51 protein-coding genes (2 of these 51 cut by a window edge) are annotated in these 57,671 nt (G+C 46.0%); 19 read left to right on the top strand and 32 right to left on the bottom strand.

Going from position 1 to position 57,671, the window contains the following annotated elements; translation table 11 throughout:
- The 5 genes from ACF8CV_RS14930 to pspF form a co-directional block, all read right to left on the bottom strand.
- On the bottom strand, positions 1-382 hold the 5' portion of the coding sequence (locus ACF8CV_RS14930; protein ID WP_005462378.1) for an oligopeptide/dipeptide ABC transporter ATP-binding protein. Its footprint begins 614 nt before the window's first position; 382 of the gene's 996 nt are visible here — the first part of the coding sequence; it begins with the start codon at positions 380-382; the stop codon falls past the left edge of the window.
- Entirely contained in the window at positions 382-1,269 is an 888-nt protein-coding gene (locus ACF8CV_RS14925) for an ABC transporter permease subunit (protein ID WP_005462338.1), read from the bottom strand. Before ACF8CV_RS14925 ends, ACF8CV_RS14930 begins: the two co-directional genes overlap by 1 nt.
- A complete protein-coding gene (locus ACF8CV_RS14920) occupies positions 1,256-2,218 on the bottom strand; it encodes an ABC transporter permease subunit (protein WP_005478933.1) in 963 nt (320 codons plus the stop codon). The genes ACF8CV_RS14925 and ACF8CV_RS14920 overlap by 14 nt, the downstream gene beginning before the upstream one ends.
- Positions 2,218-3,837 carry an ABC transporter substrate-binding protein SapA gene (gene sapA / locus ACF8CV_RS14915; RefSeq protein WP_005462340.1) on the bottom strand — a complete coding sequence of 540 codons (1,620 nt, stop codon included), beginning with the start codon at positions 3,835-3,837 and terminating at the stop codon, positions 2,218-2,220. Before sapA ends, ACF8CV_RS14920 begins: the two co-directional genes overlap by 1 nt.
- A gap of 226 nt (positions 3,838-4,063) precedes the next feature.
- Positions 4,064-5,074, bottom strand: a complete 1,011-nt coding sequence (gene pspF / locus ACF8CV_RS14910; protein WP_005495684.1) for a phage shock protein operon transcriptional activator — start codon at positions 5,072-5,074, stop codon at positions 4,064-4,066.
- A 232-nt stretch (positions 5,075-5,306) separates the two neighbouring features.
- On the opposite strand from pspF, the gene pspA reads away from it, so the two are divergent.
- The 7 genes from pspA to ACF8CV_RS14875 all read left to right on the top strand — a co-directional run bounded on the left by pspA (position 5,307) and on the right by ACF8CV_RS14875 (position 12,629).
- Positions 5,307-5,978, top strand: a complete 672-nt coding sequence (pspA, locus tag ACF8CV_RS14905; protein WP_005462360.1) for a phage shock protein PspA — start codon at positions 5,307-5,309, stop codon at positions 5,976-5,978.
- Positions 5,979-5,992: 14 nt separating this feature from the next.
- Positions 5,993-6,226 (top strand): envelope stress response membrane protein PspB, encoded by a 234-nt coding sequence (gene pspB, locus ACF8CV_RS14900; RefSeq protein ID WP_005462365.1) that lies wholly within the window; start codon positions 5,993-5,995, stop codon positions 6,224-6,226.
- On the top strand, positions 6,219-6,608 hold the full coding sequence (gene pspC / locus ACF8CV_RS14895) for an envelope stress response membrane protein PspC (RefSeq protein ID WP_005462375.1): 390 nt from the start codon (positions 6,219-6,221) through the stop codon (positions 6,606-6,608). The genes pspB and pspC overlap by 8 nt, the downstream gene beginning before the upstream one ends.
- A 161-nt stretch (positions 6,609-6,769) precedes the next feature.
- Entirely contained in the window at positions 6,770-7,801 is a 1,032-nt protein-coding gene (gene vmeG, locus ACF8CV_RS14890; protein WP_005462329.1) for an efflux RND transporter periplasmic adaptor subunit VmeG, read from the top strand.
- 1 nt (position 7,802) lies between these two features.
- Entirely contained in the window at positions 7,803-8,888 is a 1,086-nt protein-coding gene (gene vmeH, locus ACF8CV_RS14885; protein WP_025626917.1) for an efflux RND transporter periplasmic adaptor subunit VmeH, read from the top strand.
- Positions 8,885-11,986: an efflux RND transporter permease subunit VmeI gene (gene vmeI, locus ACF8CV_RS14880; protein WP_138937430.1), complete on the top strand. Its 3,102-nt coding sequence runs from the start codon at positions 8,885-8,887 to the stop codon at positions 11,984-11,986. Before vmeH ends, vmeI begins: the two co-directional genes overlap by 4 nt.
- 76 nt (positions 11,987-12,062) lie before the next feature.
- A complete protein-coding gene (locus tag ACF8CV_RS14875) occupies positions 12,063-12,629 on the top strand; it encodes a DNA-3-methyladenine glycosylase I (RefSeq protein WP_005478903.1) in 567 nt (188 codons plus the stop codon).
- Positions 12,630-12,662: 33 nt separating this feature from the next.
- Here the strand turns inward: ACF8CV_RS14875 and ACF8CV_RS14870 are convergent, their stop codons facing one another.
- From ACF8CV_RS14870 to cls, 4 genes are all read right to left on the bottom strand, one after another.
- The gene (locus tag ACF8CV_RS14870; RefSeq protein WP_138937431.1) at positions 12,663-13,514 is read right to left on the bottom strand and encodes a lipase secretion chaperone; all 852 of its coding nucleotides are present in this window, start codon (positions 13,512-13,514) and stop codon (positions 12,663-12,665) included.
- Between the two features lie 12 nt (positions 13,515-13,526).
- Complete coding sequence (locus tag ACF8CV_RS14865) at positions 13,527-14,456, bottom strand: triacylglycerol lipase (protein ID WP_138937432.1); 930 nt, start codon at positions 14,454-14,456, stop codon at positions 13,527-13,529.
- A 222-nt stretch (positions 14,457-14,678) separates the two neighbouring features.
- Positions 14,679-15,887, bottom strand: a complete 1,209-nt coding sequence (locus tag ACF8CV_RS14860) for a cystathionine beta-lyase (protein ID WP_015296547.1) — start codon at positions 15,885-15,887, stop codon at positions 14,679-14,681.
- A gap of 253 nt (positions 15,888-16,140) precedes the next feature.
- Positions 16,141-17,595 carry a cardiolipin synthase gene (cls, locus tag ACF8CV_RS14855; RefSeq protein ID WP_005462347.1) on the bottom strand — a complete coding sequence of 485 codons (1,455 nt, stop codon included), beginning with the start codon at positions 17,593-17,595 and terminating at the stop codon, positions 16,141-16,143.
- A gap of 371 nt (positions 17,596-17,966) precedes the next feature.
- On the opposite strand from cls, the gene ACF8CV_RS14850 reads away from it, so the two are divergent.
- From ACF8CV_RS14850 to ACF8CV_RS14835, 4 genes are all read left to right on the top strand, one after another.
- Complete coding sequence (locus ACF8CV_RS14850; RefSeq protein ID WP_138937433.1) at positions 17,967-19,397, top strand: sodium-dependent transporter; 1,431 nt, start codon at positions 17,967-17,969, stop codon at positions 19,395-19,397.
- Positions 19,398-19,639: 242 nt separating this feature from the next.
- Positions 19,640-21,253: a methyl-accepting chemotaxis protein gene (locus tag ACF8CV_RS14845; protein WP_025606586.1), complete on the top strand. Its 1,614-nt coding sequence runs from the start codon at positions 19,640-19,642 to the stop codon at positions 21,251-21,253.
- Between the two features lie 49 nt (positions 21,254-21,302).
- A complete protein-coding gene (locus tag ACF8CV_RS14840) occupies positions 21,303-21,995 on the top strand; it encodes a TIGR01621 family pseudouridine synthase (RefSeq protein ID WP_023623986.1) in 693 nt (230 codons plus the stop codon).
- Between the two features lie 31 nt (positions 21,996-22,026).
- A complete protein-coding gene (locus ACF8CV_RS14835; RefSeq protein ID WP_024702720.1) occupies positions 22,027-22,959 on the top strand; it encodes a class I SAM-dependent methyltransferase in 933 nt (310 codons plus the stop codon).
- A gap of 90 nt (positions 22,960-23,049) precedes the next feature.
- Here ACF8CV_RS14835 and ACF8CV_RS14830 read toward each other — a convergent pair whose 3' ends face one another.
- The 12 genes from ACF8CV_RS14830 to ACF8CV_RS14775 all read right to left on the bottom strand — a co-directional run bounded on the left by ACF8CV_RS14830 (position 23,050) and on the right by ACF8CV_RS14775 (position 37,003).
- Positions 23,050-24,105, bottom strand: coding sequence for a hybrid-cluster NAD(P)-dependent oxidoreductase (locus tag ACF8CV_RS14830; RefSeq protein WP_138937434.1), 1,056 nt, complete (start codon positions 24,103-24,105; stop codon positions 23,050-23,052).
- A gap of 81 nt (positions 24,106-24,186) precedes the next feature.
- Positions 24,187-25,848 carry a hydroxylamine reductase gene (gene hcp / locus ACF8CV_RS14825; protein ID WP_392417082.1) on the bottom strand — a complete coding sequence of 554 codons (1,662 nt, stop codon included), beginning with the start codon at positions 25,846-25,848 and terminating at the stop codon, positions 24,187-24,189.
- 174 nt (positions 25,849-26,022) lie between these two features.
- Positions 26,023-27,552: a nitric oxide reductase transcriptional regulator NorR gene (norR, locus tag ACF8CV_RS14820; RefSeq protein ID WP_053317159.1), complete on the bottom strand. Its 1,530-nt coding sequence runs from the start codon at positions 27,550-27,552 to the stop codon at positions 26,023-26,025.
- A 212-nt stretch (positions 27,553-27,764) separates the two neighbouring features.
- Positions 27,765-28,244 (bottom strand): glycine zipper 2TM domain-containing protein, encoded by a 480-nt coding sequence (locus ACF8CV_RS14815; RefSeq protein WP_005462302.1) that lies wholly within the window; start codon positions 28,242-28,244, stop codon positions 27,765-27,767.
- Positions 28,245-28,368: 124 nt separating this feature from the next.
- Positions 28,369-28,980 carry a CDP-alcohol phosphatidyltransferase family protein gene (locus ACF8CV_RS14810; RefSeq protein ID WP_005495656.1) on the bottom strand — a complete coding sequence of 204 codons (612 nt, stop codon included), beginning with the start codon at positions 28,978-28,980 and terminating at the stop codon, positions 28,369-28,371.
- The gene (locus ACF8CV_RS14805; RefSeq protein WP_140278732.1) at positions 28,973-29,620 is read right to left on the bottom strand and encodes an ATP-binding cassette domain-containing protein; all 648 of its coding nucleotides are present in this window, start codon (positions 29,618-29,620) and stop codon (positions 28,973-28,975) included. The genes ACF8CV_RS14810 and ACF8CV_RS14805 overlap by 8 nt, the downstream gene beginning before the upstream one ends.
- Positions 29,586-31,295, bottom strand: coding sequence for an ABC transporter permease (locus ACF8CV_RS14800; RefSeq protein ID WP_140278731.1), 1,710 nt, complete (start codon positions 31,293-31,295; stop codon positions 29,586-29,588). The genes ACF8CV_RS14805 and ACF8CV_RS14800 overlap by 35 nt, the downstream gene beginning before the upstream one ends.
- Before the next feature lie 9 nt (positions 31,296-31,304).
- A complete protein-coding gene (locus ACF8CV_RS14795) occupies positions 31,305-32,465 on the bottom strand; it encodes an ABC transporter substrate-binding protein (RefSeq protein ID WP_017448685.1) in 1,161 nt (386 codons plus the stop codon).
- 222 nt (positions 32,466-32,687) lie between these two features.
- A complete protein-coding gene (locus tag ACF8CV_RS14790; RefSeq protein ID WP_029834317.1) occupies positions 32,688-33,365 on the bottom strand; it encodes a TVP38/TMEM64 family protein in 678 nt (225 codons plus the stop codon).
- 69 nt (positions 33,366-33,434) lie between these two features.
- Complete coding sequence (locus ACF8CV_RS14785; protein WP_005478886.1) at positions 33,435-34,205, bottom strand: (Fe-S)-binding protein; 771 nt, start codon at positions 34,203-34,205, stop codon at positions 33,435-33,437.
- The gene (locus ACF8CV_RS14780; protein ID WP_208871024.1) at positions 34,202-35,998 is read right to left on the bottom strand and encodes an FAD-dependent oxidoreductase; all 1,797 of its coding nucleotides are present in this window, start codon (positions 35,996-35,998) and stop codon (positions 34,202-34,204) included. Before ACF8CV_RS14780 ends, ACF8CV_RS14785 begins: the two co-directional genes overlap by 4 nt.
- Positions 35,999-36,019: 21 nt before the next feature.
- A complete protein-coding gene (locus ACF8CV_RS14775) occupies positions 36,020-37,003 on the bottom strand; it encodes a sulfurtransferase (RefSeq protein WP_005462348.1) in 984 nt (327 codons plus the stop codon).
- Between the two features lie 362 nt (positions 37,004-37,365).
- On the opposite strand from ACF8CV_RS14775, the gene ACF8CV_RS14770 reads away from it, so the two are divergent.
- Together ACF8CV_RS14770 and ACF8CV_RS14765 are read left to right on the top strand one after the other, a co-directional pair.
- Positions 37,366-39,108: a PhnD/SsuA/transferrin family substrate-binding protein gene (locus ACF8CV_RS14770; protein WP_392417147.1), complete on the top strand. Its 1,743-nt coding sequence runs from the start codon at positions 37,366-37,368 to the stop codon at positions 39,106-39,108.
- Positions 39,098-39,694 (top strand): response regulator transcription factor, encoded by a 597-nt coding sequence (locus tag ACF8CV_RS14765; protein WP_017448681.1) that lies wholly within the window; start codon positions 39,098-39,100, stop codon positions 39,692-39,694. The genes ACF8CV_RS14770 and ACF8CV_RS14765 overlap by 11 nt, the downstream gene beginning before the upstream one ends.
- Positions 39,695-39,753: 59 nt before the next feature.
- Here ACF8CV_RS14765 and ACF8CV_RS14760 read toward each other — a convergent pair whose 3' ends face one another.
- Complete coding sequence (locus ACF8CV_RS14760; protein ID WP_005486896.1) at positions 39,754-40,200, bottom strand: META domain-containing protein; 447 nt, start codon at positions 40,198-40,200, stop codon at positions 39,754-39,756.
- A 189-nt stretch (positions 40,201-40,389) separates the two neighbouring features.
- Here ACF8CV_RS14760 and ACF8CV_RS14755 point away from each other — a divergent pair, with 189 nt between their 5' ends.
- Positions 40,390-40,638 carry a DUF1289 domain-containing protein gene (locus ACF8CV_RS14755; RefSeq protein ID WP_020840419.1) on the top strand — a complete coding sequence of 83 codons (249 nt, stop codon included), beginning with the start codon at positions 40,390-40,392 and terminating at the stop codon, positions 40,636-40,638.
- Between the two features lie 132 nt (positions 40,639-40,770).
- On the opposite strand, the gene ACF8CV_RS14750 is transcribed toward ACF8CV_RS14755, so the two are convergent.
- The gene (locus tag ACF8CV_RS14750; RefSeq protein ID WP_005462330.1) at positions 40,771-40,992 is read right to left on the bottom strand and encodes a hypothetical protein; all 222 of its coding nucleotides are present in this window, start codon (positions 40,990-40,992) and stop codon (positions 40,771-40,773) included.
- 418 nt (positions 40,993-41,410) lie between these two features.
- Complete coding sequence (gene ushA, locus ACF8CV_RS14745) at positions 41,411-43,126, bottom strand: bifunctional UDP-sugar hydrolase/5'-nucleotidase UshA (protein WP_138937441.1); 1,716 nt, start codon at positions 43,124-43,126, stop codon at positions 41,411-41,413.
- Between the two features lie 349 nt (positions 43,127-43,475).
- Between ushA and ACF8CV_RS14740 the strand changes: the two genes are divergently transcribed.
- Positions 43,476-44,183: a GNAT family N-acetyltransferase gene (locus tag ACF8CV_RS14740; RefSeq protein ID WP_029828672.1), complete on the top strand. Its 708-nt coding sequence runs from the start codon at positions 43,476-43,478 to the stop codon at positions 44,181-44,183.
- An 11-nt stretch (positions 44,184-44,194) separates the two neighbouring features.
- Positions 44,195-44,710 carry a GNAT family N-acetyltransferase gene (locus tag ACF8CV_RS14735; protein WP_005462440.1) on the top strand — a complete coding sequence of 172 codons (516 nt, stop codon included), beginning with the start codon at positions 44,195-44,197 and terminating at the stop codon, positions 44,708-44,710.
- 140 nt (positions 44,711-44,850) lie between these two features.
- Here ACF8CV_RS14735 and rplY read toward each other — a convergent pair whose 3' ends face one another.
- From rplY to ACF8CV_RS14710, 5 genes are all read right to left on the bottom strand, one after another.
- Positions 44,851-45,129: a 50S ribosomal protein L25 gene (gene rplY / locus ACF8CV_RS14730; RefSeq protein WP_005378066.1), complete on the bottom strand. Its 279-nt coding sequence runs from the start codon at positions 45,127-45,129 to the stop codon at positions 44,851-44,853.
- Between the two features lie 284 nt (positions 45,130-45,413).
- The gene (locus tag ACF8CV_RS14725; protein ID WP_138937442.1) at positions 45,414-46,763 is read right to left on the bottom strand and encodes an ATP-binding protein; all 1,350 of its coding nucleotides are present in this window, start codon (positions 46,761-46,763) and stop codon (positions 45,414-45,416) included.
- Positions 46,753-47,412 (bottom strand): response regulator transcription factor, encoded by a 660-nt coding sequence (locus tag ACF8CV_RS14720; protein WP_005478918.1) that lies wholly within the window; start codon positions 47,410-47,412, stop codon positions 46,753-46,755. Before ACF8CV_RS14720 ends, ACF8CV_RS14725 begins: the two co-directional genes overlap by 11 nt.
- An 18-nt stretch (positions 47,413-47,430) precedes the next feature.
- Positions 47,431-47,856 (bottom strand): PepSY domain-containing protein, encoded by a 426-nt coding sequence (locus ACF8CV_RS14715; RefSeq protein WP_005495629.1) that lies wholly within the window; start codon positions 47,854-47,856, stop codon positions 47,431-47,433.
- A gap of 132 nt (positions 47,857-47,988) precedes the next feature.
- Positions 47,989-49,740 (bottom strand): DEAD/DEAH box helicase, encoded by a 1,752-nt coding sequence (locus ACF8CV_RS14710; RefSeq protein ID WP_138937443.1) that lies wholly within the window; start codon positions 49,738-49,740, stop codon positions 47,989-47,991.
- Positions 49,741-49,861: 121 nt separating this feature from the next.
- Here ACF8CV_RS14710 and rsuA point away from each other — a divergent pair, with 121 nt between their 5' ends.
- The 3 genes from rsuA to ACF8CV_RS14695 all read left to right on the top strand — a co-directional run bounded on the left by rsuA (position 49,862) and on the right by ACF8CV_RS14695 (position 52,857).
- Complete coding sequence (gene rsuA / locus ACF8CV_RS14705; RefSeq protein WP_020840423.1) at positions 49,862-50,563, top strand: 16S rRNA pseudouridine(516) synthase RsuA; 702 nt, start codon at positions 49,862-49,864, stop codon at positions 50,561-50,563.
- Between the two features lie 432 nt (positions 50,564-50,995).
- Positions 50,996-52,198, top strand: coding sequence for a Bcr/CflA family multidrug efflux MFS transporter (locus ACF8CV_RS14700; RefSeq protein ID WP_005462380.1), 1,203 nt, complete (start codon positions 50,996-50,998; stop codon positions 52,196-52,198).
- Positions 52,198-52,857: a DUF2913 family protein gene (locus tag ACF8CV_RS14695; RefSeq protein WP_005462414.1), complete on the top strand. Its 660-nt coding sequence runs from the start codon at positions 52,198-52,200 to the stop codon at positions 52,855-52,857. The genes ACF8CV_RS14700 and ACF8CV_RS14695 overlap by 1 nt, the downstream gene beginning before the upstream one ends.
- An 86-nt stretch (positions 52,858-52,943) precedes the next feature.
- On the opposite strand, the gene ACF8CV_RS14690 is transcribed toward ACF8CV_RS14695, so the two are convergent.
- The 3 genes in view from ACF8CV_RS14690 to ACF8CV_RS14680 are tightly spaced (at most 53 nt apart) and all read right to left on the bottom strand, a layout consistent with a single transcriptional unit that may run on beyond the window.
- The gene (locus tag ACF8CV_RS14690) at positions 52,944-54,926 is read right to left on the bottom strand and encodes an MtrB/PioB family decaheme-associated outer membrane protein (protein ID WP_208871022.1); all 1,983 of its coding nucleotides are present in this window, start codon (positions 54,924-54,926) and stop codon (positions 52,944-52,946) included.
- A 9-nt stretch (positions 54,927-54,935) separates the two neighbouring features.
- The gene (locus tag ACF8CV_RS14685) at positions 54,936-55,916 is read right to left on the bottom strand and encodes a DmsE family decaheme c-type cytochrome (protein WP_208871021.1); all 981 of its coding nucleotides are present in this window, start codon (positions 55,914-55,916) and stop codon (positions 54,936-54,938) included.
- Positions 55,917-55,969: 53 nt separating this feature from the next.
- Positions 55,970-57,671 carry the 3' portion of an OmcA/MtrC family decaheme c-type cytochrome gene (locus ACF8CV_RS14680; RefSeq protein WP_023585474.1) on the bottom strand. The gene runs 563 nt beyond the window's last position, so only the last 1,702 of its 2,265 coding nucleotides appear in the window; its start codon lies off the right edge, out of view; it ends in the stop codon at positions 55,970-55,972.

Raw genomic sequence — 57,671 nt, 5'->3', positions numbered from 1 at the left:
GCTCCCACCACTTGCCTTCAAAGGCGCGAGAGGGGATAGACTCAATTAATTGACGTCCTACTTCTTCGGAAGGGTCCAAACAGGTTGAGGGTTCTTGGAAGATCATCGCGATATCGCGGGCAATGACGCGTCGACGCTCTTTCGGCGTAAGCTGTAAAAGGTCGATGTTACCCAAGCGCATTCGGTCCGCGGTGATTCGCCAGTTGTCCTTACAAACCCCCACGATCGCTTTCGCAACTAAGCTTTTACCTGAGCCAGACTCGCCCACCAAGCCTCGGATTTCACCTTCGTTGAGCGTTAGGCTCATTCGGTCGACGGCTTTCACCATCCCTTGTGGTGTTTCGATCTCGATAGTCAGATGTCGAATATCTAATAACGGCATTATTCGATCCCCGCATTCAGCGCTTGGCGTACACCTTCACCTACTAAGTTTAAGATAATTACGGTGAACATGATGGTCAGACCCGGAAGCGTCACGGTCCATGGTGCGATGTAAATCAGCTCGACGGAATCACCCAAAATGGCACCCCATTCGGTACTCGGTGCTTGAGCACCCAAGCCAAGAAATCCAAGAGCTGTAATATCCAAAATGGCTGCCGACAGAGCGAGAGTAATCTCTGCTGCAATGACGGTTAAAATGTTTGGAAGAATCGAGCTCCACAGCAAGTAGAAGTCATTTGCGCCATCTAGGCGGGCTGCCATGATGTAATCTTTTTCTACCTCAGTATGCACGGCAATATACACCGAGCGAATAAAACGTGGGATCAGGGCTAAACAAATCGCCAGCAAGATATTAAATTCACCAAAGCCAAGGAATGCCACAAAAATGATCGCGAGCAATAGCGATGGAATCGACATAACGGTGTCGAGAAGGTGGTTCAAAGTACTGGAAAGCAGACCTTTCGTCATCCCCGCCAGCACTCCGATAAAGCAACCTACGATGGTCGCAATCGCAGTAATGCCAACTGCTGCGCCAAAAGTCAGTTGAGAGCCCATGATCAAGCGCGACAGAATATCACGACCTAAGTCATCGGTTCCTAAAAAGTAATCGACGGTGCCCGCTGGTGCCCATGAAGGGGGAACGAGTAACTCACCAGATTGTGCTTGTGGATCAAACGGAGCAAGCCACGGAGCTAAGATGGTGATCAATACGATCAAGCCTAAACACCACAAGCCAAACATCGCTAACCCGTTAGCGCGGTAACTACGCCAAAATCGCTCAAACTGAGTTGGAATGCGTTCTTCCTGATAAACGTTATTTGTTAGCATACCATTCCTTTCTCACCAGAGGGTTGATCATGGCGCCAATCAAGTCCGAAAGGATATTGGCAGTTAATACGAGAGTCGCAAGCACCATTACTCCTGCTTGGATTGAGGCGTAATCTTGATTGGCAAGCGCATCCAGCAACCAGCGACCAATTCCCGGCCAGTTAAAGATCGACTCGGTGATGATTGCTAAAGTGATCATGCTAGATAGCTGAACCCCAACTTTTGGAATGATAGGCGGAATGGCGTTACGCATTACGTGCTGAGTGACGATCTCACGATTCGATAAACCTTTGATTCGGGCTGCGCGAATGTAGTTTTGGCTCATAACTTCTGCAACAGATGCACGCATCAAACCAACAACTTGAGTCGTAGGTGCTAACGCCAGAACCAAACACGGCAGAACCATGTGCTCGATGACACTTTGCAGTGCGTGAGCTCGGTATTCACCTTTCGCCATAAAGGCGTCAATAATGGCAAATCCAGTCACATGGTCGATTTCGTACAGCAAGTCGTAGCGTCCAGCAACAGGGAAGATATGGTATTCCAACGAGAAGACCATGATCAGCAGTAGTGCCACCCAGAAAATCGGAGCAGAGTAACCCGACATCGAAAGAAACGAGATACCAGTGTCTAGCCACTTACCCTGTTTCATCCCTGCAATCGTGCCAAGCGGGATACCGATTAAGAGCGAAACCAGGAAGGCGAAAAAGCACAATTCTAATGTGGCAGGAAAAACAACGGCGAGTTCGTCGTAAATCGCATTGCCGTTTTTGCTCAAACCAAAATCGAGCTGAGAAAGGTTAATCAAGTAGCTTTGCCAGCCAGACCAGAACTCAACATTTGCCCAATGTGAAAGCGGGTCAAGGCGCAGCAGAGAAAAGCCCACCAAAGTGAGAATCATCAAAGTGATGAAAAAGAGGTTAAATCGTCGAACGGTGTACCAAAACATCAGTGGATTCTCTCAACTCTATCAAACGGTTGGGCATTGAAAGGGCTCGATTTGAAGCCAGTTAATGACTTGTCGTGCACACGGAATTGAACCCCATGTGCCAACGGAATAACTGGAAACTCTTCATTCAAAATATTTTGCGCCTGACGATACAGGTTTAGGCGGTAACGTTGCTCTTGCGTCTCTAGCGCGAGATCCAGCAAAAAATCGAAATCATCGTTACACCACATCGAAACGTTAAGGCCCACTCGGTCTGATTCGCACGATAGTAAAGGACGGAAGAAGTTATCCGGATCGCCAGTATCGCCAATCCAGCCAGTAAGGAGCAAGTCGATATCGTTGATGTTTTCAAGATCCACTCGTTCGAAACGGTCGTCGGTGAGCAGAGTCAGCTTGATGCCGATATCGGCGAAGTTCGCCTGAATGAGCTCAGCAGTTTTGCGTGGACTTGGGTTGAATGCTCTTGGCTCTAGCGGCACCCACATCGACAGTTTTAGACCATCTTCGTATCCCGCTTCACGAAGTAGAGCGAGAGCGTAATTTCGGTCATAACGAATTTTCGCACTGTCTTTTTGATACGCCCAAGAGTTCGGCGGCAGCAATGTATAAGCTAGGGTACCTGTACCGTAATAAACCGAATCCAAGATATTTTGACGATTGATCGCAAGGTTCAACGCTTGGCGGACTCTTGGGTCGCGAAGTGCTGGAGTCTCGGTATTAATCGCAATAAAGGAAACGTTATTTGCTGGTGTTGCCGTCAACTCAAGGTTTTCATCTTCTTGAATGATTGGGATCTGGCTAGAGATAGGTGAAGACAAAACATCGCATTCATTGCGCAGCAACTTAGCTAACGTGCCAGTACCACGGTGTGAAATGTCGAACACTACTTGTTCCATTTTCGCTGGCGAGTTCCAGTAGTTCGGGTGACGTTCCAAGCGAATCAAATCGTTTACTTGATACTCTTTGAGCTGGTAAGGCCCTGAACCAATAGGGAGTTGGTCGATTTGCTCTTTATTGTCTTTTGCCGCCAATTGTTGACCGTATTCTGCTGACAGTATTACCGCATGGCTGGTGGCGATGTTTGCCAAGAATGAAAAGTTTGGTTGCGCGAGTTTAAACGTCACTGTGTAATCATCGACAGCAATCACATCTTGCAATAGATTTTGAAAATCTAAACCAGCAAACCATGGATAAAAACCACCACCAACTTGATGAAAAGGATGGTCTACATCAATGATTCGCTTAAAGCTGAATACCACGTCTTTTGAATTTAACGGGCGAGTCGGAGAGAACCACGGTGTCGTTTGGAACTGAACGCCATGTTTGAGCTTGAATGTGTACTCAGTACCTTCCTTGTTCACAGACCAACTTTCCGCAATGCTTGCAATAGGTTGGTGTGTTTTAGGATCAAGCGTGAGTAAGGTGTCGTACAACTGAGGGCTTAACGCCTCGGCTGTAATACCACTGTCTATAAGCTGAGGGTTAAATGTTGTTGGTTTACCTTGCCCACAAAACACAAAACCTGCTTGGCGAATATCGTTGTGATCGATTTCTTCACCACAGGCAGTCAGTAAGCTAATACCAATAAGGCTCAGCGATAATCTTATAAAAGCATTCATAATATGAAATGTTCATTGGATTTTGCTTGTTTCATTTGATCTTACTCGTCCGGAGCTCACAAGCGAAAATGATCTCGCTAATTTAACACCTTTGTGAACTCGCTCCAAACACAAAATCTTTTGCTGGTAGGGTGTTAGATCAAAATACGATGTCTATTTAACACTGTAGCCCGAATTTTGCAGACATGAGTTGCGTTATCTATGGCTAGTGGTGTTTTTGGTTTTGTTAACTTTGTCCGACTAAACCGTACTTTCTGACCATGCCTCGTAGCTGGTGATAGCTTAATCCCAGCAATTCGGCTGCTTGTCGTTGGTTGAATTTTGCCTCTTCCAAGGCACGATTGAGAAGATTGATATCTTGCTCCTCTTGCCACTGTTTGTAATCGAGAGGAAAGTGGATCGAAGTCGTTTGAGACGAGGCTTCTTCCTGAGGGTCTTCGTTTGCCGCAGTATGACCAAGCGCATTGTTCCAGCCTGTGGCAAAAGGGTTAAAAATTAGCTCATCAATCGGTTCGGCATTTAATCCGTGTTGATAGATAGCGCGCTCAATTACGTTTTTTAGCTCACGCACATTACCTGGCCACGAGTAATCGAGCAGGGCTTGTTGCGCTTGATGAGTGAAACCAACGAAGTATTCGAGTTGCAACTCTCGACACATTTTCATTGCGTAATGTTCGGCAAGCGACAGGATATCTTCTTTGCGTTCTCGCAGTGGTGGCAACATGATAACGTCAAAGGCTAGACGATCGAGTAAGTCGGCACGAAAGTCACCTTGCTCAGCCAGTCGTGGCAAATCTGCATTGGTAGCACACACTAAGCGCACATCCGCGTTAAGAGCGGTATGACCACCGACGCGTTCGTATTCACCGTATTCAATCACTCGCAGCAGCTTCTCTTGCACAAGTAACGGCGCAGTTGCCAACTCATCCAAGAACAAGGTGCCACCTTCCGCTCGTTCAAAACGGCCTTTGTGCTTGCCTTTTGAACCAGTGAACGAGCCGGATTCATGGCCGAACAACTCGGAGTCAATCAAACCTTCGCTTAAGGTCGCACAGTTGAGAGAAAGAAGTGGCTTATCCCAACGTTTTGATAAGTAATGCAAACGTTGAGCGATCAGTTCTTTACCGGTACCTCGCTCACCAATAATGAGGACGGGACGTTCAATTGGGGCGAGTTGTGATACTTTATCCAATACAGCGAGAAAAGCGGGAGATTCACCAATAAGGTTTTGCTTCATAAAATCCTTCTTATTTTTGCTACCTAGCCTAATTTAAGCGCAGAGTTGGTGAATTTTACCAACTGTTGGTGAAAAACATCATAGCATAACGGTGTATAACAACAAGATTACTGATAACTTGTTGATTTTAATAGATTATAAAAGTTGGCATGGTACTTGTTATATATTCAGGGAGACACAAGGTGAATCACCACCTTGTCGAGTTTTAATAGGAAAAAAGAGGAGTTCCGTTATGGGTATTTTTTCTCGTTTTGCAGATATCGTTAACTCAAACATCAGTGCATTGCTAGACAAGGCGGAAGATCCTGAAAAAATGATCCGTCTTATCATTCAAGAAATGGAAGACACACTTGTAGAAGTGCGTACTAACTCGGCTAAAGCGATTGCAGACAAAAAAGAGCTGGCTCGTAAAGTTGAGATGCTAGAAGAGCAAATTGGCGAATGGGGTCAAAAAGCGAGCCTAGCGTTGGTTAAAGAGCGCGAAGATTTGGCGCGTGCAGCCCTAATTGAAAAGCAAAAACTTGAGCAAGTCGTAAAAGGTTTGCACACAGAGCAAACGCTGGTGGAAGAAACGATCAACAAGTTGACTGGTGAAATCGGTAAGCTTGAGAACAAAATCGCAGAAACACGAGCAAAGCAACAAGCGCTAGCGATTCGTAATCAAACAGCGTCTAACCGTCGCGATGTTCAAAAGCATCTGCATACTAGCCGCACAAATGAGGCAATGGCGAAGTTCGATCAATATTCTCGTAAAATTGACGAAATGGAAGCGGAAGCCGATCTGTACGCTCAAACTGGGAATGCAAAATCGCTAGAGCAAGAGTTTGCAGAGCTTCAGGCTCAAGACGAAATTGAAAAAGAGTTGGCAAAACTGAAAGAGCAGATGTCATCGCAAGATAAATAAGAGAGGAGCCATTTATGTCGGCATTTTTTTTAGTAGGACCAGTGATTGTCTTTTTAATCTTTGTCGCTCCACTATGGCTCTTCTTACACTATCGCAGTAAACGCAAAACGGATAGTGCACTGTCGAGCCAAGACTTAGAGCGCCTTCAGGTACTGTCTGAAAAAGCGGAAGCGATGCAGTCTCGAGTTGATACATTGGAGCGCATCTTAGATGCTGAGTCACCAACATGGAGACGTAAGTATGAATAATCGAGAACTGTATCGTGATCCAGTAAATGGCAAAATCTCCGGTGTTTGTGCCGGATTTGCCAACTACTTTGGTGCAGAAGTTTGGTTGATTCGTATTGTAGTGATTTCTGCTGCCCTATTAGGTGGTACATTCTTAGTGGTGTTAGCGTATATCGCGATGGCATTTATGCTCGAAAAGCAACCCGTGAGATATTCTGAAAACATAAGAGAGCAGCAAGAGCATACGCTTAAAAGTAAGCCTTGGCAGAAAGGACAAAGTCCGGATCAATTACTCAGTGTTTTGGAAAGAGATTTTGACCGTCTTGATGGCAAAATTCGTAACATGGAAGCGTATGTGACGTCCGATACATTTAGGGTGAACCGAGAGTTCAGCAAACTCTAAACTTGATGCATCTACCAATGATTTAAATAAAGCAGGCTACAAGCCTGCTTTTTTATCACAAATTACTAATTTTTAAGCATAATTAATCTTTTGTGCTCTGGAAGTTAATTCATAATTCATCTACTTTAAATGTAATCACTTACTTTTTATGGATGAATGTGATGAGAAAACTGCTCATTCCGATAGCCGTCACGGCTGCATTGTCGGGTTGTGGTAAAGAGCTTCCACCAGTTCCTGAGCCAGAATCTCGCCCCGCAAAACTTTTTACTGTTTCTGTTGGCAACGCACAATTTGAACGCCATTTCCCCGCCACCACAGAAGCCGGTGACAGAGCTGTACTCGCATTTCGTGTCCCAGGATTGCTTCAATCTATCGAAGTTAATGAAGGGCAAGTCGTTAAAAAAGGCGATGTGCTAGCAGTTCTTAACCCAGATGAATATTCCTTATTGGAAAAGCAAGCAAGAGCGAATTTTGCGTTAGCTGATGTTCAGTACAAGCGCTATAAAAAGTTGCGGAAAGACCAAGTGGTCTCTGAACAAGATTTTGATGAAGCGAAAGCCAATCATAACTCCGCTAAAGCTCAATGGGATCAAGCCAAAGCGAACTTGCGCTACACCCAACTCGTTGCCCCTTACGATGGCACCATTTCTTATCTTCCTGCCGAAAATCATGAATACGTTGCCGCCAAAGAAGGGGTGATGAACATTCAAACCAATCAGGTAATGAAGGTGATTTTTCAACTGCCTGACTATTTGCTCAACCGCTATACGCAAGGCGTGAATGTTTCAGCAAAAATGATATTCGACGCGTTTCCCGAACGCTCTTTCGATCTGACTTTCCAAGAAATTGACACCGAAGCCGACCCAAAAACGGGCAGCTATAAAGTGACGATGGTGATGGAAAGACCGCCAGAGCTAGGCATTCTTCCAGGTATGTCAGGCAATGCGTATCTCGTGTCACAAAACTCCGGAGCGACCAAAATTCCAGATTCTGCGCTCTTTGAAGAAAATGGAAAAACTTACGTTTGGCGCGTCGATGACCAAGGCGTGGTTGCGAAAGCCGACATTACGATGAATGACAATGGACAGATCTTGCAAGGGTTAGCGGATGGCGATCAAATCATTATCTCAGGCATTAATGTCATTGAGCCGGGAATCAAAGTCCGGGCTTGGGTGAAGGAGCGAGGGTTGTAGTATGAAAGGAATCATAACCTTAACCGCGATTTTCGCAGCGCTTACTTTGGCTGGCTGTGGTGAAAAAAGGCCAGAAAGAACCGTCGAAACCCCCAAAGTAAGAGTGGTTTCGCTAGAAGGTAATCGCGTTGATGACAATCTGTATTTTCCAGCTGTTGCGAACGCCGCGGACCGCTCTCATTTGAGTTTCCGTGTGGCGGGCGAAGTGAGTCGCGTGATGGTGCGAGAAGGGGATAAAGTACAAAAAGGCGCTGTTATCGCCACCCTAGACCCAACGGATTATCAACTGGATGTCGATAATGCCACAGCGAGATTTTCTGTGGTCGACAGTCAATATCGCCGCTCTCGGCCTTTGGTGGATAAAGGTTTGTTGGCGAAGTCGCAGTTTGATGAAATTGCTGCGCAGCGCCAAATCGCGTTGGCGGAGTTGGAACTCGCTAAGTTGCGTTTATCGTTCACCACATTAAAAGCGCCGGTTGATGGCATCATTTCTCGGGTCAATATTGATCAATTTGAGAATGTTCAAGTTGGGCAACATATCGTCAATATCCACAGTCTGGATCGCGTAGAAGTTCTGATTCAATTGCCAGATCGCTTGTACGTCAAACAGCCTCCCACAGAAGAAAGATTAACGGCAATTAATGCGGTGGTTCGTGTTCCTAGTGGCAACGAGTACAAGGCGACGGTTAAAGAGTTCACCACTGAGCCTGACCCAACCACAGGAACGTTTACCGTGACGCTTTCTTTACCGATGCCAAAAGAGGAATACATCCTTGATGGCATGGCCGTTGAAGTGACCTCGAAAGATGAAAAAGTGGGTTTAGAGCTGAACGTTGGGATCAATGTGCCGATTGAGGCAATTTTCAATGCTGATGGTGACGAGCTTGGACGTGAGAACAAGTTTGTTTGGGTGCTGAATGACGACAGTACCATTTCACGAAAACAAATCCGAACCGGTAAAGCCTCTAAAACGTCGATTCAAGTGCTTGATGGATTAGCGCTTAACGACAAAGTGGTGGTTGCTGGCGTTTCGCGACTCAGAGATGGAATGAAAGTGGAAGTGGTTAAGCAGGAGGCTGGTTTATGAGCGAGCAAAATAAAGTGCCTCAAAGTGATGATGACGTAACTGGCATTGCGGCTTATTTCATTCGAAATCGCGTGATTAGCTGGATGGTGTCTTTGATCTTCTTGATTGGTGGTATTGCTGCCTTCTTCGGGTTGGGACGTTTAGAAGATCCGGCCTTTACCATCAAAGATGCGATGGTAGTGACGTCATACCCAGGTGCGACGCCGCAACAAGTGGAAGAAGAAGTGACGTACCCGCTGGAAAAAGCCATCCAGCAACTGACTTACGTTGACGAAGTGAACTCCATTTCCAACCGTGGTTTATCTCAGATCACCGTGACGATGAAAAACAACTATGGTCCCGATGATTTACCACAAATTTGGGATGAATTGCGTCGAAAAGTGAACGACTTAAAAGTCACCTTACCTCCAGGTGTTAATGAGCCTCAGGTTATTGATGACTTCGGTGATGTGTACGGCATCTTGTTGGCAGTGACAGGGGATGGCTACAGCTATAAAGAGTTGCTGGATTATGTCGACTACTTACGCCGTGAGCTTGAACTGGTCGATGGTGTCAGCAAGGTTTCTGTCTCTGGTCAGCAGCAAGAGCAAGTCTTTATTGAAGTTTCGATGAAGAAGCTCAGCAGTATTGGTTTGTCGCCAAATACGGTTTTTAACTTGCTGTCCACGCAAAATATTGTGTCTGATGCTGGCGCTATTCGTATTGGGGATGAGTACATTCGAATTCAGCCTACGGGTGAGTTCCAAAGCGTTGATGAGTTAGGGGATCTGTTGATCACCGAATCTGGTGCGCAAGGGCTTATTTTCCTCAAAGATGTAGCGGAAATTAAACGTGGCTATGTTGAAGTGCCGAGTAACATCATCAACTTTAATGGCAGCTTAGCGCTGAACGTTGGCGTGTCGTTTGCCCAAGGTGTCAACGTGGTTGAAGTCGGTAAGGCCTTTGATCGTCGCCTTGCCGAGTTGAAGTATCAACAACCGGTTGGTGTCGAAATCTCAGAGATTTACAGCCAACCGAAAGAGGTAGATAAATCGGTCAGCGGCTTTGTGATCAGTTTGGCGCAGGCGGTTGGCATCGTAATTATTGTATTGCTGTTCTTTATGGGGCTGCGCTCGGGTCTACTGATAGGCCTGATCTTGCTACTCACGGTTTTAGGTACGTTCATCTTCATGAAATATCTCGCGATTGACTTGCAGCGCATCTCTCTGGGTGCATTGGTTATCGCACTCGGTATGTTGGTGGATAATGCCATCGTGGTGGTGGAAGGGATCTTAATCGGCACTCAAAAAGGGCGAACGCGATTACAAGCCGCGACGGATATTGTCACTCAAACCAAATGGCCGCTATTGGGTGCAACTGTAATTGCGGTAACGGCATTTGCGCCAATTGGTTTGTCTGAAGACTCCACGGGTGAGTACTGTGGCACCTTGTTTACGGTGCTGCTGATTTCCCTCATGCTGAGTTGGTTTACTGCTATTTCGCTAACGCCGTTCTTTGCCGATATTTTCTTTAAGGGGCAGAAAATCAAGCAAGGTGAAGGTGAGGAAAACGACCCATATAACGGCATTATTTTTGTAGCATATAAAAAGTTTTTAGAGTTTTGTATGCGTCGCGCGTGGTTAACGGTCTTAGTTTTGATTGTTGGGCTTGGTGCAAGTGTGTATGGGTTTACCTTGGTAAAACAATCGTTTTTCCCATCTTCAACCACGCCAATTTTCCAACTGGATGTGTGGCTACCGGAAGGTACAGATATTCGTGCGACTAACGATAAGCTAAAAGAACTGGAATCTTGGCTTGCTGAGCAAGAGCACGTTGATCACATCACAACAACTGCGGGTAAAGGTCTGCAACGCTTTATGCTGACGTATGCTCCGGAAAAAAGCTATGCCGCTTATGGTGAAATCACTACGCGAGTTGATAACTACGAAGCGCTTGCGCCGTTAATGGCACGGTTTAGGGATCACCTAAAAGCCAACTATCCAGAGATCAATTACAAGCTCAAACAGATTGAATTAGGCCCTGGTGGTGGCGCGAAAATTGAAGCGCGTATTATCGGCTCTGATCCAACGGTGCTTCGCACGATTGCGGCGCAAGTAATGGATATCATGTACGCCGATCCGTGCGCGACCAATATTCGCCACGACTGGCGTGAGCGTACTCAAGTGCTTGAGCCTCAGTTCAACGAGAGTCAAGCGCGTCGTTACGGTATCACTAAATCTGATGTGGATGATTTCTTATCGATGTCGTTCTCGGGAATGACGATAGGTCTTTACCGTGACGGTACTACGTTGATGCCGATTGTGGCGCGTTTACCAGAAGACGAGCGTATCGATATTCGTAACATCGAAGGCATGAAAATTTGGAGCCCTGCGCAGAGTGAGTTTATCCCACTCCAGCAAGTCACAATGGGTTACGACATGCGTTGGGAAGACCCTATCATCGTGCGTAAGAACCGTAAGCGCATGCTTACTGTGATGGCGGACCCTGATATTCTCGGTGAAGAAACTGCATCGACGTTGCAAAAACGCCTACAGCCGCAAATCGAAGCGATTCAAATGCCACCTGGCTATTCTCTAGAATGGGGTGGTGAGTACGAGTCTTCAGGTGATGCTCAAGAGTCTCTGTTCACAACGATGCCGATGGGCTACTTGTTCATGTTCTTGATCACCGTGTTCCTATTCAACTCGATTAAAGAACCGCTGATTGTTTGGCTCACTGTGCCACTGGCATTGATTGGTGTCACCACGGGCTTGTTGGCACTCAATACGCCGTTTGGCTTTATGGCGTTGCTGGGCTTTTTGAGCTTATCCGGTATGGTACTCAAAAACGGCATTGTTCTGCTCGACCAAATTGAAATTGAGATGAAGTCGGGGAAAGAGGCATATGACGCAGTGGTTGATGCGGCAGTCAGTCGTGTTCGCCCAGTGTGTATGGCAGCGATCACCACCATTTTGGGTATGATTCCTCTTCTACCTGATATCTTCTTTAAACCGATGGCGGTAACGATTATGTTTGGTTTAGGTTTTGCCACCATCCTGACACTTATTGTCGTGCCAGTGTTGTATCGTCTGTTCCATAAAGTGTCGGTGCCGAAATAGGCTTAATGTAAAGTAACGATGTAAAGTTCAGCGCCTCTAGCTGGTGAGTTAGAGGCGCTTTTTATAAGGACGAAAAATGACAGAACACAAAACGTGCGCGTGGGCGATGAACCACCCTCTAGAGCGCGAATATCACGATGCAGAGTGGGGCGTTCCGGTTTATGACGACAAAGTGTTGTTCGAATTTATTACGTTGGAAGGTGCGCAAGCGGGATTGAGTTGGATTACGATTCTGAAAAAACGTGAAGGGTACCGAGAAGCGTTTGAAAATTATGATTTGGACGCGTTGGAACAGAGAAATGAAGAGCGTGCAGAGTTCATCGTCGAAAACTTCGATGTAGTGAAGCATCGCGGCAAAATCAATTCGGTATTTAGCAACGCTAAAGCAGCCAAAGCACTTATTACTGAATATGGCAGCTTATCAGAGGCGTTGTGGCAGTTTGTCGATGGCAAGCCTGTGGTAAATCAGTGGCATGAAATGAGTGACGTACCTGCTTCGACAGAACAGTCCAAAGCCATGAGTAAGTTTCTCAAAAAGAAAGGCTTTAAGTTTGTCGGTGAAACCATCTGTTATGCCTTTATGCAAGCCGTTGGCATGGTGGATGACCACATCGTTGGATGCCCTAAAAAACAAAACCAGTAACGTTTCGTTTATATAACTGTTCAGTTTATACAGCTAGTTCTGGCTGTCATGAATACGTTCCAAGGCTTCGATACGGCGCCATTGAGTTGTCTCGAAGCTTTGCTTCCTCAAATTAGCAATTTCTAACTGCTTCTCTTCGCGACCCAAAAACTCATCATTAAGAATATCTGCACGTTTTTCTAGGTAATTTGTCAGCTCTATTTCAAACGCCGCTCGTTGTTCATCCAATTTTTCCAGCCTTTGCGCGCCTTCTTCTCCTACCAACTCGACGCGAGCAAGATACTTATCCTGTGAACTGAGTAATTCGGTTTGGTCGAGTTGCCTCGTCAAGGCATTGTTGCGTTCACTTTGCTGGATGTACTCAGGTTGTTCAGATAACGCTTGGTTGAGTAGTAGTTGCTGAGAATCAGAGTCTTGCTCGTACGTTTTAATCACCAGTTTCTCTATTGCGAGTTGGCGTAGTCGATTTTCTTCATCAAATAGTTGGGAAATTTGTTGATCGTTAAAGTATTCAAGTTGCAAATTTAGAATGGCTTCATTCAGCCGTTGCAATTGGCTTAATGACAACGTCGTATCTTCAAGTGGTTCTAATTTAGAAAGCGCCCGTTTGTACGCGAGATAGGTTTGAAACAACTCAACATCAATGCCTAGTGAGTTTTGCTGCGAGATACTTTCTTCAATATTTTCTTGGATTTCTTCAAGGCTATGTTCTCCCAAGCTGCTCAATGAGAACTCAAAAAAGTCTTTCTGAGAGGAGAGGTCGATAGTAGTGTCATGTTGCGATTGAGCCATCTTGGGTTGTGGTGAGTCCGATACGTAGAGGGAAGCCGCTCCCACACCGAGAAGCAAAAGAATGGGTACAGCGATAAGAGCGACTTTCTTCATGGGGAATTCCTGTTACAGTCCTTGCAGTTTCAAACGATTCGCATGCTGGCGATACAGCGTGACGGGGTCGGTTTCAAAAAGATGGTGGATACCGAGTAAACCGTTTATTTCGTCCAAGTGATTCATTTTGTAATCATCACGAATGACTTTTCCTAAATGAGTGCTGCATGCGCCAACGAGCCCATCGTTTGGCCCATCGAATGCCAAGCCGAGTACCATCATGGCTGCGTCTGTCGGATCGAAAACGTTGGAAAAAGTGGATGATCCGGTCCATGAGTAGTAATACACGCCGTTCGGTGCCAGTAAATCACCGTCGCCACATTCGCTGGTTGGAATACCTTCAGGGTAGTGTTGGTTAAAAGCTAGCGAGCCTTCCGTCGTTAATGCGGCTAACGAAGCCAGTGGATCTTGATCAAGATCTGAACCACCTGAAAGCAGATTGATCAGAGTGGTTAACCCCTGCGCGAGTTTAACGGCCAACTGTTCTGTCCCCGAGCCTTCTGGAATGGTGCCGCGTACTAAGTCTGCGACTTTTGAGCCTTTGTTGACTCCGCCGATACTGGTGACAGAAGCCACTAAATCAGGGCGTACAGAGGCTACATAACGCGCTGTTGGGCCACCATGGCTGTGACCAATGAGGTTCACTTTGCTAGCACCTGTAGCGGCGAGTAAGGTTTCGACTTGAGAAAGAAGCTGCTCACCGCGGGCTTCGCTACTGTTTGTCGCAGAAACTTGTGCCACATAAACTGTAGCGCCATCTTTGGTTAATGAGTGAGGGATACCAAAGAAATAATCCACGCCAGCCAGCGAGTCAAAGCCGAATAAACCATGAATCAACACAATGGGGTATTTGGTTTGCGTATAGCTAGTGGCGGCGTTGGCTGAAGCAATCGGCAGGGTAATTAGAGTAAAAAGCAACGCTGCTATGAGTTTGAGTTTCAAAGTTATCTCCTTGTGGTATGACCTCTTATGAGTGGTAAAAGGTAGGAGACAAATTGAGAAGATGGGAAGTCTTCATGAAGCACATGTTTTTATTCTGTGATTGCTCAAATGAAAAACAACACAAATGATGAACATTGAAGGAGAGGAAGAAGGGAGGCGGTAGATCTCCAGTTATTTCATTAGCTTATAAAAAAGCCCTGCTGAGCAGGGCGATAACATGAGTTATTTCAGAGAGACTTCTTTTTCAAGCACTAGGGCGTTGTATCGAGCAAATCCGGCTTCTAAATCGGCGATTAAGTCTTCAACATCTTCCAAGCCTACATGAATACGAATCAGAGTGCCTTCAAAGTTCGGATTGGCGACCGTGCGTAAGCTGTTAAAGCTGCGAGGTTCGTTAGCCAAAATCAAACTCTCATAACCACCCCAAGAGTAACCCATGCTGAAGTGTTTCATGCCATCAAGCAAAGCTGTGGTCGCTTTTGGATACGAGGTTTTCAGCACAAATGAGAACAAGCCATTGCCGCCAGTAAAATCACGCTCAAAGAACTCATGACCAGGGCAAGTCTCTAGGGCAGGGTGACGAACATGATCCACTTCAGGGCGGCTTGCCAACCACTGTGCGACTTTCAAACTGTTTTCAGCGTGCTGGCGTAAGCGAACATCCAAAGTGCGAATGCCTCGTAGGCCAAGGTAAGCGTCATCAGGAGAAACGCATTGACCCATCAGGTAGCTTTGTTCGCGAAGCTGATCCCAGTATTTCTCAGACGCTACTGCGGTGCCGAGCATGACGTCAGAGTGTCCAACGATGTACTTTGTCGCCGCTTGAATAGAAATGTCCACGCCATGCTCGAAAGGTGAGAAGTTCACGCCTGCGCCCCACGTGTTATCGAGCATCACAATGATATCGTGCTCGTGAGCGATGCGCGCCATGGTTGGAACGTCTTGAACTTCCATCGTGATTGACCCCGGCGATTCAAGAAACAGTATTTTGGTGTTTGGTTGAATCAAATCACGAATGTTTTCGCCGATCATCGGATCGTAGTAAGTGGTTTCTACGCCCATCTTTTTCATGATCACGTTGCAAAAATCACGTGTTGGTTCGTAACACGTATCAACCATCAAAATATGGTCGCCAGCTTCGACGAAAGAAAGGATCGCGTTAGAAATGGCTGCCGTTCCACAAGGGTAAAGAGCACAACCTGCGCCGCCTTCGATCTCGACCATTGCATCTTGAAAAGCAAAGTGAGTGTTAGTACCACGACGTCCGTAAAACAGCGTTTTGTTCGCGCGGTTTATTGCGGCTTGGTTTTTCTCTGCAACAGTATTAAACACGACAGTAGAAGCGCGTTGTACTGGTGGGTTTACCACACCGTTGGTCCACTTCTTATCGCGGCCTGCGGTAATGAGTTTGGTCTTTTTGCCCTCTGACATAAATATTCCCTGTCTTAAATATTACAATTTGGATTATTTAAAACATGGACGACATAGGGTTTGCAAGGGAAAAGTCACATATCGACCAATAACCGTTTGGATTGAACGTTTAGAGCGCCGTGTGGTAGCGATGATTACATGAGATGTACTTGGGAAAGCACAGAATAGTCGATGCGAAAAGTAAGACGCAGATAAAATAAACCTCCAGCATGGACTTTCATTACTGGAGGTTTGAACTGAAATGGTCACTGATTTAGAGCAATGGGTTGAAGAGGTAGAACACACGCTCAAGGAAACGAGAATAAAGGCTACGTTTTTCCCACTCGTCCAAAACGACAGGATGAGATTGCTTGATATAGCCATCTTGCAACCATGACAATTGCTTGGTGAATTCTTCATCGTCGACAGCCAGAGTGACTTCAAAGTTTAGCCACAGGCTGCGCATGTCCATATTCACCGTACCAACCAAACAGAACTGGTCGTCGATAACGACCGATTTGGTGTGCAGCAAGCCACCATAGAACTCGTAAATTTTCACGCCAGCGGCCAAAAGCTCGCTGTAGAAAGCGCGCGATGCCCACTGAACCATAAGTGAGTCATTTTTGTGCGGTATGATCAGCTCAACATCAATACCGCGCTGCGCTGTCATTTTTAACGTCTCAAGCAAGTCGGTATTAGGTACAAAATACGGTGTTGTGATTCGTACCGAACGATTGGCTTGGTTAATTGCCAAAGTAAGCACTTGATAAATCAAATACTCTGGCATGCCGGGGCCAGATGGAACCACCTGAATCGGATGTTGGTATTTGCTGTTGTCAATTTTGCACTCCGGCAACTTCGGCAGATAACGTTCGCCCGTTTCTACTTCCCAGTCCCAGCAGTGAATCGCACTTAACACGTTTACGGTTGGCCCTGTAACTCGCACCATGATATCGATCCAACGCCCAACGCCGCTGCTCTGTTTAAAGTATGCAGGATCGACAAGGTTCATTGACCCTGTATAGGCGATTTCATCATCAATGACGATGATTTTACGGTGCTGGCGAAGATCAAGACGACGTAAGAACATACGCCACATCTTCACTTCGAGCGCCTGAATAACCTCGATACCCGAATCTTTCATCATTTTGTACCAAGGACTTCTGAAGAAGCGTGGGCTACCCGCAGAGTCCAATAGCAGCTTCACATCCACACCACGTTTAGATGCTTGGATAAGAGCGGATGCTACCGAATCGGCCAAGCCGCCGGGGTGCCAAATGTAGAACACCATTCGAATGCTCGTTTTGGCATTCTCGATGTCTTCGATGATGGAGTGCAGAATTTCATCAGGAGATTGTTGCAACGACAGAGTATTCCCGCTCAGAGCAGGCAGCCCAAGACGGTTGTTACACAGTTCATCGATGCGGTAGATATGGCGACCCATGGTTTCAGGCATGTGCGCGTGGCAATCATTGAGTTGACTAAACCACTTGGCAAAAGGGGTAAACATCTCTTTTGCTCGTTCAGCTCGTTTTCTGCCTAAGTTCAGCTCACCAAATAGGAAATAGCACGCGACGCCAAGCACTGGAAGGATATAGATGATCATTAGCCAAGCTAAAGACACGCTCACCGCACGACGCTTCAAAACAACGCGTAAAGTAACACCAGCAACTAAGAACCAATACAGTCCAATGCCAGTAAGAGTAAGAAAATGATAGAACTTGTCCATATACGCTCAAAGTAATATGCCCATCTAGGATATTAAGCATAAAAGTGGGTTGGGGGAACAGATTTCCCAATGAGAAGTGGGATTGACCCTACATGAGGAACAAATTTCATAACAGGTGATTCTGTTATTTTAATGTGAAAAATAAGGCTATTCTTTAACTTTTGAACAAAAAAGCAGCATTTAACGTGCGTAATACTACACTTGTGCGATAAATGTACTTTTTGGGGTTCCAATTCTAATGGGGAACTGCTTTACTTGCTATACATAGAGCGTCGAACAAACTTCTTATAAGTGTATATAAATATTTACACAAACATTTTAGACGCCTATCTCTATGCATACACAACACAACAAATCTTTGGAGAATAAGCGTGGCTACAACTAATACAGCAGCACCACGTGATACGTGGGGGTCTAAATTAGGCTTCGTAATGGCAGCAGCGGGTTCCGCTGTTGGTTTGGGTAACATCTGGAAGTTCCCGTACACAGCAGGTGAGAGTGGCGGCGGTGCGTTCGTTGCGATCTACCTTTTCTTTGTTATTTTTATCGGCTTTAGCGTCATGCTTACTGAGTTCGCTATTGGTCGTAAGACAGGTCTATCAGCAGTAGGCGCATTTAAATCCACTGACCGACGCTGGACGTTCACCGGCGTAATTGGTGTATTTAGCGGGCTACTTATCATGGGTTTTTACCCTGTCGTAGGTGGTTGGGCGTTAGCTTACATTTTTAAAGTCGGTGGTGGTCTACTAAGCACGCCGGAGGCAATCGGTGACAGCTTTGGTGGTTTCATTTCTGATCCGTTACAACCGCTGTTCTGGATGGGTGTGTACCTTTTCCTTAACGTACTGATCGTAATGAAAGGTATTTCTGGCGGTATCGAAAAAGCGGGTAAAGTTCTTATGCCGCTGCTGTTCATCATCTTGATCATCGTATCGGTGAAAGGTTTGATGCTTCCAGGTGCGATGGCAGGTCTTGAGTTCTTGTTCATGCCAGACTTCTCTAAAGTAGACAGTAACGTGGTACTTGCAGCATTAGGTCAGGCGTTCTTCTCATTGAGTCTTGGTATGGGTTGTATGATGACTTATGGCTCTTACTTGAAGAAGAAAGAAAACCTCGTTCAAACAACAGGCATGGTTACGGCAATGGATACCGGCGTAGCGATCCTTGCTGGTGTCGCGATGTTCCCTGCAATGTTTGCTTTTGGCATGGAGCCAGCAGCCGGCCCAGGTCTGGTGTTCGTCGTTGTTCCTCAATTGTTCGCGGAAATGGGCGGTGTGATTGGTTTGCTACTTGCGCTTCTGTTCTTCATCGGATTAACGGTAGCGGCGCTTACCTCTTCGGTTTCATTGTTAGAAGTAGTGGTTTCTTACCTTATCGATGAGAAAGGCATGAAACGTTCTAACGCAGTAGTTTCAGCAAGTGTCGTGATGGCATCACTTTGTGTCTTTGCATCGCTTTCGCTAGGCGGTATGGGACCAACGCTATTTGGTACCGGCGCATTCGATATCTTCGACCTATTGACAGACAAAATCTTCCTAGCGGTTGGGGGTATGTTGGTATGTATCTTTGCTGGCTGGCGCTTAAACCGTGCAGAGCTTGAAAAAGAAATCACGAATGCTGGCGAAGTATCATTCCCACTATTTGGCTTATGGTACAACCTCGTTAAATACGTCATTCCGGTAGCGATTGCTATTGTTGCCTTCATGGGCATTAAGTCTGGCTTCGATAGCGGCAAAGGCGAAATCATGGTTTTAGGTATCGCGATTATTGGTTTTGCAGGATTACTTTCGAAGAAACTGTAAACAGCTTAAAAAGATAAAGAAAAGCGGGGGCTTAGTAAGGCTCCCGCTTTTTTTGTGTCTGTAGGATAAGACTGACATTTTTAGATTAATTGTGTCTTTTTATAAAACTTTAATTGCAATGTGATGCTTGTCACATAAAATGCGCAACCACTGCAAAGGGGTGTCTATCGTCCCGAAATAATTCATGTGCAGATTGATACAGCAATGTCTGCACAGAACATAATTTATAAGGAACCTTGTCAGTGAAAATGTCAGTTCGTAAAAAGTTATATGCGAGCTTTGGTGCCATTTTGGCAACAATGTTGGTGATGATCGCGATTATTACGTTTGAAGTGATTAATTCACATAAAGTGGCACAAGAAGTCAGAACAGACGACGTCCCAGAGACCATTGGATACATGGCTTTGATCGATGAAGCTGGGGATATTTATCGAGATGCTGTCGGTATGATCATCAATACCAGTGGTGCACAACGTGAATATCAATCGAACAAGAAAGAGTTTGCCTCTGCGTTGGCTGATGTAAAACGTCTTGAAACCGCTGGTGGAGAAGACTATCGCAATATCGAAAAAATTGAGCAGCTTATGGCGAATTTTACGTCGAGCTTTGAGAGCCAAATTCAGCCGAATATTGGGCATCGCAGTTTAGAAGAAAACGTTGAGCAAGTCCGTCAGTTGTACGAGGTGAATCTAGCCCCAATTGAAGACATGCTCAATACGGCGACGGCAGAAGGCCGCCAAAGCACACATGATGCGCTTCTCCAATTGACCGATTCATTCAACGATATCGAGAACACCATTTACGCGCTAGGTACGCTTGCGGCGATCGCAACAGTGTTCATTGCATACTTGTTGTCTAATTCAATCACAGGGCGTTTGACCGCGCTGGATACTTTGGCACAACGTGTGGCGGAAGGCGATTTGACAGCTTCTCCTATCAAAGACGAATCGGGTGATGAGCTTTCTAACTTAGCGACCTCTTTAAACAAAATGCAGGCATCTCTAACGGGGTTGATTGGCTCTATTTCCGTCGTGTCTGAAGAAGTTAAGTCGGTCACGAGTGAGCTGTCTGTTGTTAGCCAAGACATTGTTTCTGGTGCGAGTAGCCAAGCCGACAAAGCGAACCTCATCGCAACGGCAGCAGAAGAGCTGAGTTTGACCATTTCACAAGTGGCGGAACAAGGTGCGTCTACGTTTGAAGAAGCTCGTAAATCAGAAGCCACAGCTGAGCAAGGCCGTACCGTAATTGTTGAAATGGTAGAGAGCATTCAACAGGTATCGAAGCAAATGGCGGACATGTCGGTTCAGATGAATCACCTTGGTGCTCATGGCGAGAAAATTGGCGCAGTGATTAAAGTGATTGAAGACATCGCAGAGCAAACTAACTTACTTGCGTTAAACGCGGCAATTGAAGCTGCACGTGCGGGTGAGTTTGGTCGCGGGTTTGCGGTTGTGGCTGATGAAGTCCGTGCACTTGCCGAGCGTACGACGAAAGCAACACAAGAGGTAGGCGAGATTATCCAAGCGATTCAAGTTGGCACGCAAGAAGCCGTGACTTACACCGAAGATGGTTGCCGTTTGGTGGAAATTGGTGTAAGCCAAAGCTCGGGAGCGGTGGAATCATTGGAAGAAATCGTTGCTGGTGCAGGGCACGTGCAAAGCATGGTGAACTCTATTGCGACCGCAGCCGAAGAGCAAACTGCGGTGACAAAAGAAATTGCCGCAGATATTACGTCGATCAGCGATATTTCGGTTCGCTCACTGCAACTAGCGAATGACAGCTCACAAAGCGTAGAAGGTTTGAACCGCAAGGTACAAGAGTTGGAAACGTTAGTGGGTAAGTTTAAGCTCGCCTAATCAATCAGAATCGGTATACTTCTGGCTCCAAACGTGGAGCCAGTTTTTTATGTTCGATATTCTACATACCCATCCCGATTTTCTGATCATCAATAAGCATCCCAACGTCTCTGTTCATAAAGACGATGGCGACACAATGCTGTTGCAAGAAGTGGCTAAGCAGAGTGGTGATGAGCAGCTCTATCTTATCCATCGCTTGGATAAAATGACATCGGGTATTCTGCTCCTCGGACGCAACGCCAAAGCGGCCAGTGCGTTATCACAAGCCTTCGCTGACCGCCAAGTGGAAAAGTTCTATCTGGCGATTGGCTCTAAAAAGCCGAAAAAGAAACAAGGTTTGGTCGTTGGTGATATGGAGCGTTCGCGCCGTTCATCATGGAAGCTGGTCAACAGCAAAAACAACCCAGCCGTCACCCAGTTTTTCTCTCTTACGGCAGAGCCCGGAGAGCGCCTATTTTTATGTAAGCCACACACTGGTAAAACGCATCAAATCCGCGTGGCATTAAAATCGGTTGGCTCAGGTATTGTTGGCGACCCGATTTACAATGCAGGCAATGAGGCTGATCGCGGTTACCTGCATGCATTTTCACTTTGCTTCCAATACCGAGATGAGCAATATCGCTTTGTTTGCGATCCACGAGAATACCAAGTGCTGGGTAACAAATGGCACAGTGAAATCGTCTCTCAGGGTTTGGATACTTGGCTTTCCCCTTGGGAACTGAACTGGCCTACGATCAAATAACCGTCACAAAGAAAACTAATAAGAGAACTCGATGCAAGCATCACAACTTCCGCTGTTCTTTCAGCATCTAGAAACCGAGCTCGCGCAAGCTCCTAACGAAATTCGTCGACTGTTTCATGGTCGTGGCCGTCGTTTTGAGGGCCTAGAGCAAATCACCTGTGATTGGTTACAAGGTCAGTTGATTATCAACTTGTTTAAAGAAGTCGATGACGCGTTTCTCGCTGAGCTGAAAAACGGCCTCAATGCGTTGGCACAATCACAACTGTGGGCAGATAAGCAAGGTCGCACTATGGTTCTTCAGCACCGTTATGCCGATGGTGCGCCTTCAGAAGTGCTTGTCGGTGAATTAGACGCTCGCCCTGTCGTTGAAGAAAGCGGTTTGAAATACCAATTGGATATTGGCCGCAATCAAAACTTCGGTCTGTTTTTGGACATGCGCTACGGTCGTGATTGGGTTCGCGAAAATGCGAAGCATAAAAACGTGCTCAACTTGTTTGCTTACACGTGTGGCTTTTCTGTCGCTGCCATTGCGGGTGGCGCAGATAAAGTGGTTAACGTCGACATGGCAAAAGCATCGCTGTCTAAAGGTCGTGAGAACCACAAGCTAAATGGTCATAACATCAACCAGGTAAGCTTTATGGGGCACGATATCTTTAAATCGTGGGGTAAGATTAAAAAATCTGGTCAGTATGACTTGATTATCATCGATCCGCCTTCATTCCAGAAAGGCAGCTTTGCGCTGACGAAAGATTACAAAAAGATTCTACGTCGGTTGCCAGATTTGTTGGCAGAAGGCGGTCAAGTGATGGCATGTGTGAACTCGCCATCTGTGACAAGCGACTTCTTGATTGAAAGCATGAAAGAAGAAGCGCCAGAGTTGACATTCCGTGAGCGTCTGGATAACCCACCAGAGTTTATGGACGTAGACAGCGAAGCTGCATTGAAAGTGTTGTTATTTAGCTAAAAGACTTTTGTTGCAACAGAAGTAACATCAAAAAAAGCGCCGCGAAACAACTAGACAGACGTATCGCGGCGCTTTTTTGTATTTGGAAAACTAACCTATCTGCACTTCAAGATCCGCTTTGATGGTTGATGAGCAGGCGAGCACATAGCCTTGTTCAATTTCTTCTGGCGTTAATGTTTCTAGGCTGGTGGAAGAGACGCTGCCTTGACGAACCTTGCATTTGCACGAGCCACAAATGCCGCTACGACAAGCGACGATTAATGGTAAACCTACGCCTTCAAGCACATCGGCCAGTACCTGACCTTTTTGCGCATCGATGGTTTGAGCAAAGTCAGGAACAGAAACACGAACAACTTCATCGGAGACCGATGTTTCTGCGCCAGTCGCTGGCGTAAAACTCTCTTGGTAGAAGTTCGTCATGTCAAAACCAAGGTCATTCAAATAGCCGTGAACATCTTGCATGAACTGACTTGGACCACACAGGTAAACGGTGCGTTGCTTGAAATCAGGAACAAGCTCTTTAAGCCAGTCGGCATTCAAACGACCTTGTGGGTGTGACGTTCCTTCGCGGTTTTTCAGCAACAGCTTTAAATGGAAGTTGGGATACACAGCGTCGAACGTTTCTAGCTGATCGTAGTAAATCGTCTCTTCAGGGCTGCGTGCGATATGAAGAAATGAGATGTCCACATCGTTGTCGTTTTCATCTTGCTCACTCAGCCAGTGTTTTGCCATCGAAAATACGGGCGTGACGCCGCAACCTGCACTGATAAGCAAGGCTCTTGTTTCGCCATCACGTAAAACGGGTGGATGGTCAATGCAGTTAAATTCGCCCGCTGGTGGTAATGCTTGAACGGTATCACCAAGCAGCAGCGAGTCAACGATGTAGTTCGATACTTTACCGCCAGATACTCGTTTGATGGTGAGTTGAAGGTGATCGTCTTCATTGATCGAGCTGATTGAATAGGCACGAAACTCCATTTTTCCATCAATTTCGACGCCCAAGTTAATAAACTGGCCAGGCTTAAACTGAAACAGAAGTGATTCGGTTAGTTCGGCCAATTTGATGCTGACGGTGTCGTGTGTTTCGAAGTATTTGTCGATGCAACGGAGTGTGACGGGTTGGTTACCTTGCCATTCAAAAAACATAACAATCTCTTTGGTTGTGGCTATTTTTAGTTCGAAATAGATAGCGCCTCCACGTAAGGAGGCGCGTAACAAGTAGGTTTATTAGGCTGCTAGGATGGCTTTTAGATCATCCTGAACATTGCCAATACTGCGCATATCGAACTTCTCTTGGATGATGGCGATTAGGTTTGGCGTTAGGAATGCCGGTGCAGTAGGGCCTGTGTAAATGCCTTTCACACCCAATGCAAATAGCGTTAGCAAGATAACGATCGCTTTTTGCTCGAACCAAGAAAGTACAAGCGTGAGTGGCAGTTCATTGATGTCACAGTCAAACTCTTTCGCCAGTGCAAGTGCAAGCTGGATTGCAGAGTAAGCATCGTTACATTGGCCCACATCCAATAGGCGAGGGATGCCGTTGATATCACCAAACGTATTCTTGTTGAAGCGGAACTTACCACACGCCAACGTCAGGATGAGCGTATCTTCTGGCGCTTCAGCCGTAAAATCGGTGTAGTAGCTACGTTCCGCTTTATCGCCGTCACAGCCGCCGACTAGGAAGAAGTGTTTGATGTTGCCTTGCTTCACTTGGTCGATAACCGCAGGGGCGGCGTTCATCAGTGCATTGCGACCAAAACCAACCGTGATGTGGTGTTCGATTTCATCGTGTTGGAAACCGTCTTGCGCTAGAGCACATTCAATCACTTGGCTAAAATCATCGCCTTCGATGTGAGCCACTCCAGGCCAGCCAACAATACTACGGGTGAATAGACGGTCTGCGTATTGACCCACATTTGGATTCAACAAACAGTTTGACGTCATTACGATTGCACCAGGGAAGTTTGCGAATTCTTTCTGTTGGTTTTGCCATGCGCTGCCGTAGTTGCCGACAAGATGAGGGTATTTCTTCAGCTCTGGGTAGCCGTGTGCAGGCAGCATTTCACCGTTGGTGTAAACGTTGATGCCCTTGCCTTCGGTTTGTTGCAGGATTTTTTCTAGGTCATGCAAATCATGGCCAGAAACAAGAATACATTTACCTTTTACTGGCTTGACGTTCACCGTGGTTGGTTCTGGATGGCCGAAGGTCGTTGTTTCACCTTGGTCGAGCATTTCCATCACTTTGTAGTTCATCAGGCCAATGCGCATTGAGCAATCAAGTAGTTCGCCAAGATCTTCAGGGTCTGTGCCCAACCAGGCCATGATTTCATGGTATTCGGCATAGATATCGTTGTTGGTTTGCTCAAGAACGCGTGCGTGCTCCATGTACGCGGCTGCACCTTTAAGTCCGTATAGGCAAAGTAGGCGTAGGCCAATAACATCTTCATGTACTTGGTCTTTACCACGGTTAACCGCGACTTGCGGAGCAAAAGCTAAGATCGCTTCTGCGCTGTTTGGTAGCTCAAAGTGGGCAACCGCAGGAATGTCAGCGACTTCGGTATCGGCAAGCGTTGCTGCAGACATCACTTGCTCTTTTAGCAATGCTTTGTACGTTGCAGCTTGAGAAGTTAACTCTAGGATGCGTTCAGGGTCGAAGTTAACGTTCGTCAATGTAGAGAAAAATGCCTTGGGTGCCCATTGGTTGACTTCATCGTTAATGATGTTGAATTCAAGTGCTTTTGATGCCCAAAAAGAAACCCCTTGCAGTGTGTAAACCAACACGTCTTGCAGGTCTGATACTTCAGAAGTTTTGCCACACATGCCTTGTGCAAAAGAACAACCTTTAGCAGCAGGGGTTTGAATTGTCTGTTCACATTGAATACAGAACATATTGGGTTCTCCAGTGATTGTTTTAATAGTCGTGATGTTGACCACTAGAGAGCAGAATGCGTGCCAATTATTATCTTGTTGATTTTTAATGCTTTTGTTTGTTTTTGATAGGGCGGGTGATGTAATTAAGACAACATAAACGATGTCTTAATTACATCGGATTCTTGTGGTTGGTTATTTATTGATCCCGAGCTTTTTACCCATTCGATATAAGTTACCGCGATCCATTTGTAAAAACTCCGCAGCTTTTGCCCAAACGCCACCAGTTTGGCTCAAAGCATGTTCAATTAAATCACGTTGATAGCTTTCTATTAGCTCTCGCATTGGTTGGCTTTCTTTGGGTAAATAATGTGATGTGTTTTTTACATCATCGAGAGCCAATGAGGTGTCGAAATGGTTAAGCATGATCGTGCTTGCGCCTTGTTGAATGGCGTGCAAAGCCGCGCGAGTTAAAGTATGTTCGAGCTCGCGCACGTTTCCGTACCAAGGTAAAGATTCCAATTGAGTCAACACTTTAGGATGAACGTGCAGATTGGGTGCATTGAATTGTTGGCGTACTTTTTCCAACAAATATCCTGCTAAAACGGGAATATCCCCGTCACGGGCACGCAGTGGGGGGACTTGGATTGGGAACACGTTCAAACGGTGGAAAAGGTCTGCTCGAAACGTGCCAGCTTCGACCTCTTTTTCTAATTGTCGATTGGTCGCGGCGATGATGCGCACATTGACCATCAAATGCTGATCGCTACCTACACGTTGCAGCTCGCCTTGCTGAATTACGCGCAGCAATTTTGCTTGCAAAATCAAAGGCAGTTCGCCCACTTCATCAAGGAAAATCGTTCCGCCGTCTGCCAGTTCAAACTTACCGGCACGGTGGCTATTAGCACCTGTAAATGCGCCTTTGACATGGCCAAACAGTTCACTCTCAGCCAGACCTTCAGGCAGGGCCGCACAGTTGACGTAAATCATCGGCTTATCGCTACGATGAGATTGCGCGTGTACCGAGTGCGCGACCAGTTCTTTACCAGTTCCGGTCTCTCCTGTGATAAGTACCGCGTAATCTGATTGAGCAACGGTCGCAATGTTGTTTCGTAACTGGTTGATCTGCGGACTCAAACCCACCATTTCGCCATGTTGAGAACGGGCTTGCTGGATAAGGGTTTGAGTGACGCTTTTTTGCTTCTGGTTTTGCGCTTTGAGCGCTTTTAATTGAGCAATGTTACGCAATGTCGCAGCGGTCAAAGCCGCAAAGGTTTCGATAGCGACAGGGTCAATGTCATCAAACGCGCCCACCGTTAGGGCATCCATAGTTAGTGCGCCAACAAGTTGTCCTTCTACATACAAGCTAAAGCCCATGCAATCGTGAACATCAATGCACTGGTCTTCGGTTAATAGTGTGCCGTCAAAAGGATCAGGCAATGAACAATCGGCATCGAAACGCACCGGTTCACGGCTATGAATAATGGCATCTAAGCGTGGATGTGCTTTGGGGAAATAGCGACGACCTAAGACCGAGCTGGATAAGCCTTTTACCGCGACAGGAGTCAAAAAACCATCCTCATCAAAGATAAACAGGCAGCTCGCATCACATGGGAATACTTGCGCGACCCCATCAATAAGGTTTTGATATTGCTTCTCGTGAGAGCGATTTGAGCTGAGGTTTAGCGCGATATTAAGGAGTACGTGGTCAACAGTCGGTGTCATAAAAAGCCCAAAGTTATCAGGAATGGGCTCATGCTAGCAATTTGATGTCATTTGAACATCGAAAGGTGTGGGAGATTGATGTTCCATTGACGACGATCAAATTTGATACAAATAGAACCGCGCAAGCCGATGAGTAAGCAACGTACGCTTGCGCGGATTAAGCTCTTTGAGCCAAAACAGCAGACCAATGGAACGGAGTCATCGTGTTCAAATTAGCGAGGTACAACCCTTGCGTCATTACCAGACATGTTGATTTGAACGGCTTGGCCTGGCTGGAAAATCATGTTTGGGTTTGCTTCTTGAACGACAGATATGATCTTTCCATCCTCTAATCGAATGGTCAGGTTCACACCATTTCTTTTCGCGGTTGCTTCGGCGGCTTTACTACCTGCATAACCACCTAATAAACCACCACCAATGGCTGCGATATCCGAGCCAGAACCGCCCCCAATTTTCGAACCCAAAATGCCACCCACGGCAGCCCCTGCTATTGTACCGATGGCGTTGGATTGGGTAGAGGCATCAATGGTTACGGGTTCTACTTTTTCTATCGTGCCGTAGTACACCTGCTGAACTTTGCGAGTGTCGGACGAGCCGTATGCATCTCCGTACGGGTTAGGTGAGCTACAGCCGCCAAGCACGATCGCACAAGTAATGGTGAGCAACATGCCTAACTTGATGTGTTTTTTCATATAGCCTCCGAATGGTTTCTCCACCCAAAGAGTATATACCTCAATTTAGCATGTGCTTTGATGCGTTAATAAACAGTCGCTTAGTGATGTTTTTTCTCAAGAATACGTACATTTCTGAGCGATGTTAACGGCCTTTTAGCGTATGAAACCCAGAGTAAATTCGCGTGAATGTGGTAAACCAACATGCCGCACCAAAAATGTAAGCAATGACCGAAAAGTGCTGTGGCATCAGGCAAAACAGCACAAAACAGCCGATGGTTTCCGTGCCTTCGGTTAAACCGCTCATGTAGTAGAGGGATTTGTGTTTATACACCGGATTATCGATGCCTTGTTTCCCAGCCATGATGGCAAAAGCCAAAAAGCTGCTTCCCGTTCCGACAAAGGAAAAAATCAAAAATGCCCCTGCAATGGCATTTTGTTCTGGGTTTGCTAACACAAAACCAAAAGGAATCAGGGAATAGAATAGAAAATCTAAGCTGATATCGAGAAAGCCGCCCGCATCAGTAATGCCTTGAATCCTCGCCAGTGCACCGTCTAATCCATCACAGATTCTGTTCAGCAAAATAAACAGCAATGCCAACAAGTATTGTTCGGTGATCAAAGCCGGTAGGGCAAAGCAGCCAAGCACAAAACCAAATACTGTCGTTTGGTTTGCGGTGATGCCACATTTGTCGAGGTATGTCGCACTGAGTGCCAGCGGTTTGCGGATGAGCTTTATACTAAGGCTATCAAGCATGATTTGTCTCCCACGGCCAGTTTAGGCAGCGGCTGCCATTGGGAATGTCGTCTTCATCGTGCGTTACCATCAAAGTAGGGATGTTCGCTTGCTGTAATTGCTCGACCACCCAATTACGAAATTGCACGCGCAGATCTTTATCTAACTTGCTGTAAGGCTCATCGAGTAGCGCAACTTTCGGCTTTGCCAACAGCATACGAGTCAAAGCAATACGGGCACGTTGTCCTCCGGAGATTTGATCTGGGAAGGATTCGGCAAGTTTGGTCAATGCAATGTTCTTCAGTGCTTGCATGGCGTGAGCTTTACGCTCTTCACCTTTGATTGAGTTTGGTAGCGCGAAGGCAAGGTTCTCCCACACCGTTAAGTGAGGGAAGAGCAAATCGTCTTGGAACAGAATACCGACCTGACGCTTATGGGCAGGGAGGGCATCCAACTTTTCGTTATCAAGCGTAATGGATCCAGAGTAGTTGAACTCGGCGGATAGGTGCCCAGCAATAGCATCCAACAAAGTGGATTTACCACAACCACTTGGTCCCATCAGAGTAACAATTTCACTTTTCTCTACGGTCATGTTGAACGTTGAAAAAAGCGTGTCGCCATTGGCTTTACGGATGGCGAGGTTTTCGAGACAAAGACTCATTCAGTAGTAAACCTTTTATAGACAAGCGGCGATACTTCACGTGTAAGCTGCTTAGTAGTATCGCAAAAGAGAAGAACAAGAACGGCAAGAGTGCTTGCCAAATGGCGTAAATCGCGGTGACACGTCGGTCAAAACCACTGGATAGCGCAACGGCTTCGGTGGTGATGGTGCTAATGCGCCCAGCCCCTAGCACCAATGTCGGCAGGTATTGCGCCAGACTTACGCTAATCCCAACCGCCCATGCGAATGCAATCGCAGGTAGGAGGATTGGCAGTTTCACTTTTAACCAAGCTTGCATCGGTGTTTTACCCAAGCTGAGTGCGACGCGAGTTAAGCCGTTATCGAAGCTGCGCCATGGACCGTCTAGCGAGAGGTAAATAAATGGGAACGCGAAGAATACGTGCGCCCAGCATACCCAAAAGAAATACGCGTTACTGTTTAAGTACAGCGTCACTACTTGCATACCGAATAGCACGGATAGCTGAGGAATCAGCATTGGGATGGCGATGATGTAACCGGGCACCTGCCAGCGATAACGAAGGCGATACTCATGTGCGATCAAGGCAAGGGCTAGAGCGACAGTCGCGCTGATAACGGCAATTAGCATGCTCTGCTCCAGTGTGCCAAGAATGTTGTGCCATTCGTATTCCCAAAAACGCAGGCTATAGCGGCTCGGTAGTAAATCTGGAAAGCGCCAGCGTTGAGCAAAGCTCCACACCACCATGAGTGGAATCATTAGAAGTGCGAGTAGCGCAATCAGTGAAAATAGGGTTTTACCGGGTAAACGAAACCCGTTTCGACCAGAGTACTGCCAGCGTTTGAAGCCTTTGGTAATACACCATTCCATTAAGCGTGCAAATCCAATCAAAAGGCTAGCGATAGCAAACAACACGACCGCGCCTGCGGCAGCTCTTGGTAGAAGTGATAAATCAGGATCGTTAAACCACTGCCATACCAAAACCGCAAACGTTGGTGGGTTGGTAGGGCCAATAATCAATGCAACATCAACAACCGACAAGCTGTAAGCCAATACCGCCAGCATTGGAAAGCGCAGTTTTGCTATCCATTGTGGGAATACGCATTTCCACCACGCTTGCGCCGAACTGTAGCCCATTGAGTGACTGACTTTTTCAATCTTATCGACTTTCAATTGCTGAAGAATTGGAATACTCATCAACAATAAAAACGGCACTTCTTTAATCGCAAGCATGATGACCAAACCGAGTGCATGCGGGTCTTTAATCAGCAATGCTAAGTCATTCACCGTTTGCGCATTGGGATCGTAACCAAACAGTTGGTTGAGAACACGAACGCCCATACCTGTTGGTGCAAACAAGAACGCAAAGCCAATTGCAAACGCGACATGCGGCATAGCGAGAAGTGGCGAGAGGCTAACTTCAATTTTTCGCCAAAACTTGCTGCCCCACGATGCTTGCAAAATTGCAAATGTGATTAAGCAAGCCAAGTAGCTACTAAAAATGGCAGAGTAGAAAGTCAGCCCGATGGATGTCCAAACACCCTCCCAATCAAAAACAGCGTTAAAGCCATCCAAAGAAAAGTGGTGCAAGCCGATAGGAGGTACATAACCGAGCGCAGAAACCACCACTCCGAGTAGTCCCGGAATGGTAGGTAAAATACAAACAGCGATAATGACTAAATATAGCGCTCTTAACATGGGCTCTTATTAATTCCCGTAGCGTTTCAACCATTCTTTTTCTAAGGCAGATTGCCAACTCGGATGCGGCTCAGCGATAGATTTGAATTGTTGAGTATTTTTAGCCGAACCTGTTAGGTATTGGCTGCTTAGCACTGAAGGATCGCCCCAGATGTTAAGGTTACCTTTGCGAGATTGTGCTTCAGGGCTCAATAAAAAGTTTATCGCAACTTGCGCACCGGCACTGGCATTTGCGTTCCAAGGAATCGCTAAGAAGTGAATGTTTGAGAGTGCACCTGCGTCCATCGCATACGCTTTGGTGCTTTCTGCAAGATTACCACTCGATTGCGCAGAAAAAACCGCGTTTGGGTTAAAGGTAATCGCAAGATCAATCTGACCATCATCCAGTAATTGAAGCGTTTCAGCCGTCCCTCCTGGGAATTGCTTACCGCCACGCCAAGCAACTTTATGGAACTCATCTAGGTAAGCCCATAGCGGTTGAGTGATTTGCTCAAATGTTTCACCAGTGACTGGTTTTTGCAAAGCGGGATCGTTGTTGGTCAACTCAATCAACAAGGCTTTAATAAAGCTTGTCCCATGAAACTCTGGTGGGCGAGGGTAAGTTAGGCGATTTGGAAACGCTTTTGCGTAACTCAGCATTTCAGCAAAAGATCGAGGAGGGTTATGTAGGGTTTGCTCATCGTGAATAAACACTAATTGCCCCACACCCCAAGGTGCTTCCAGACCTTCAGTTGGCTCTGAAAAATCCACATCAATTGGCAATGATTTGTCAACGTACTGCCAGCTTGGCAAGCCTTCAACAAAAGGACCAAACAGCAATTGGTTATCCTTCATTGATTTGAAGTTTTCGCCATTGATCCAAACCATATCAACACTGCCACCGCTGTTTTTGCCTGCGGCTTTTTCTGCGATTAGGCGAGTGGTGGTTTCGGAAATATCAGTGACTTTCACGTGATTTAGCGTCACGTTGTAGCGAGATTTAAGCTCTTTTCCTGCCCATTGGATATAGCGGTTGATCTCTTGGCTACCACCCCAAGCATGAAAATAGACGGTTTGTCCGTCGGCTTGTTGTTCGATTTTTTGCCATTCACTAGCGGCCGATGAGTCAGCAAAAGATGAAGTCGCAAAAGTGGTGGCTAAAATGCCAATGGTACTGAGTAGCTTTTTCATACGTAGTCCGTGTTTTTCTTCTGGTTCTTGTTTGAAGCTTCGCCGAGTTTGTTCGCGAATGGCCTCTGTCCTTCACAAGGATAGTAATCTATCTCGCGGTATTATCAATGTGAATCCCAATAGGATTTATTAATTGATTCAGAGAATTACTATCAATGATGTAAAGGGTAGAGCGCAGCGCGATAGCTGCACTCTTTTAGCATCAATGTTGGATAGACCGGACTACTTCGCTAATTCTTCCATGTTGATGCCTTTTTTCTTCGCGATGTATTTTGGAATCAGAGACATACCAAACAGCACAAGACCCGCAACCGCAAACTTCACTAGCAGCATCGCAGACACGCCGTTTGTCGCAATATCGCCCGCCATGTAAGCGAAGATGAATGCACCTGGTGCCATTGTTAGTAGAGAAACCAAAGCGTATGTGCCTAGGTTTAGGCTGGTTAGACCGTAAGCGTAGTTTTGTAGGCTGAAAGGGAATACAGGCACAAGACGAGTCAGAATTAAGAAGCTTGTACCGTTTGCTGCTACACCGTCATCGATTTTCTTGAAGATTGGGTTATCGCCAAACTTTTTCATGATGGTGTTGCGAAGCAGGAAGCGCGCCACGATGAATGCCGCTACTGCACCAAGCGTTGCAGAAAACAGCGCTAAGATACCGCCTTTGATAGGACCAAATACGATACCTGCCACAATGGTGAACGCGCTGCCCGGCAGTAGGAAAACACACGCAAACACGAATGCTGCTACGAATACGGCGTAGCCCCACACACCAAAGCTGGCGATCCAATCTTGTAGGCTCTTGATGTCTGTGATGATTTCAAGAATGCCAGTTTGTTTAGCCGCGAACAGAGCAATAGCTACAACAGCGACAATAAGAGCGATTTTTACGAATTTCATAAGTTCAACTTCACTTAAACCTAATAATTAAAAAGATATAGCTACAAAGACGTAGTTACATAGACATAGCTACACAGACATACACTTGATCAGACCCGCTTTTGATTTGTAGCGGTTGAACCAAGCTTTTACAGGGCTAGCGAGTACGTTTACTGGCGGTTCATCACCTTGCATGATCACAGGGCCGAACATCAGATCCAGAATGTGCCAAGATTTCGTACCAACCCCCATCATGGATGCACGACAAGCTGAGCAATAAACCACGACGTAGTCTGTCTCGAACTCTTCAACACGGCGCTTGATTACGCGTGTTGCCACGTCTGGGTTTGCAGGTACAACCATGCCGCCGAAACCACAACAGCGCGTGTTTTCACGTGTGTGTTCTGGTTCAGAGGTTTTGTAGCCAAGCTCGTTTAAGATCCAGCGAATGCCGTCTTGCAGTTCTTTCTCGTAGCGAGTCGAACAAGAATCATGAATGGTAAACACCACGTCACTGTTTTTTGCTTTGCCGCGTAGCGCTTCTGGCAAACCGATTTCTGGAAGCAGTTTCCATAATGAAACCGGCTTTTGTGTGCCGCCAGACTTCTTGATCATGCCGTAGCAGCTTTGGCACGCCACGATGACTTCTTGTGCATCTAGTTTGTCGAAGTCTGCTTGAAGCTGGCCGTAGCGTTCTTTGAACTTCTCTGTTTGACCGATAGCCGCGGTCGGTTTGCCACAGCATTTCTGTACTGCGCCCATTTCTGGGAATACTTCTTTTAGGTAGCTCGCAATGGCCGCTACGCCTTCTGGTGAATAGGATGGCAAACTGCATCCTGGCATAAATACTTTATTACTCATTTTGTCGATACCGCTCGTTTTGCCATAGTGAAGATTTTTGAGAAGCCCAGTTTTTGGTGCATATTGATCGCTTTATGACCCGGCATTGGTGATTCACCATTGTTTGCCCTAACAAAGTCAGCACGTGCGCCTAGGAACATTTCCTTCATCGGGAAGTCTTTCGGACACACGATGGTGCACTGGTCACAGGCGTTACATGAGTAAGCCAGCAATGGATCCATCGACTTGTTGTTCACAAAGTCAGAGAAGATGGTCTTTGGACAGTCACTGAAGTCGTTCATCATGATGCACTCGGTCATACATAGCTTGCAGCTACATTGCAGACAGCGAGATGCTTCTTGTTTGATTTGTTCTTCAGTAAAGCCTACATCCACTTGTGTAAAGTCTTGTTTACGCTCTTCAGCATCACGCAATTCACCGTGTAGGCGAGGGGTATCTACCGTACCTTTTGGTAGTGGTACGTCTAGACGAGATGAGTAGCTGTATTCTTGCTCAAAGTCGCGGTCTTCAGTTAGTGGGCGAGTCGTTAGGAAACGCTCAACACTCATTGCGGCTTTACGACCTAATGCCATCGCTTCAATCACGATGTTACCGCCACACGCGTCACCGGCTACGAAGACGTCTTCTAGGCTCGATGCTAGTGTTTGTTTATCGACCACGTAACGACCACCGCGAGTTTGCTCTAGTGCACCGTCAGTAATGTCTGCCACGATTTGACCGGTTGCAAAAACGATGGTGTCTACAGAGATGGTTTTGCTTTCTTCGCTGTACTGAGGTGCAAAGTTGCCTTGCTCATCAAAGATAGACAGGACTTTCTTGATAGTGATGCCGGTTACTTTGCCGTTTTCGTGTTCGATAGCAACAGGGCCCCAACCTGCGTTGAACTCGACACCTTCTTCTAGCGACTCATCGATTTCGATTTGGCTTGCAGGTAGGTTCTCTAGGCTCTCAAGTGAACATTGGTAAACGTCGCTTGCACCAATACGCCATGAAGAGCGTGCACAGTCCATTGCAACGTCACCACCGCCGATAACCATTACGCGTTTACCTGCACGTGGAAATTGGCGAGTTTCAGAAATCTCTTTTAGGTATTCAACCGCAGAGAACACGCCATCGTTGTCATGACCCGGCAGAGGGATGATCGAACCGACGTGTGCACCGTGAGCCAGAATCACAGCATCATGTTCGTTGCGCAGTGTGTTGAAGCTAATGTCTTTGCCGATCTCAACGCCAAACTGAGTTTTAATACCCAGCATCGCTAGGTAGCTGTATTCGAAGTCGATAACATCGCGTGGTAGACGGTATTCAGGGATACCCACACGCATCATGCCGCCGTAAACGTCTAGCTTTTCGTAAATCGTTACTTCGTGGCCTTGACGACGAAGCTCAATAGCCGCTTGCGCACCAGCAGGGCCTGCACCCACGATCGCGATGTGCTTGTTGGTCAGGGGCGCAATGTTAAGATCCCAGTGATCTTGGTTATCCATTTTCTCTGCGACGAAACGTTTGATGCCAGCAACGCTGATCGGCTGACCGAACTCTGTGTTACGACGACAAGACGCTTCACAAGGGTGGGCACAGATGCGGCCAAGCGTTTGAGGTAGGAATAGTTTGCTGCGGATCAGAACCAAAGCGCCTTGGAAATTCCCTTCACCAGCCATGCGAACGTACTGTTTTACGTCTGTGTGCATTGGACATGCGGTTTGACATGCCGGATCGGCATCACCCATACAGCCATCGACAATCATTTGCGCGGTGTCGTATAGCTTTTGGCTAAAAATTACATTGTTCATTAACTGCGGTTTCCGTGTTGATTAGCTCTTGCCGTTGATAACGTTCACTTCAGGATTCTTTTGCTCGTAGTGAGCATGGCTGTACTCGATCCATGAGCCGTCGTAGTTGTAGACGCCTTCTGCACCTAATACTTCAGTAAGAATCATGGTGGTGTGGGCAGAGCGAACACCAGACTGGCAGTAAGCGATAACTTTCTTACCTTTGATGATGTCGCCGTAAAGGGCTTGCAGTTCTTCTGCTGATTTCAGCGTCGTGTCTTCGTTTAACGCTTTGGTCCAGTTAATGTGAACACTGCTTGGGATAGTGCCCGGACCGTATGCGCCAGAAACCGCAACTTCCCCGTTGAACTCGTCGTTGCCGCGAGTATCTAGGATCACCCAATCAGGGTTGTTTTGCGCTGCGATAACCATGTCTAGCGTTGCTAGGGCATTGTTCTCTTGTTGTGTGTTAGGTGCGTTGTATTCAACTGCTGCAACGCTTTGGTTTGCAGAGCCAGTTGGGTAGCCAGCGCCCATCCAAGCGTTCAAGCCACCATCTAGGTAACGAACGTCTTGGTGACCAAGGTTATGGATTTGCCAGTAAAGACGCGCAGCATCGTGGTGTGAGCCCGCAGCGTAGACGACGATTGTGCTGTCTGTTGTTGCGCCGAAGCTGCCTAGGATTGTTTCCATTTCTTCTGTGCTATTACTCATACCGCCGAAGTCGTAGGCGTCTTCAGTCGCTGAGTAATCGTTACGCCACATAGTGTAAGAACCAGAAATAGGGCTATCTGGTTTGATAGGGTTTAGCGCACCGATCACAACCACGTCTTTGTCACCATCCATCAGCGATTTCAGTTGTTGTGCAGAGATGAAGTGTTCTGGGTGAGCGTATTGTGTGAACTTCTGCTCTTGAGCAGCAGCATCCACTATTACAGCCTCAGCTGAGAACATCGTATTGTAAGCTGAGTAGCCAACCGCTGCGACAGCGGCCAACACACCCAACGCAATTGTCGATTTTTTCATGAGTTGCTTCCGTATTTTAATTTAAAGTTTTGCTGCCGAATCCTTGACGTTTCGACAGATAGAATGCTTTTGAAGGGGGAGTACAGGCATGAACGTTTCTTAATCATTTTTGATGTTCATGGCTTAAAATAAGCGGAAATGCGTTCTACCCCTTTGTGGGTAAGGCATTCTGAGGAAATCAATAGTTAGGCGGTATTGTGGTTTCCCACAATAATGATGTGGGATTGATCTAAAGCAACAAAGTTAGAGAGGGGAACGGTGCTAAAATGCGAAACCAATACGTTGTCGTTGTGCTTTATTAAGTGACTAAAAATTATTTTCAGAAATTCCTTTATTCTATTGTATTTGTTTGTTTTACCTGTATTTCTCAAGTCAAAGCAGAACATCTGTCTGATAGGACAACATTTGATGTAGGTGTGCTGGCATTGAGAGGGCATTCTCACGCTAAAGTATCTTGGCAACCCACAATGACATGGTTGGAAGAACAAAACCCTAACTATGAATTCAACTTACATACTTACGATTTTGACCAACTAGAAGAAGCCTTTTTACATGGTTGGTTGGATTTCATATTAACGAGCCCAGGACAGGCAACTAAGCTTGCTCGTGAGTACCCTATTAACTGGCTAGCAACGCAGAAAACGGCTTACAGTAATGTGCCGAACAAGTCGATAGCATCAGTCGTTGTTGTGCGTGAAGAATCGCCTTTTAAAACACTGAGAGACATCAATGAAGCCAGTATCGCCGCTGTATCAGAAAAGGCGTTTGGTGGTTTTCTTGCTCTACGTTATGAGCTCGACAAACTTGGGTATTTCAACTCATCGTTCTTTGAAACAATCCATTTTACTGGCCCACCGACCGATCAGTTGATTCTCGATGTGATCGACGACCAAATTGATGTTGCAATTGTTCCTGCTTGTACGCTGGAAAACATGGCGGCCGAAGGCAAGATAGAGCTGCATAATTTGAGAGTGCTCAACGAAAGAAGGCCTGCTGATTCGGTTTGCGCAGTTAGTACTCCTCTGTACCCAAATTGGACCATGGCCATGACGGAGCGTGCTCCGGTAGATGTTGGGCAAAAGGTCGCACAAACCCTGTTTGCAATGCCTGCATCGCATTCAGCCGCTATTGCTGCCAACAATGTGGGTTGGACGCTGCCTGCGCCTAGCGTTAACGTAGATAAAGTCTACAAGCATTTGGACTTACATCCCTTACAGAAACCTTGGGCGCAAAAAGTTCAAGAGTGGCTACATAAAAACCAAGCAGTCGCTATCGCAGCGCTGCTAACATTGGTGTTACTGACTATCTATCACTTTTGGCTAGAGTGGACGTTCAAACGTAGTAGAGAAAAGTTGAAAGCTACCCTTAATGATTTACGTCGTAAGAGTAGCATGTTGGAACACGCTCAACGGATTACGATTGTGGGGGAATTAGGCAGCAGTATCGCACATGAAATTAATCAACCATTGGCTGCGATTAAAAACTACAGTCAAGGTGCAAAGATGCGGATGGAGCAAGGCACTACACCCGAGGAAATGTTGCCGATAATAGAGAAAATTCAACAACAAGTGACGTCTGCGAGTGACATAGTGCAGCGTTTACGTAGTTTGATTCACCGGACGCCAATCGAGAAAAGCTGGGTTGACTTACCTGCCGTCATCAATGATGCAATGAAGTTGGTGGATTATGAGTTCCAACGTCACAATATCCTACTAGGTGTGATGTATTCTGGCGAGGTACAAAACGTTTATGCGGATGTTACTGGATTGCAACAGGTGATCATTAATGTGCTTAATAACGCCAAAGATGCCTGTCTTGCTCATTCGACTTCGCAAAAAGAGTTGTTTGTTGATCTCCATATCAGCTTTTGTGATGACGTTGTCATCATTGATGTCATGGATAACGGGGTCGGGATCGAAGAGCAAAATACCCCTCTTGATCAGCCTTTTTATACCACGAAGGAAAATGGTCTAGGGCTAGGGCTTGCTATTTGTCGCGATGTAATTGAAGCGCACCAAGGTTCCATCAATTTTAGGTCAATTGACCCATCAGGGTGCCAAGTGACTATCGTTTTACCGTATCAGGAAGCTCAGAATGAGTCGTAATCTTTGTCCACTTTATATCGTTGACGATGAAGTGCCTGTTTTAGAATCAATGGCTTTTATGTTAGAAAGTTATGGTTATAGCGTCGATGTCTATTCAAACGGGCAAGATTTCTTACAGAGTGTGAATCTGCATCAAGCTGGATGTGTGTTGTTGGATAGCCGAATGCCAGAAATGCGTGGGCAGGAGCTTCACCTGCTAATGCGTAATCAATGCAGTCCAATCAGCGTTATATATCTGACTGGGCACGGTGATATTCCAATGGCAGTCGACGCCTTAAAAGAAGGCGCGTTGGACTTTTTTCAAAAGCCTGTGGACGGTAATGCTTTAGTAGCGGCAATCGATAATGCTATGGAATGTTCACTAAAAAACCAAGAAAAACAAAGTGCAAAACTAACTCTTCAAAGCCTTACTAGAAGAGAAAAAGAAGTACTGATTCTGGTGGTTAAAGGGATGAAAAATCAGGATATGGCGAACCAACTGTGTGTTTCGCTTCGTACTATAGAAGTACATCGTTCCAATGTAATGAAGAAGTTGGAAGTAGAAAGTTTAGCTGCATTGATTCATAAAGTAGGGCACGTAATTTAGGCATAAAAAAAGCAGCCAGTTGGCTGCTTTTAAAAATGATTTTGTTTACTGACTTGGGATTAATTTACCCAGTCACGTAAAGTAAACGTCAATTCATGATCGGCATTTTTCAGAACAAGACCATCTTTAGTTAGAGTGATGTCACTCCAGTTAGATAGTGTTTGTGTCATTGCATTTTCGATCTTCATTTGATCTTCCATACACATCTTCATGGTCATGCCCATTTTCTCGATGCGTAGTTGGTTGTTTTTCAGCTCAGCTTGACCGAAGAAGTTGTTACAACCCGCATTGCCGTTTGCTGTTAGGTTTTCACCGATTTCTAGGCGAGCCGCTTTTTGGTTTTCGTCTAGAACGATATTTTTACCATCAACTTGAACAAGTTCCCAGTTGTGGTGCTGTAAATCTTGAGCCGTAATTTCTTTCACATCATCACCGTTGCTAGCACAAGCAGTCATAAGAACAGGGAGAGAGATTGCTGTAACTAACGTTTTTAGGCTAAGCTTCATTTTATAGACTCCGTTTTTAGAAACGCGGTAAGTATAAGTAATAAAACACTGTTTTTGTCAGCATACGGTTATGGTTTCGTATGTTTTTGACATAACGAAGTGTATAACAGATTTTGTCGGTGAGTAATCTTCTCGTTTAGTTATTTAAACTAGGCAAACACGCCCTAACATGGAAAGAGCGTTTATAGTATGGAGCAACTGGAATTTTTCACTGTCCCAAGCCCTTGTGTTGGAGTATGTACCTCCGATGAAAAAGGGTATTGCAAGGGGTGTATGAGAAAAAGAGAGGAACGGTTTAATTGGCTGAACTTAACCCCCGCTCAGCAGTTGCACGTTATTAAGTTGTGTCGTCAAAGATACAGAAGAAAGATGTTGGCAGGGAAGACGAAGCCAGAACAGCTTCAAGATAATTCATCACCTCAACAAGATTTGTTTTAGAAGCATTTCTAATTAAGGTGCGGACACGCCATCGTTCTTGTTTCTGCTTTTTACATATTCCCGGCCCGGCAAGGTATCCTTTAAGAACCGGGAATCTCCTATCCATTTTTCCCTATAAATCGGTAATTGGCGTTATTTCATCGACCAACGGTCGCTAACCCAGCCTCCCGCTTGTTCGTCAAAGTGATTTCCTGCAAATCGATGGTTGAGCTCAACCTCTAATTTGCTTGTTGGAAGCTCATCCATTAACTGGTGAATGTACCTTGCCATAGGGTCGGTACATGCTTCACGTTCTCGGCGGATGACCACTTCTTTGATCATTTGGAGTCTGTAGCTATTGCTGGCTCGTTTCATTTTTGACCTCCAGAACTCGATGGCAGCAGTTTGAACACATTGACGTCCAGATCGCTGCTCATTGGCGTGCGCGTGGAGGCACATCACCATCGTTTGAAGTCCAAAGACAAATTGTTTGAGAGCAGTGTTTGTAACGCCATTCACATCTTTCTCAGAATCATTGACTATGCGAATAAAAATGTCTCGCGAAATTTAGCCGATGAGCCTGCATATTTGAAAGACCTTATCAAACATAGAAGCCCAGCACAGGGGCGTCAACAACACAAATGAACAATTTTTGAACAGATTGTGAAGGTGGAGAATTATCAGCAATTTATCGAAAATAAAAAACCGAAGCACAAAGCTTCGGTTTTGATTTAGGAGCTCTGACGGATTGATTCGATAGAACCATTCTAGTCAGAGCGTAAGGTGTAGAGTATTAGCTACCAGTTGCAGGACAGCCTTTCACTGCTTGGCTATTGCTGAAGTACTTGATGTTGTCTAGGTTCTTGTTGTAGCTATCCGCCGAGATTTGCGGGTTGTTTACGAAGAACTCACGCAGTACTGATGCGTCTGTCATTTGAGTTGATTCAACTTGGATAACTGGGTAGTCATCACCGCCTGCAGCGCTGAAGCTAATTACAGCGAACGTGTAAGTTGCGTCTAGGTTGAAGCCTTTACCGTTAATGTCAGTAATAGTTACTGAGCCAGCATCACAATCTACATCTAGAGTGATGTTGTCTAGTTGAGCGTAAGCACCAGAACCCGCAGATTTCGTAGCAACGACGTCTAGGTATTCTTTTACTTCTTTACCTGTCATGGTCGCTTTTGTTACGAAGTTACCAAATGGTTGTACTGTTAGTACATCACGGTAAGTGATATCGCCAGCTTGGATTGAATCACGAACACCACCGGAGTTCATCACACCAAAGTCTGCTTTCACTAGCTCGTATGTACGGTACGCTTCACCTAGTAGGTGGCCTAGGTTCGTTTGCTGTGAGCGAACTACACCGCGGTCGCCTTCAAGTTTGCCATCCGTAGAAGATACTTTAACGTCAAGCAGATCTTGACCTTGCTCTTGGTAAGTACGAAGAATTTGCTTAACTACAGCATCTGGCTTGATTTCTTCAGCGATGAATTGGTAGTCACCGTTCGCATCTTTTGCCTTTAGGTTAACTGGAATCAAAGCGTAGTTTGCTAGGTGCAGTTTGCCATCGTAGTATTCGAAGTCTGCACGACCTACATATTTACCCCACTCATGCGCTTGCATGATGTATGTGCCGTTTTGTTGGTCTGGAGCACACTCGTCACCTGGTTTGAAGTCTGCGTATTCGTTAGTACCCGGCTCCATACATACTGGGTTTTGTGAGTGGCCACCAATAATTGCATCTAGTTGGCCTTCTTCAAGAGAACGCGCTAGTAAAACGTCACCTGGTGCTTCGCTACCATGGTTACCATCTTGGTAGTGACCCATGTGTGTTGTTGCAAAAACTAGATCGACAGTTTCGTTTGCTTCGATTTCCTTAAGTACTTTTTTGATTTCAACTTGAGGATCTTCGAAGTAGATATCAGCAACGTTACTTGGGTTTACCAGTTTCGCTGTATCTTTTGTTGTTAGGCCAACAACCGCAACTTTAAGTCCGTTAATCGTGAAGACTTTGTAAGGCGCGAAGTAACGCTCGTCGGTTACTTTACCATCGGTGTCTTTCTTGTAGATGTTTGCAGCGAGCATAGGGAAGTCAGCCCATTGGATCTGCTTGTTCAAAACATCTAAAGCGTTATCAAACTCGTGGTTACCGACAGCCATTGCGTCGTAACCAAGTAGGTTCATCCCTATGAAGTCCGGTTCTGCATCTTGCATGTCTGACTCAGGAACACCTGTGTTGATATCACCGCCAGACAATAGAATGGTTTCGCCACCGCTTGATTTCACTTCTGCACGAATAGAGTCGATCAAAGTTTTGCGTGCAGCCATGCCGTATTCGCCTTTGCTGTTTTCCCAAAAGCGGCCATGGTTGTCGTTAGTGTGTAGAACGGTGAATTTAGTACAAGAATCTGCAGTCTCACAGGTTACTGGTGAATTGTCGCTGTCTGAGCCGCATCCTGCTAGCGCAGCGCCCACTGCCACTACCAATAGAGATTTGGAAAACTTCATAAGGGATCCTTTCTTTGTGATTTTGTTATTGTTACGGCGTGAAATATACGGAATTAATGTGAAAGTTTAGTGATCTATCTCTTATTTATACTTCTATCGAAGATACGAATTAATAAGCATGCAAACTACGTCTATAAATAAACAGAATTGGTATTTAGCATTTATTTTATGTGGCTTAAGCTATTTTTTGTGAGGCAGTTAATTGAATGCGTGTTGTTTATGTGAATCAATACGCATTTTGGTGAGGTATGACGCTAAGTTTGGTTATTATTTTGCCAAATTCATGTTTTTCTAAGTTCCTACGAAACAAATAGTTATAATTTTCTACTGCAAAGGTAGAGAGGTAGGGATGCTTATAAAATCATCTGCGAAAACAGCAGAAATCGATTGCTCTTGGCACAATCAGTTTGAACTCAGTCAAAAACCATACAACGGTTATTACTATGACTCCCAATTTTGGAAAAGGTTTTCCGAACACACCGCTGTTTATTTATTCCAATCTGATGCGTTTACTCTTTTATCCTGTCCGGAAAATCTCTGGCATAAAATTAAACATTTTCAGCCGAGTGAGCTAGAGAGAAAATTAAATAATCTGCAATTATTCTGCGAATATGACGACGTCGACTATCATTTATTTAATGATAATACCTTCAATAAAGATGCTGATGTTTTCACTTTGAATATTGAATCTGACAATGAGTTGCTTGACGCATTTTTACGTAGTAACAGCGCAGAAGATATTGAGAAAGCCGATTTCGAGCTCGATAGCCACTTCTTCTATGGCATTTTAGAAGAGGGTAAATTGGTTGCGGCATTAGCTTCATATTGCTACGAAGGAAAGGAGCCATTTGAGTCGTTATCGTTACTGGTTAGCCCTAAAGTGAGAGAGAAAGGGTACGGTAAGCGCTTACTTTCACACTTAGTGGCGGAGGTTAAAACGCGAGATCGTAAAGTGAGATACCGAGTAAATATCGAAAATACACCTTCGATTAAGTTGTGCGAATCTTTGGGTTTTGAAGCTTATAACCGATTGCGCGTATTTACTCAGGATGAATAGAAAGGAAAGTAATGGGATACACAGTAAGGAATGCTGTTAGAGAAGAAGCAGCTCAAATTGCTAAAATACATGTCGATTCGTGGCAGGTGGCGTACAAAGGGTTAATGCCACAAAGCTATATAGAGCAGTTTACCATTGAGCGCCGAGAAAGGATGTGGACACGAGTTATGACGGAGCAACTGGCTCAATTGATCGTGGTTGAGAAACAAGGGGAAATCGTCGGTTTTTTAAGTTACGAGTTGCCTAACCACACCAGTGAAGATAAAACGGCGTTGGTAACGTGTTGCTATGTCTCGCCGTTACATTATGGGCAAGGGGCAGGAAGTGCACTGTTAGATGAGCTCGAAACACGTCTACTTTCCACGCCAGTTATGCAGATAAGTCTGAAAGCACTGAACACCAATAATCAAGGGCTGAACTTTTACAAGAAGTGTGGTTTTGTGCGTACTGGAGAAGAAGAATCCGAAGTGATTGATAGCATGACGCTGACTGACCTCACTTTAGTGAAGTACATCGCCCGTTCGTAAATCAAATGCCATATATAGTAAAACCCCGGAGGTGGTAAGACTCCGGGGTTTTGAAATTTTTTAGATGTCTCGGTTGGTAAATCCGATTATCTTTTATGCAAAAGGTCTGGATTTAATCCGATTAATTCCTTGGTAGGGAATTAGATACGGATGAAGTCCATGTGTTCAACTTTTGGCTTGAACGCGTGACGTTGAACGTCTTGTGGCTTAACTTTAACTTCTTTGCCATCGATAACTAGAACGATGCCTTCGTAGAATTCAGGCTTGTCCATTTGGTTTACGATGTCGTCGTGGTTAAGAACGATAGCTACTGCTGCTTCTTCACCGCCGTATACAACTGCAGGGAATTTGCCAGCGTGACGTAGGCGGCGGCTCGCACCTTTACCTAGTTCAGTACGTACTACTGCTTCGAATTTCATAGTATTTACTCTCAAATTAGTAAAAATCAAATGTTCACAATCAACAATGCGACCTTGTTGTTCGTGGTAAAGCTTGAAACAGGAACTGTTCAAGCGAGCGCGGATACTATCATTCCACTTAGAATTGGGCAACCCAAATCGTATCTAAATCAATAAAAACACATCATTTGGCGGATCCGAAGTTGATGGTTTTCATCACTTAGCGTGAAAAATGCTCGTATCGCTTCTATTTTCATCGGTTTGATTAGCGTTTACCGATGAAAAAGAGTCTTTAGTGATTCGTTTTAAGTACGGCTACGGTGCAACGTTAATGTGGCTTTTAAACCACCCATTTTGCTCTTTTCTAAAGCCAGTAGGCCTCGATAGCTGTGCGCCATTTCACTCACAATATTTAAACCGAGCCCAGAACCTGGCGTTGTTTCGTCTAATCTGACACCACGTTTGATGACTTGGCCTAATTGCGCTTGAGGGATTCCAGGCCCATCGTCTTCGATAATCAGGTGGATACTCTCTTTATCCAGAGTAGAGTGGACGCGAATCATGCTATTTGCCCATTTATAGCCATTTTCAAGCAAGTTACCGATCATTTCGTCGAGGTCGGTTTTTTCAACTGCAACATTCAACTCAGAATCAAGCTCATTAATTAAGGTGATGTCTCGCTCGATATAGACTTTATCGAACGCCATTGAGATAGCATCCACTCGCTCTGCTGGATTGGCTTTGACAGAAAGGATGTTCATGGAACCCGCCATTCGAGCGCGACCTAAATGATAGTCGATGTGATCTTGAATCTGGTTGAGTGGGGCGCTTAAGCGTGCTTGCGTTTTGGGCTCTAGCGTTTGCACTTCATTTTTTAACACAGATAGCGGCGTTTTAAGTGCGTGTGACAAATTACCCGCGTGGTTACGCGCACGTTCCAGTAACTCCTGATAGTGGAAAAGAAGAGCATTGAGGTCAGAAATAAGCGGCGAAATCTCTTTCGGATAAGTTTCTTCTAAACTCTTTTTATTTCCAGCTTTGAGCTCTGCCAGCTCTTTTTGCAGTTTAGTTAGTGGACTCAATGACCAAACGATTTGCAAGAGAATGACAGTCAGAACGCCAGCAAACAACAATCCTAGAATTAGCCAGAGTTGACCAATAAGGGTTTGCAGTGTGCTTTTTATTGGCTCTTCGTCGATACCTACGATGATATGAATTGGACCATCGTAGTCGGGTAGATATAGCGCTTTTTCCAGAGTAATCAGTTTTTCGTCTCTTGCACCATAAGCATCTTTATCGAGTCCTTTATACTCGATTCTTTTATCCCACAACGAGCGAGAGCGTTCGAGGCTTGTGTCTGTCGATGCGCTCCAATATAAACCGCTGTACGGGCGACTAAAGCGAGGATCCGACAGTTGAGCTGCTAACGAAAGATGGCCTGTATGATCGACTTCCAATTGAGCAGCGATTTCATCCATAAAGATGCTCAGTTGGGAGCGCGTGTCGTCCACCATATAGTTATAAACTTGGGTAGGAATGGTGACACCCGCAGCAAGGATCATGGCTGTGAGCCATACAACCGCCGCCAACACCAATCGGCTTTTGATACTTAAGCGCTTTAAGGCATGCAGCGGCAGTTTGTTCTTATTCGGCATTCAGTTGATACCCTAAGCCACGCACGGTTTTGATGATTTTTGGGGCGATTTTCTTACGAATACGACCGATAAATACTTCAATCGTGTTGGAGTCACGATCAAAGTCTTGCTTGTAAATGTGCTCCACAAGCTCCGTGCGTGAAATGACTTTTTCAGGATTATGCATAAAGTAAGCGACTACTTTATATTCCAGCGCTGTTAAGCTCACTGCTTGGCCTTGCCACATCACTTTTGAGGTTCTGGTATCTAGGCTTAAATCGCCTATTTGCATGACCGGGGAAGCGTTACCAGATGCTCTGCGCAGTTGGGCGCGAAGACGAGCGATAAGCTCAACCATTTCAAACGGTTTAGTCAGGTAATCATCTGCGCCTGCGTTTAGGCCTTCTACTCGTTGAGTTAAGGTATCACGCGCACTTAGGATCACGACCGGAGTGTTGATGTTTTCATCTCGAATGCCCTTTAAAACGGTCAAGCCATCGAGTTTCGGCAGACCAAGGTCGAGCACAATCGCGTCCCATTCTTCGGATGTCGCTCGGTAGAGCGCGTCAATGCCATCTTGTGATAGCTCAGGTACCCAACCGTTATTTTCCAACGTTTCGATAATTTGCTCGCCTAGACGAGGATCATCTTCGACAACAAGTATTTTCATGGCAGCGTTTCTTATTATTTAGTTTTGTGGTGGTTTTAAAGCTTTATTGAAGTTTCGACCTTTTACTTCCAGCATTTCCAATGTGGCAGCGTCATATTCGACCTTCAACACACTATTGTTGAAGAGTATTTTCAGTTCGTAAACCCATTCATTGTCATCTTCTTCAAGCTCGACTTTGATGATGCGACCATAAAGGTCATTTTCGACGGCCGCGTAAAGCTCAGAGAAAGGGCGAATGTAGCCTTTTTGTACGGCGCGGTAGACCTCATCTTGGTCTTCATCAAATTCGATACGTGTGCCGGGCTTTTCGACATCTTGCACGATGGCGTGGCCATTTTGCGTGGTGTAAATATCATTTTGCTGCGCGAAGCTTGGTGCAGAAAGCAGCATCGGGGCGAGGCTGAAAAACAACGCAAGATTTTGAGAGGTCACTGGTTTATACATAGCAAAACCTTTTCTGAAGAGTTGGCAAAATTATATCTAGCTGTACATGAACAGAAAGTGAATCATCGTGTGAACTGTCGGTTCAGTCACATTCACTTTGCTCTTGGCAAAATCACTGGTGCGAATCGAGCGTTATTTAAGTTCATCTTCAAAAATCTTGTCGCGCAACTTCCAAAAGCGCCCAGACTTTCTGGCAATGACAAACTGCGGTAAACGGAAACGGTGTTGATTAGCGACGACTCGTGTAGGCGATGCTTCTTCAAACGGGCGATGTTTATCTGCAAGGTGAGGGCGCACAAACTGATCTTTAAAAGTTTGCTTCTGTTTCTTGGTGTTTAATGACCAAAACTCATGAACTAACGCATGACCTTCGCCTTGGTATGGTTCTCCCGAATACGTGACTTTGAGCTGTGATTTACCGTCATTTGATTTGAACACGGACAAGTCCATTTCTGTGCACTCGAAGATCAGTGCGTCTTTCAAATTCAGTGCTTCTTTCAGTTTCTTATCTGGGTCGACCAATGTTGCATCACATTCATGGCATATACGAGCGGCAATATCATTATCTGCGCCACATTCGCTGCAATATTTGGCACGAAAACGGTAGCCACAATGTTCGCGTTCGTCCGTGTCTTCATCTTCAAAGTAACCTTGGCAGCGTCGGCCAAAGTGTTCAAGTAAAAAGCCATTGCTGTCCAATTTACCCCAGAAATTATTGTTAAATCCGCAAGCGGGGCAAGGAATAGTAATGATCTCGCTGGTGGAGTCGGGTTTTGGATCTCCCACTTCAGGCTGATACAAATCGTAGCTGTTACCCGCGTAATCGAGTACCAGACATTCATTTTTGCCTTCCGATAAACGCAAACCTCGTCCAACAATTTGTTGATATAAGCTGACCGATTCAGTGGGGCGCAAGATGGCAATCAAATCCACATGAGGCGCGTCAAATCCGGTGGTTAACACAGAGACATTCACCAAGTATTTGATTTCACGATTTTTGAAAGCTTGAATGATCGCATCGCGCTCTGGCGTTGGAGTGTCACCAATGACGATGGCGGTTTCGCCTTCTGGCAGCAGGCCGTGAATTTCTTGAGCATGTCGAACTGTTGCAGCAAAGATCATCACGCCTTTACGCTCTCTCGCGTATTGAATGATTTGCTCCACAATCTGAGGAGTGGCGCGTTTGGCTTTGTCGATAACCATGTCCATTTCCGCTTCTTTGTAGCGTCCGGTATTAGCGGGTTTCAGCTGCGAGAAGTCGTAAGACAAAACGGGTGCATCCATCATGCGTGCGGGGGTGAGGAAGTTTTCGTCCAACAAGTAACGGATCGGCAGCTCGAAAATGCAGTCGCGGAAAAAGCGCGACTCTTCAGTGCGTACTTGACCTCGGGTGTGGTATTGATAAATCCATCCCATTCCTAAACGATAGGGTGTTGCCGTTAAGCCCAAAACTTTGATGCCAGGGTTGAGCTCTCGAAGGTGCGTAATCACTTTTTGATAGCTGCTGTTTTTATCGTCTGGCACACGGTGACATTCATCGATAACCAGAAGTGAGAACTGGTTTTTGAAGGAGTCCAAATTGCGCACTACCGATTGCACCGAGGCAAACACCACTTGTTGGTCGGTTTCCTTTCTTCCTAATCCTGCCGAAAATATGGCGCCTTTCAAACCGTAGCCTTCATATTTCGCGTGGTTTTGTTCCACCAGCTCTTTTACGTGGGCCAAAACCAGCACACGCCCTTTGGCAAGGCGTGCCAGTTCTGCAATAACTAAGCTTTTCCCAGCACCAGTTGGTAGTACGATCACTGCGGGGGTGGAATGTTTGCGAAAGTAATGAATAACGGCTTTAACAGAGTCAGCTTGATATGGGCGAAGTGTGTACATGAAAATATGTGAAATTGCTCAACTATTCGAACTAGGAAGGCTATAATACCTGACTTTTATACCCAAGTGACCTTTGAACCGTAATTCGGAGATCACTTGGGTATAATTCAATGAGGTATTCATGCGTTTAGATAAGTATTTGTGTGATGCTCTGGGTGCGACTCGCAAGCAGGCAACAAAGATCATCAAAAGTGGCGAAGTGCTCGTCGATGGCGAAGTACAAAAAAGTGGTTCATTCAAAGTGCCAGAAGGTGGTGTTGTGGAATGGGATGGCCGAGAAGTCGGTGCGCCAGGGCCTCGCTACATCATGTTGTACAAACCAGCGGATTTTGTTTGTTCACACGAAGATGGTTACAACCCTACGGCCTTTGTATTGCTTGATGAACCTAAAGTCGAAAACCTTCACTTCGCTGGCCGTTTAGATGTGGACACGACGGGTTTGGTGTTGATTACAGATGATGGCCAATGGTCTCACCGTATTACATCACCGAAACACAAATGCGAAAAAACATACCGCGTGTGGCTAGCGGATGCGATTCAACCTGATTACGTTGAAAAGTTTGCGCAAGGTATTGAGTTGAGAAACGAACGCGAAGCGACATTACCAGCGCACCTTGAGATCGTGAATGAAGCAGAAAACGAAGTACTGCTTACTATCGTTGAAGGTAAGTACCACCAAGTGAAACGCATGTTTGCTGCACTTGGTAACAAAGTAGAACTACTTCATCGTGAGCGAATCGGCGATATCGTGTTGGATGACACTCTAGAACCGGGTGATTACCGTTATCTGACTCAAGAAGAAGTGGATTCTGTGTGGAATTAATCGTCGCTCTCGGAAATTCTTTAGTTCCTAGCAGGAACTAGTCTTTTGGTAGGAATTGGCTCAAAATGACGATTCCTACCAAAATGTTTTCGTGCCTAGACAATTTCGGTATGCATGCTTAACCTCAGTGATATGCCGCGGTGTTTTATCACAGGCTCACGCATACTTTTCTCGCGAAACATCCGTTCGTAGTGAATCAATCATGCTGTCATCTTTGGTTTATTGCGCGCAATTATCGGGTGAACATGCATCGTTATCATGCGCTTTTCTATGTCGAGCTCGTCAAGGCCACCTTGGTAAACATTCGTCCTTATGATCCTCGAAAATTGAGTCAGCAAAGCACTGTGCTTTGTTTTCAATGGTACGAGAAGCATCCTTGCTAGTTTCTGAAAAGAAATGGCTGATGGCAAGGACACAACTAGAGGTAAAAGAATGACAGAAAAAGCTCAAAGCGCTCCCCAATCTCAAATCAGTTTTTTACTGTTTCTTGTGCTCGGTGCAATTGGCGCGCTAACGCCATTGGCGATCGACATGTATCTACCGGCAATGCCGACCATCGCAAAAGATTTGGGCGTTGCACCTGGTGCGGTTCAAATTACGTTAACGGCTTATACGGCGGGTTTTGCGATTGGTCAGTTAATTCATGGGCCGCTTGCCGACAGTTTTGGCCGCAGACCTGTACTGATTTTGGGTGTGCTTTTCTTTGGATTAGCAGCAGTGGTGAGTGCGACCACAAACGGCATTGATGCGTTAACCTATGTTCGTACCGCTCAAGGTTTTGCTGGCGCGGCTGCGGCGGTCATTATTCAAGCTGTGGTGCGTGACATGTTTGACCGTGAAGACTTTGCGCGTGCAATGTCTTTCGTCACATTAGTTATCACGATTGCCCCGTTGGTTGCGCCGATGATTGGCGGTCACCTTGCGATCTGGTTCGGATGGCGCTCTATCTTTTGGGTGTTAGCCATTTTCGCTGTGGTTGTCATTCTGTTGGTGTTTTGGAAAATTCCGGAGACGCTAAAACCAGAAAACCGCCAACCATTGCGTTTTCGCACCACATTAAAAAACTACGCCCGTTTGTGTTCAAGTTCTGAAGCGTTGGGCTTGATGTTGTCTGGTGCATTCTCGTTTTCGGGGATGTTTGCATTCCTAACTGCGGGTTCGTTTGTTTATATTGATTTATACGGTGTTCGACCTGACCAATTTGGTTACTTATTCGGTTTGAACATTGTGGCGATGATCATCATGACCAGCATTAACGGTCGTTTGGTGAAAAAAGTGGGCTCTCATGCCATGCTTCGTTTTGGGTTGTTCGTGCAACTTTTGGCGGGTATTGGTCTGTTCGTAAGTTGGTTGATGGACTTCGGATTGTGGGGCATCGTGCCTTTTGTTGTGCTGTTTATCGGCACATTGTCGACGATAGGTAGTAATGCGATGGCGCTGCTTTTAAGTGGCTACCCATCAATGGCGGGTACGGCATCGTCTCTGGCGGGGACGTTAAGATTCGGTATCGGCTCATTGGTTGGCGCGCTGGTGGCATCACTACCAGGTAATGTTGCGTGGCCTATGATCATCGTTATGTTTGCTTGTTCTGTGCTTTCAGCACTGTTTTATTGGACTTTAGGAAGAAAGGCGTAATGTCGAATTACACCAAAGAAATTCAAAACTTGGTTAACTCTGCTCTGAATGAACTGGAGCAGGAGCATCGTTCTGGCAAGTTGGCCAATGCGCCAGTGGCGAACAACCACTATCTTGTTCGTTGGGTAACAAAAGCTCTGAAATCTCAGCGTTTTGGTCGAACGGTCGGCGATGACTTAACTCGTTGGCAAAAGGCAGGTCGTTCAAAGGGGAATGACGCTGGTTTGTTGTTTATCTTCAAACGTATTTCTGCTTTCTACGCGCAATTCTTCCCTGAAGGTGAAGATTCAAAAGTGATCAAAGACTCTGACGTCGAAGCTTTTTTGGACGTAATGGAGCAAGCGGGTTGGGAGGTTTCTACCTCTGAACAATTGGTTGGTTGTGGCAAAATCCAAATCTTCACGGAAGGTCAAAATTCTTTGGCACTATGTGCAGACCAATGCGAAAGCTGCTTCGACGGCGAGTTGCTCGTTAAACCGATGAGCTGGTTTGTGCGTGGCAACCATGCTGAGTTTGTTGAGAAAGCAGCGCAAGCGGGCTTTATGGTGCATAAAGTGACGGACTACAAATCGATGGTGAAATACCACGGTGAGTACCTTATCTTCCCTGCAAACGAAGGTAACCAATTGGCTGAGATTCCTTTGAGCTTCCAAGCTTAATCAACTTCTCACAGCAGTAGACTTTAAATACGAAAGCATCAGGCGCTTGAAACGTCTGATGCTTTTTTTGTTACGTCACACTGTGCTTAAAAGCGATATTTCCAATAGACGCCGCCATACAGACCTTCATAGCTTTGCAAAACGTCGCCCATCGTTCCTGTTTCGTTGTTAAACAAGTAATCCTCTTCTGAGTAGTCTTCATAACGAAGGTTAAGCTGCACGTTTTGATTTTCAGATACTTCATAGTCAGCGATGACTTCAAATCGATACGAGTTCGCCTCGTTATCAGGATATTGGTAACCACCAGATGTGGTTGAAGATTTACTGTCCGCTTGGCTGTAGCTGTAATCAAATGAGATAGAAAGTTTGTCGTCCAGCAGTCGCTCTTTACTCACACCAAAACCAATGGTTGTGATGTCATCTTTGAGCTTGGTGGTGTAGCGATTCCAGCCGACAACGTCAGAGTTTGCTTGTTGTTGCTCGGAGCGGATGATCTGTTGATTGTAAAAAACATGCCCGCTTAATCCGTCGAGTAAATTGAAGTTGAGGCTGAGGTCGTAGCCGTAATCTTCCCCTTCGCTTAAACCAATATCAGGTTTTGCATAGTCATCATTTCCGTACCAAAGTTCTGCAAGTAGCTGGACATCGTCTGTCATGTCATAACTGCCGTCGCCACGGAGCTCAATCCTCTCTTTGTCGGCTAAATAGTATTGGCGCAAATTAGGCGAGTCGTTGCTGTCGTCCTGCCAATCAGAGCCATCGCGGAAAGAGTAGGAGACTTTACCGCCTAATTGCCACGGACTGTTTGGCCTGTACTGAGCACCAACAAAAACGCGTTGTTCATCGGTACGTTTTCGGTCGGCATAGCTTCGCTCGTCTTGTTTGAAGTGATAACCCGCATTCACCTTCACATCAGACGCAACACGATGCGTTAACGTTGTTTCCAGTTTGGTTTTTGTGTGGTCGTATTTTTCTCTTGTAGAGCCGATGATGGTGTTTCTATCGGAGTTATCGTCTTTGTCTGAATAGTCAGCAGAAATGGCGAAAGCTGTGTCTCGCGAAAGCTTGTTGTGGTAATCCGCGCTCATTTGCCAAGTGTTGGTTTCGCCATGGAATGTATTGGAGTTAACGGGGGACTGCGGAAACGGATTTAACCCGCCTTCAGAAGACGTCTGTGACCAAAGTAAGCGGCCACTGAACGTTTGTTGATTCAACCGATAATTCCCTGTGACAGCAAACTGGTGAAAGTCGTTGTCAGGCTCATACGCGATGTGGTTGGCGTAAGGGTTGGTAATGCCGCCGTAATAGAGTGCGGACTTGTCATTGCGGAAAAACGAGCCGCGATACGCAATATCCACCAGCCAAAAATCTTCAATGTAGCTCACTCCTACTTGAGTATTTAAGGTTTCATGATCGACGGCTTTGGGTATGAATCCAGGCGCGTTGGCGTAACCCGGAATGGTCGATGAATAGAGCGAAGTTGTGCCTTCTTTACGTTCGTGCTTCATGGATGCATATGGCTTCCATGGCGTATGTGGTGTGTACTTGAGTTCTAACTTAAACGTCTCTCGCGTCACTGAGTTTTCATATTTCGATAGGTCACCACTAACGAGTGCATCTTCTCTTGGATGATACGCACTGAGTGAGGACTGATTCCAGAAATACGGAGTTTCACTGTAGCTGCCGAGGATACGTAATCCGTCGTACTGGCCTATTTCCCACTGCAGTAAGAAGCGTTGCAAACCAAGATCTTCGACGACGATTCGATTGTAGAATCCATCGTCTTCATATTGTTCGATATCGGCGTTTAGGCTAGCGTTAAAGTGCTTATTGTCAGAGTTTGTACCGTAAACGGGCGGATTCCAATTATAGAATCGAGAGGAACCGTCGTTGTTAAGGTAACCGACGCCCGCGCTGACTTCTCCACTCCATGTGCCGTCGCTGCTGCATTCACTGCACTGCCAGCGGCTAGTGTCGGCTGGCTGAGAACGTTGTAACGAATAATCGTTGGCGTGCGCTTGCGCAGCAAAAGCAAGGGAAATAGCGATGCACAGTTGAGATAGTTTCATGCCTCCCTCCTAATAACTTAATGTTTGACCACGTGGGTGGTTAGAGCCATGCACTTGATTGTGGCAGTTTAAACAACTTCCGCCGCGCACTCTCAAGTCGTTTTCAGGAATGGCTACGTTTGCATGTGGCACACGGTGACATTCCTGACATAGCATTGGCAGTCGTTTATTGAGCAGGGCTTTGTTCACTGAACCATGAGGTGTGTGGCAGGATGTGCAATCTTCAGTTACTGGCTCATGCTCCCATAAAAATGGGCCGCGTTTTTCCGCATGACACTCGTAACAAGCGTTATTGACGGTTGACCAGTTCAAGCTCGCTTCATTTAATGTCTGATGTGGATTGTGGCAGCTAGAACAAGTCATGACGCCGTCGATAATAGGATGACGACTGCGTTTGTGGATATCCGATTTGGTGCGGGAGTGACAATCGGTGCATTTGTCTGCTTGCATTTCGGCAACCATCATCGGATCGTCTTTTTGATGCAGTTGGTGACAGCTTGCACAAGACAGCCCTTCAAAAGCGTGCTCGCTACTATGCCAAGTCGAGCGTTTCGCATCTTGGTGACAAGATAAACACACGCTGTTTTGCTTTTCGGCCGGAACAGGGGAGTTTGGCCCAAAAGTGATCATCGGTTCACGAACTTGTCCTTTTCGTGGATTGCGTTCGTGATTGTTCGCTGGGCCATGGCATGCTTCACACCGTTTATCATTCATTGGCCCATGCAGGTTTGCGGACTTGCCATGAATGTTGTCGAAAATACCCGTAGCAGGTTTGTCTGATGTATCGTCATGGCAACGAAGGCAGCCATCTGGTCCGCGGCGTGAATATTTCCCCTCGGAAAACTTGGTGTCTAATATGGTTTCAATTTCTTCTTGAGTTAACGTCGCCGCCTCGGGTTCTGGCTTGGCGACATCTTCCGAACTGACGGTGAAGATGACGCCTAACCCAAGTATCCCAGCTACCAACCACCGCAGAAACATTGCTTTCATAGCTCTTCCTTTTCTTATCCTTAATTGTCAAAGCATTGTGTTCAATGACGAATTCAACGGTAGTCGTATACCTTGTGAACCTTATCTACCCCTTGTGACTGACCAATGGCATGGCAAGTCGCACATTGTTCGGAGCCCATGGCTTGTGCTGCTGTGTCTGCTCCAAATACCGCGCCGTGATTCAGCATATGGTTCAGAGGCGCATCTCCTGCCACAGTATCCGGGTCAGCATTAGCTAAAGATGACTCTAAGTGACACGCGCCACAGGCGACTAATGCAGGACTAAAGTATTTACCACTCGCAAGAGAAGGGCGCGTATTTTGTTGGCTAGGTAAGTTGTATTGAGCATTGGTATGGCAGGCCTCACAGTTGTTGACTGCGCCAGGGAAAGGCGCTTCACCGCTATGAGCGGAGCCAAAGGCATGGAATGAGTGCACGTGGTACTTCAGATCAGCCGCCATTCCAGGATAAAACGCAGAACGTTCAGAGTTATGGCAATTTTTACATTGTTGGAAGTCGGTGGCGGCATGTGGATGCTCACCGAGCTTATGGATAGTCAGCTCTTTGTGACAATCGTTACACGATGAAATGTCCGCGCCCACTGGCAGTTTGTGTTGCTTGTTGATGCCAGACACATCAAACGAGCCAGATGCGTTATTGGCGGCAATGACGAAAGGCGATTTGATAAGATCGATGCCTTCAAACGTGACGCATTCGGCGAGCTCGCCATCTCTACGGTTGGCACAAAGTGGCATGTCGGCGATGTTAACCGTCAACGTAGAGTTGGAGATTGGCTTAATCGCAGCGTCAGTGAAGTCTTTATGACACAAGAATAGGCCTTCTCCTTGAGCCTCACAGCCGTCACCAAGTGCGCCATCATCGGCGACGTTGAGACTGTTGTTTGCGACCATCGGGCCTTGGCCGTTATCCCAGTTCAGCAACAAATTGAGGTGCCCATGTTCATTAATGAAAGGGGTCAGTTCGTTGATGGATCCAATACCTGAGCCCGCTTTCGACACTCTTAGTTCAACCTCAAACTGGTCATCAATAAATCGAGCGCTTTCAACGTTGATTTCAAGCGAATCACGTGCCTTTGCAAGATTCTCTAAACGCATTACGTGAACCGTTTTAGCACTTCGGCTTGCGTCTTGGCCGATGATTGGATCTCCATTGTCATCTCGGTCATAAGGTCGGTGACAGCCCGAGCAGGAGTTTTGTGGCTCGCCGTTTCTTATCCAAGCCGTACCGATTTGGTTATCATGCGCGCCTCTGTCTCGGTACAAGTGACAGGTCTCACAGGCAACTTGGCTTGGGTGTTCAAACCAATTGTTGGCGTCTGATGCTTTCGCGACATCGGTTGAATGGCAGGTTGTACAGTTGCGGGCATCTTGCGGGAAAGGGTTGCCTTCAATGACTAAACCATTGATGTCGGTAACGAGCACGTCATTCTCGTCGACAGGCTGTTTGTAAGTATCGGTGTTATTTCTGTCGCTACCTAATTTGAAAACATTACCGTGGTATTGATGAACAACGGCAGCGAGAGGGCGTCTGGCTGGCGCAGCGCCAGGATTACTGTCATTGTGGCAAGCGGTACAAACGGCAATGTTGTTATCAATTGAGCGATAGCCCGGTCCATGATGAAGCGGTTCGCCCATATGACAGTTTTCACACGTGCCAGTTTCAATCACATTGCGGGAGACCACTGCATCTGAACTTTCTTGCGGCACCCATTCAAACACGTAGGTAAAACCGTTG

Origin of the sequence: Vibrio sp. zbq_1, assembly GCF_043102935.1 — a bacterium.
GTDB classification, from domain to species: Bacteria; Pseudomonadota; Gammaproteobacteria; order Enterobacterales; family Vibrionaceae; genus Vibrio; species Vibrio parahaemolyticus.
The sequence above is the reverse complement of the archived record's forward strand: the minus strand, read 5'-3'. Positions and strand labels throughout refer to the sequence as shown.

Coding starts and splice junctions, on each gene's coding strand:
- ACF8CV_RS14925 (WP_005462338.1), bottom strand. CDS start 1,269: ATGCTAACAAATAACGTTTATCAGGAAGAACGCATTCCAACTCAGTTT.
- ACF8CV_RS14920 (WP_005478933.1), bottom strand. CDS start 2,218: ATGTTTTGGTACACCGTTCGACGATTTAACCTCTTTTTCATCACTTTG.
- sapA (WP_005462340.1), bottom strand. CDS start 3,837: ATGAATGCTTTTATAAGATTATCGCTGAGCCTTATTGGTATTAGCTTA.
- pspF (WP_005495684.1), bottom strand. CDS start 5,074: ATGAAGCAAAACCTTATTGGTGAATCTCCCGCTTTTCTCGCTGTATTG.
- pspA (WP_005462360.1), top strand. CDS start 5,307: ATGGGTATTTTTTCTCGTTTTGCAGATATCGTTAACTCAAACATCAGT.
- pspB (WP_005462365.1), top strand. CDS start 5,993: ATGTCGGCATTTTTTTTAGTAGGACCAGTGATTGTCTTTTTAATCTTT.
- pspC (WP_005462375.1), top strand. CDS start 6,219: ATGAATAATCGAGAACTGTATCGTGATCCAGTAAATGGCAAAATCTCC.
- vmeG (WP_005462329.1), top strand. CDS start 6,770: ATGAGAAAACTGCTCATTCCGATAGCCGTCACGGCTGCATTGTCGGGT.
- vmeH (WP_025626917.1), top strand. CDS start 7,803: ATGAAAGGAATCATAACCTTAACCGCGATTTTCGCAGCGCTTACTTTG.
- vmeI (WP_138937430.1), top strand. CDS start 8,885: ATGAGCGAGCAAAATAAAGTGCCTCAAAGTGATGATGACGTAACTGGC.
- ACF8CV_RS14875 (WP_005478903.1), top strand. CDS start 12,063: ATGACAGAACACAAAACGTGCGCGTGGGCGATGAACCACCCTCTAGAG.
- ACF8CV_RS14870 (WP_138937431.1), bottom strand. CDS start 13,514: ATGAAGAAAGTCGCTCTTATCGCTGTACCCATTCTTTTGCTTCTCGGT.
- ACF8CV_RS14860 (WP_015296547.1), bottom strand. CDS start 15,887: ATGTCAGAGGGCAAAAAGACCAAACTCATTACCGCAGGCCGCGATAAG.
- cls (WP_005462347.1), bottom strand. CDS start 17,595: ATGGACAAGTTCTATCATTTTCTTACTCTTACTGGCATTGGACTGTAT.
- ACF8CV_RS14840 (WP_023623986.1), top strand. CDS start 21,303: ATGTTCGATATTCTACATACCCATCCCGATTTTCTGATCATCAATAAG.
- ACF8CV_RS14835 (WP_024702720.1), top strand. CDS start 22,027: ATGCAAGCATCACAACTTCCGCTGTTCTTTCAGCATCTAGAAACCGAG.
- ACF8CV_RS14830 (WP_138937434.1), bottom strand. CDS start 24,105: ATGTTTTTTGAATGGCAAGGTAACCAACCCGTCACACTCCGTTGCATC.
- hcp (WP_392417082.1), bottom strand. CDS start 25,848: ATGTTCTGTATTCAATGTGAACAGACAATTCAAACCCCTGCTGCTAAA.
- norR (WP_053317159.1), bottom strand. CDS start 27,552: ATGACACCGACTGTTGACCACGTACTCCTTAATATCGCGCTAAACCTC.
- ACF8CV_RS14815 (WP_005462302.1), bottom strand. CDS start 28,244: ATGAAAAAACACATCAAGTTAGGCATGTTGCTCACCATTACTTGTGCG.
- ACF8CV_RS14810 (WP_005495656.1), bottom strand. CDS start 28,980: ATGCTTGATAGCCTTAGTATAAAGCTCATCCGCAAACCGCTGGCACTC.
- ACF8CV_RS14805 (WP_140278732.1), bottom strand. CDS start 29,620: ATGAGTCTTTGTCTCGAAAACCTCGCCATCCGTAAAGCCAATGGCGAC.
- ACF8CV_RS14800 (WP_140278731.1), bottom strand. CDS start 31,295: ATGTTAAGAGCGCTATATTTAGTCATTATCGCTGTTTGTATTTTACCT.
- ACF8CV_RS14795 (WP_017448685.1), bottom strand. CDS start 32,465: ATGAAAAAGCTACTCAGTACCATTGGCATTTTAGCCACCACTTTTGCG.
- ACF8CV_RS14790 (WP_029834317.1), bottom strand. CDS start 33,365: ATGAAATTCGTAAAAATCGCTCTTATTGTCGCTGTTGTAGCTATTGCT.
- ACF8CV_RS14785 (WP_005478886.1), bottom strand. CDS start 34,205: ATGAGTAATAAAGTATTTATGCCAGGATGCAGTTTGCCATCCTATTCA.
- ACF8CV_RS14780 (WP_208871024.1), bottom strand. CDS start 35,998: ATGAACAATGTAATTTTTAGCCAAAAGCTATACGACACCGCGCAAATG.
- ACF8CV_RS14775 (WP_005462348.1), bottom strand. CDS start 37,003: ATGAAAAAATCGACAATTGCGTTGGGTGTGTTGGCCGCTGTCGCAGCG.
- ACF8CV_RS14765 (WP_017448681.1), top strand. CDS start 39,098: ATGAGTCGTAATCTTTGTCCACTTTATATCGTTGACGATGAAGTGCCT.
- ACF8CV_RS14760 (WP_005486896.1), bottom strand. CDS start 40,200: ATGAAGCTTAGCCTAAAAACGTTAGTTACAGCAATCTCTCTCCCTGTT.
- ACF8CV_RS14755 (WP_020840419.1), top strand. CDS start 40,390: ATGGAGCAACTGGAATTTTTCACTGTCCCAAGCCCTTGTGTTGGAGTA.
- ACF8CV_RS14750 (WP_005462330.1), bottom strand. CDS start 40,992: ATGAAACGAGCCAGCAATAGCTACAGACTCCAAATGATCAAAGAAGTG.
- ushA (WP_138937441.1), bottom strand. CDS start 43,126: ATGAAGTTTTCCAAATCTCTATTGGTAGTGGCAGTGGGCGCTGCGCTA.
- ACF8CV_RS14740 (WP_029828672.1), top strand. CDS start 43,476: ATGCTTATAAAATCATCTGCGAAAACAGCAGAAATCGATTGCTCTTGG.
- ACF8CV_RS14735 (WP_005462440.1), top strand. CDS start 44,195: ATGGGATACACAGTAAGGAATGCTGTTAGAGAAGAAGCAGCTCAAATT.
- rplY (WP_005378066.1), bottom strand. CDS start 45,129: ATGAAATTCGAAGCAGTAGTACGTACTGAACTAGGTAAAGGTGCGAGC.
- ACF8CV_RS14725 (WP_138937442.1), bottom strand. CDS start 46,763: ATGCCGAATAAGAACAAACTGCCGCTGCATGCCTTAAAGCGCTTAAGT.
- ACF8CV_RS14720 (WP_005478918.1), bottom strand. CDS start 47,412: ATGAAAATACTTGTTGTCGAAGATGATCCTCGTCTAGGCGAGCAAATT.
- ACF8CV_RS14715 (WP_005495629.1), bottom strand. CDS start 47,856: ATGTATAAACCAGTGACCTCTCAAAATCTTGCGTTGTTTTTCAGCCTC.
- ACF8CV_RS14710 (WP_138937443.1), bottom strand. CDS start 49,740: ATGTACACACTTCGCCCATATCAAGCTGACTCTGTTAAAGCCGTTATT.
- rsuA (WP_020840423.1), top strand. CDS start 49,862: ATGCGTTTAGATAAGTATTTGTGTGATGCTCTGGGTGCGACTCGCAAG.
- ACF8CV_RS14700 (WP_005462380.1), top strand. CDS start 50,996: ATGACAGAAAAAGCTCAAAGCGCTCCCCAATCTCAAATCAGTTTTTTA.
- ACF8CV_RS14695 (WP_005462414.1), top strand. CDS start 52,198: ATGTCGAATTACACCAAAGAAATTCAAAACTTGGTTAACTCTGCTCTG.
- ACF8CV_RS14690 (WP_208871022.1), bottom strand. CDS start 54,926: ATGAAACTATCTCAACTGTGCATCGCTATTTCCCTTGCTTTTGCTGCG.
- ACF8CV_RS14685 (WP_208871021.1), bottom strand. CDS start 55,916: ATGAAAGCAATGTTTCTGCGGTGGTTGGTAGCTGGGATACTTGGGTTA.